Source organism: Bradyrhizobium ganzhouense, assembly GCF_049949285.1.
Classification (GTDB): domain Bacteria; phylum Pseudomonadota; class Alphaproteobacteria; order Rhizobiales; family Xanthobacteraceae; genus Bradyrhizobium; species Bradyrhizobium ganzhouense.
Map to the genome: position 1 here is coordinate 6375140 of NZ_CP181318.1, position 57671 is coordinate 6432810.

Sequence of the window (57671 nt, forward strand, 5' to 3'; positions counted from 1 at the left end):
CACCGGAATGGCCGGTTCAGCGCACCTCATTGGCACCGCGAACACCCCTAAGCGGATGCTGAATGCCGCAGACGCCCGAAGCTGTTGGTGACCGTGAAATTGAACAGATCGGTGGCATGTTGGCCATCGGCCAGCCCGTCGAGCGCCGGATTGGCAGTGTAGAGATAGGTGCCGTCGTTGAAGACCGTGAACGTGCCATAAGTACCCGCGACGTCCAGGGCGCCGGAGACCGCAAGGCCGTTGATATCGGCCACGCTCAGCGCGTTGCCGATATCGCCGGCATCCGTGATCATGTTGCCGACGGCAACGATGTTGCCCGCATCGGTCGCGGTGGTGTCTGCAACACTGTTGCAGCGCAGTGGAACTCGTCGTGTTGCTGGGTGCAACACAAGCGCCGCCACTTATGAGATTTCGGAAGCACGTCTAAATTTGCTTGGCCGGCTCGCGAGCACGACGGACACGAAATCGCACAAGGTGGAGAGAAGGCGGAATAGTGCGCTATCAGAGCTATCGTCGTTGTTTTTCAGTTTGATGATTGGTGGAGCATGGAGCGTGATGACGGGCGGTCGCGTGACGGGCCGGCCGAAAGGGGGATTCCGAAAATGCTCCCGCACGCCCGTAAGTGGTTCTGCCCTATGGCAAACTTGCCGTGGACGGGCGATCTGCTATATTTCCGAACGATGGATCGCATGAGGGCTTATGAAGGGGATCATGTTGGCTGGCAGCACCGGTTCGCGCCATTGTCCGGTGACGACGGCCGGGTCGGAGCAAAGCGCCGGCGAACCGGTCCGATGAGCGGCAAGGGATCGTTGGGCGAGGCTGATCGCATTGCGCGCCTTTTTGGTCTGATCGCCGTTCGCGCCGGCGAAGCCATCATGAGGGTCCGCGCGACGGCGAGCGATCCGCAATACAAGAGCGATGGCTCGCCGGTCACCGCCGCCGATCTTCAGGCCGACGAGGTCATTCGGTCGTGCCTCGCGCGCAATCTTTCTGATTTGCCCGTCATCACGGAGGAAACTTGCGACGGGACCGTGACGACGCGGAATCCGCACTTCATCCTCGTCGACCCTCTCGACGGCACCAAGGAATACATCCGGGGGGCTGCCGAGTTCACGGTCAATATCGCCCTGATCGAAGACGGGTCACCGGTGGCGGGCGCTGTCTATGCGCCGGCCCTGTCCCAGCTCTATCTCGGCGGATCGAACGCCTACAAGTTGCATGTCGAACCCGGCGCATGTGGCCCCTCGTTCAGCGAAATGCAGACAATCGAGGTGCAGGCCCCTTCGCCCGAGGGTTTGCGGGCCGTCACAAGCCGGTCCCACCTCGACGATGCCACACAGGGGTGGATCAGCCGGCGCCGGATCCGGGAACTGAAGCCGTACGGATCGTCGCTCAAATTCTGCGCGGTTGCGGAAGGTGCGGCAGACGTCTATCCACGTCTGGCTCCGACCATGGAGTGGGATACGGCCGCGGGGCACGCGGTGCTTCTGGCAGCCGGCGGACGCATTGTCGGCCTCGACGGAGAGGACCTTCGCTACGGCAAACCGGCCTATCGCAACGGTCACTTCGTTGCATGGGGCGGAAGCATCGGCGAATAGCGCAACGACTGTACAAAATCTGACCGGATCAAAAGACCAATATGCTGCCCCGACATCTCCGCCGCCTTGAGGCTGAATCGATCGAGATCATGCGCGACGTGGTCGCCGAGTTCAAAAAGCCGGTCATGCTCTATTCGATCGGCAAGGATTCGAGCGTGATGCTCCACGTGGCGATGAAAGCGTTTCATCCGGCCAGGCTCCCGTTTCCCCTCCTCCATGTCGACACCACGTGGAAGTTCCGGGAGATGATCACGTTTCGCGACGAGACCGCCAAGCGCATCGGCGCCGATCTGATCGTCCATGTGAACAAGGAAGGCGTCGAGCGCGGCATCGGCCCGATCTCCTCCGGCTCCTCTTTGCACACCCAGGTCATGAAGACCGACGCCCTGAAGCAGGCGCTGGATCTCTACGAGTTCGATGCGGCGTTCGGCGGCGCAAGGCGCGACGAGGAGAAGAGCCGGGCCAAGGAGCGCATCTTCTCGTTCCGCTCCGCGGGCCATGTCTGGGATCCACGCAACCAGCGACCGGAGCTGTGGAATCTCTTCAATACCCGCATCCGGCAAGGCGAGACGATGCGCGTGTTCGCGATGTCGAACTGGACCGAGCTCGATATCTGGGAATACATCATGCTCGAGAACATCCCGGTTGTGCCGCTCTACTTCGCCAAGATGCGCCCCGTCGTACGGCGCGGCGGCACGCTCATCATGGTGGATGACGACCGCCTCCCGCTGGAGCCGAACGAGACGGCTGAAATGCGGATGATCCGATTCCGTACATTGGGATGCTATCCCCTCAGCGGCGCGATCGATTCCACCGCGACCACGATCAAGGACATCGTCGCGGAGATGCAGACGGCAACCGTCTCGGAACGGCAGGGACGCCTGATCGATTCCGATGAGGCTGCCTCGATGGAAAAGAAGAAGCGCGAGGGCTATTTCTGATGGACACCTCCGTTCTTCGCGAGCCGCATTCGACCGGGACCAAGGACCAGCTGCGCTTCATCACCTGCGGCTCGGTCGACGACGGCAAGTCGACCCTGATCGGGCGGCTGCTGCACGACAGCAAGCTGATCTTCGAGGATCAACTGGCCGCGCTCGCGCGCGACAGCGCCAAGCATGGCACCACCGGCGACGACATCGATTTCGCCCTCCTGGTCGACGGCCTTGAGGCCGAGCGGCAGCAGGGCATCACCATCGATGTCGCCTACCGCTTCTTCACGACCCCGCGTCGCTCCTTCATGGTCGCGGACACGCCGGGCCACGAGCAGTATACGCGCAACATGGCCACCGGTGCCTCGACCGCGCAGCTTGCCATCATCCTGATCGACGCCCGCAAGGGTGTCCTGGTGCAGACCAAGCGCCATTCCTTCATCTGCTCGCTGCTCGGCATCAAGCACGTCGTCGTTGCCGTCAACAAGATCGATCTGGTCGAGTACAAGAAGGACGTGTTCGACCGCATCGTCGGCGACTACGTCGCCTTTGCCACCGGCCTCGGCTTCTCCTCGATCGTTCCGATTCCGATGTCGGCGCGCTACGGCGACAACATCATCGAGCGCTCGGGCAATACCGACTGGTATCACGGCCCCTGCCTGCTCGATTATCTCGAAAGCATCGACGTCGCGAGCGAGACGACCGGACTGCCTTTCCGCTTTCCCGTGCAGTGGGTCAACCGCCCCAATCTCGATTTCCGCGGCTTCACCGGAACGGTGGCGTCAGGCAGCGTCGCGCCCGGTGATGCGATCGTTGTATCCGCGTCCGGCCATACGAGCCGTATCAAGGAGATCGTGACCTACGACGGCGAGTTATCGAAGGCGGAAGCCGGCGATGCCGTGACGATCACGCTCCAGGACGAGATCGACATCGTCCGCGGCGACATCTTGGCAAAGCCGACCGAACGTCCTGAGGTTGCCGACCAGTTCGCCGCCCATCTGATCTGGATGGATCAAGAACCGCTCGTACCCGCGCGCAACTATGTCGTCAGGATCGGCACCCAGACGATCACGGCGGCGAGCGTCACCGCGATCAAATACCGCGTCGATGTCAACACCCGCGAGCATCTTGCCGCGACCACCCTCGGCCTGAACGAGATCGCGTTCTGCAATTTCGCCACGGCGCTGCCGGTTGCCTTCGATTCCTATGAGACCAACCGCCGGACCGGCGCCTTCATCGTCATCGACCGCTATACCAATCGCACCGTCGGTGCCGGCATGATTGCATTTCCGCTGCGGCGCGCCAGCAACATCGCCTGGCAGCCGCTCTCGCTCGGCAAGGCCGAACGCGCCGCGCTCAAGAACCAGAAGCCGCGGATCATCTGGTTCACGGGCCTGTCTGGGGCGGGCAAATCGACGATCGCCAACATTCTCGATCAGAAGCTGTTCGCGACCGGCAACCACACCATGCTGCTCGACGGCGACAATCTCCGCCACGGGCTCAATAGGGATCTCGGCTTCACGGAAGCCGATCGGGTCGAGAACATTAGGCGTGTCGGCGAGGTCGCCAAGCTCATGGTCGACAGCGGCCTGATCGTGATTTGCTCGTTCATTTCGCCCTACAAGGCCGAGCGCGACATGGTCCGCGGCCTAGTGGCGGAGGGAGATTTCATCGAAGTGTTCGTCAACACGCCCATCGAAGAGTGCATGCGGCGCGACCCCAAGGGGCTCTATTCCAAGGCGAAGGAAGGCAAGATCAAGAACTTCACCGGCATCGACGCGCCCTATGAGGCACCCGAGCGCCCGGAAATCCGGCTGGAGACGGTCGGTCACCGCCCGGACGAACTCGCCGATCAGGTCGTCGAACTCCTCCGGCGCCTTTGAGATGCCTTGGGCTGGGGTCTCAGCCCTGCGGCCCCGGAAGCAATTCGTCGATGCGGCCTGCGGCCCGATAGGCGATCAGGCCGAGCCACTCGCGCACGGCGACATTGGTCCGCGATAGGCCGTCCTCCGCGACGTCCGTGAACGAGAAGACGTCCCGTCCGATGCCGACGCGCCAATCGACCGGACAGGGCTCGACCACAAACCCCACTTTCCGAAACAGCCCAATCGACCTCGGCATGTGATAGGCCGAGGTCACGAGCAGCCAGCGCTCGCCGGGCTTGGGATCGACCATGGCCTTTGTGAACAGTGCGTTCTCGTAGGTGTTGCGGGACCGACGTTCCAGGATCAACCGGCTCTTGTCGATCCCCAGGCTTTCAAACAACGCCGCCGCGAAGTCGGCTTCCTTCGCATCGTCGGAGGTCAGATTGGGGCTGCCACCCGTATAGACCACGCGCGCTTTGGGATATTTCCGAGCCAGTGCTGCGGCCATCAGGATCCGGTCGGCCGAGGTACTCACAACCGGCGTACCATGAGCCGCGGACATGTCGAGGTCGATCGACGCACCGAGAACGATGATGCCATCCGGCGCGGGTTGGGACGGGCTCCACGCCGGGAAGCGGGACTCCAGCGGATAAAGCAGCAGGTTTCCGACCGGCGCGAACCCGCAGACCGCGAGCATCAATGCAGACAGAACCAGCAGCGCACGACCGAGCCTGAGGAATCGCGTCATGAGCAGGAGTGAGCCGAGTACGCCGAGGGCGATCAGGAAATTCAGCGGCAGCGCCATGATGCCGAGCGTCTTGGATAGAACGAAGAACACGGTTTCCCTCCGGCCACAAAGATGGTCGTCCGTCATATCATCGATTGACGGAGGAAGCAGGCTTCGCCCCAGGCAACCAAGCGAGGGTCAGGCGCGAGTCAGGCGCGCGGCCAGTTCGGCGCATTGATTGCGAATGTCGGGAATCGCGATGATTTCCCAGAAGGCTGCGCGCGTCAGAGGTCCAACGGCGAAAAGCCGATGCGAGGGAGATCCGTTCCCGTCAATGATCGCGCAATCCGCGCTGACGTCGATCCCGATACCCAGTGGATCGATCCGCGCCCGACCTTCCTGCAACAGGTTGCGCACCACGGGATTCGCGGTCGCGCGTGGATCCTTCACCACGCCCGTGCAGTCCACGACGGCGCCCACCTGCATCGCGCGGATCTCGCGCTCGCCGCGGGGGCGATATCGAACCGATACCCCGCCTTCGTTTGCCGTCAGGGCGACTACCTTGGCTGCCATAATCTTCAGTTTCTGCTCGGCAAGGGCGCCTGCGATCCGGGTCTCCACCTCGGGGGCCATGCGATGGCGATGAACGTCCCACCACGCGCGCGCATGTTCGAGAAAGCGTCGCCGCGACGGCACCGAGAGCTCGCGCCAGATGCGCTGGGTGTACGGACGAATGGCGTCGACGACACTGCGCCAGTCGCCCCCTTGGGCCACGTGCGCATCGACCCTGTGACGGAACCACCGGAACAGCACTCCGCTGCCTTGCCCGAAAGGAACCTCGGCCTCCTCGATGCACATCGGCTCGACACGCCGATGGGCCGTCGCCAGCAGGCCGCGTCGCGACATCGCAACGATCGGCCCCCGATGTCCATCCCGGAGTAGCGACAAGACGTAGTCGACCATCGTCAGCCCGGTTCCGAGAATGAGAACCGCGCTATCCCTGTCCATTCCGGCAGGCGGAGCCCAGGGATTTGCGTAAGCGCCCGGCTTCGGCTCCCCCGTATCGTGGCCGGTCGCAAGCACCGCGATATCGCCGGTCAGACGATGGCCACCGGCCAGGCTCACCTCCACGCTCGCGGCGCTTTCCCGAACCCCGACACAGGTCTCCTGGACGATCGTCAATCTGTGCGAATTGCTCGCGATGATCGGCTCGATCAAGCCAGCGATGTAGGTTCCGTAGACCCGCCTGGGAACGAAGCAGTAGGGATCAGGACAAATTGCGATGTCTTGCGACGAAGCCCATCGCCAGAAATGGTCCGGCTGATCCGGCAACGCACTCATATTGGCTGCCCGAACATTGAGCAGGTGGTCGGGATTCCCGGTGTGATAGGCCAGCCCTCGCCCGATCTCGGCGCGCGTTTCGATCAGCGTGACTCGGAAGTTCGAAGCCGGATGATGCAGCAGTTGATGTGCAAGGAGGACACCGCTGGCTCCGCCGCCGATGACGATTGCGTGTCGATTAGCGGGATGAGTCATGGACTTGCAAACCGTCGTTGGTGCACATTACGGGCGCATCCTTGAGCACGCCGTTGGACGTTTTGCAACTGATGCCACACGCCCGGAGATCGGCTGCGCAAAACCATCCGTCAAGCGAGCGGAATGTCGGCACCGGTAGACTTGAGACCTTGACAGCGCACAGCCTGTCGTCGCAGACGACTGAACCATAAGCATTTGAACTTACAATGACTTGCCGCGCCTAGCGCGATACGGGCTTGGCGCGCAACGTCCATCCGACGCGGGCAAGCAGCCCGTCGATTGCCGGCCAGAACAGCAGCACGATGGCGAGCGTCGTGATCGAGCCGACCAGTCCGTTCGACCAGAACACTTTGAGGTCGCCACTGGCACCGATCATCGACAGGCGGAAGGCATCCTCGGCGCGGTTGCCGAGCACGAGCGCCAGCGTGAACGGAGCCAGCGGAATGCCGATCTTCTTGAAGACGTAGCCGACGACACCGAAGCCGAGCATCAGCCAGATGTCGAACATCGCATTCTGGATCGCATAGGCGCCGATCGCGCAGGACACCACGATCATCGGCGCGACGGCCGCGAACGGCACACGCAGGATCGAGGCGAAGATCGGCACCGTGGTCAGCACCAGCACGAGTCCGACGACATTGCCGAGATACATCGAGGCGATCAGGCCCCAGACGAAATCCTTGTGCTCGACGAACAGCAGCGGGCCGGGATTGAGCCCCCACACCATCAACCCGCCGAGCAGGATCGCAGCCGTGCCAGAGCCGGGAATGCCGAGCGCCAGCATCGGCAGCAGTGCCGCGGTGCCGGAGGCATGCGCTGCCGTTTCCGGCGCGAACACGCCCTCGATGCGGCCCTTGCCAAAGCTCTCGGTATCCTTGGAGAAACGCTTGGCGAGGTTGTAGCCCATGAAGGATGCCGCGATCGCGCCGCCCGGGGTGATGCCGAGCCAGCAGCCGATGAAGGAGGAGCGCAGCAGCGTCACCCAGTATTTCGGCAGGTCCCTCCACACGCTCAGCACCACGCGCGGCGAAATGCTCGCCGCGTGGCCGCGCAGCGCCAGCCGCTCCTCCATCGTCAGCAGGATCTCGCTGATGCCGAACAGACCGATGACGGCAACGAGGAAGTTGATGCCCCGCAACAGCTCGGATGAGCCGAAGGTCATGCGCAGCTGGCCCGACACCGTGTCCATGCCTATGCCTGCGAGCAACAGCCCCAGCGACATCGAGATGACCGTCTTGTGCTTAGCCTCGCGCCCGAGGCCGACGAAAGAGCAGAAGGTCAGCAGATACACCGCGAAGAACTCGGGCGGACCGAACTTCAGCGCAAAGGACGAGATCATCGGCGCGAGGAAGGTGATCAGCAGCACCGCGACCAGCGAGCCGATGAAGGACGACGTGAACGCCGCGGTCAGCGCCTCCGCCGCCCTGCCCTGCTGCGCCATCGGATAGCCGTCGAAGGTGGTGGCGACCGACCAGGCTTCACCGGGGATGTTGAACAGGATCGAGGTGATCGCACCACCGAACAGCGCGCCCCAGTAGATGCAGGACAGCATCACGATCGCCGAGGTCGGATCCATCGTGAAGGTGAGCGGCAAAAGGATCGCAACGCCGTTGGGGCCGCCGAGGCCGGGGAGCACGCCGACGAAGATCCCGAGCACCAGCCCGACCATCATCAGCACGAGCGTCTTCCACGTCAGCAGGACGGCGAAGCCGTGAAGCAGGAGACCGAAAGCTTCCATCGCGGGTCCGCCTAGTAGCCGAAGGCCGCTTCGAGCGGCCCCTTCGGCATGATGACGTCGAAGGCGATGTCGAAGGTGACGAACATGATCGCCGTGAACAGGAAGGCGGTGAGCAGCGACTTCCACAGCGCGATCTTGCCGATCGCCCGCATGAAGCCCGCGATCAGCAGGAAGCTTGCGACATAGAGGCCGAGGAACTGCGTCACCAGGCAGAACAGCAGCGTCGGCACGAACACCGCCATCACGCGGCGCGCCTGCGCGCGCGTGACGAAGGTCTCGGCAGCGCCGCGGCGCGCGACGAGCGCGGCGATCAGGCCGCAAAGGCTGCCGCCGGCAAGGACGAGGGAGAGATAGAACGGGAAATAGCCGGGCTCAGGCCCGGTCGAATCCCAGGACGCACCGGTGCGCCAATTGTCGTAGCCGAGGATCGCGGCGAGCGCGAGCAGCAGCAGGCAGACGATGATTTCGACCGTGCCTGAGCTCGTGACGGAGGGTGAGTTTTCCTCGGGCGCGGTCGGATCGTCGACGACGATTTCAAGATCGGTTTGGGACATGAGCTGTTGAGGGACTGACTGCGTTCTATTCCCCCTCTCCCCACTTGCGGGGAGAGGGTCAGGGTGAGGGGGAGTCTCCGCGGATACGGTGAGAGTCGGGCTCGCGGAGGGAGCCCCTCACCCCAACCCTCTCCCCGTAAGAACGGGGCGAGGGAGAAGAGCATCTTACTTCGCGACGAATCCGGCTTCCGTCATCAGCGACTTGTTGACGGCATCGTCCTCTTCGAGGAATTGCACCATGTCCTTGCCGGTCAGGAAGATCGGCTTCAATGCCTGCTTTTCCATGTAGTCCTTGTATTCGGCTGTCTGCGTCACCTTGTGGAACAGCTCGACATAGAATGCCTGCTGCTCCGGCGTGACCTTGCCGGGCAGGAACATCGCGCGCAGCATCAGATACTGGACGTCGACGCCCTCTTCCTTGCAGGTCGGAATGTCGGCCCAGGACTGCGTGTCCGTCACCTTGCTGCTGTAGGCGATGCGCTCCTTGTCGAACACGCAGAGCGGACGCACCTGGCCGGCGCGCCAGACTTCGAGATTTTCGGACGGGTTGTTGACGTTGGATTCTGTGTGGTTGCCGACGAGCTGGGTCGCGGCCTCGCCGCCGGACTTGTAGGGCAGATAGGAGAATTTCGCGCCGGTCTTCTGCTCGAGGAAGACGGTCAGCACGTGATCCTCGCGCTTGGAGCCGGTGCCGCCCATCTTGAACGGGGAGCTCGCCGCCTTCGCGGCGTCGACGAACTCCTTCACCGTCTTGGGGCCGGCGCTGTTGTCCCACAGCACGAACTGGTCGAGCGCGATCACCGAGACCGGGGTCAGCTCGCGCCAGTTGAACGGGATCTTGGCCGACAGCGGCAGCATGTAGATCAGCGAATAGGCGATCAGCGCCTTGTTCGGATCGCCCTCGCTGGACTTCATGTACATCAGCGCTTCCGCACCCGACGCGCCGCCCTTGAGCGAGACCACGATCGGCTGCTTCATCAGACTGTTCTTCTGGATCGCGGCCTGCATCATCCGCGCCATCTGGTCGGAGGCGCCGCCTGCGCCTGCGGCCACGACGATCTCGACCGGCTTGGTGGGCTCCCAGCCGGCAAAGGCTGGCGCGCTCAACAACAAGGCCGTCGCAGCTCCGACGGCTTTCACTGGAATTCGCACGAGTTTCGTCCCCTGGTTCTTATTGGCTTTGTGGCGCCGGGAAAGCTATCGGCGCATTGTGCGGACTAAAGCGCGCGAGTTCAAGCAGGTGGACAATCCGCCGCATGTGACTTTCGGCGGACGAAGCGCGCGCTACTTGCCCTTCCAGTTCGGCGTGCGCTTGTTGAGGAAGGCGTCCATGCCTTCGCGGAAATCCTCACTCATATAGGCCTTCAGGATCAGGTCCTCGCCCTGTTCGCGCGACAGCGTGGGGCGGATGCGGCGCACCGCTTCCTTGGTCGTTTCGAGCGTCAGCGGAGCATGGCTCGCGACGAGCCTTGCGGTCTCGTCGGCGCGGCGCTGCAGCGTCTCGACGTCAGGGACGATTTCGGTGAGCAGGCCGAGCGACAACGCTTCCTGCGCTTCGACCAGGCGCGCCCTGAAGATCAGATCCTTGGTGCGGGCCGGACCCACCAGCGAAACGACGCGGCTGATGTTGGACATCGACAGGCAGTTGCCGAGCGTGCGCGCGATCGGGAAACCCATGCGCGTCGTCTCGGTGCCGATGCGCAAGTCGCAGCAGGCGGCGATGCCGGCGCCACCGCCAGTGCAGGCGCCCGCGATGGCCGCGATCACGGGCACGCGGCACTGCTCGAGCGTGCCGAGCACACGGTCGATCCGTGCCTCGTAGTCGAGCGCATCCTGCGCCGTCTTGAAGGCGCGGAATTGCGAGATGTCGGTGCCGGAGGCGAACGCCTTGTCACCGGCGCCGGTGAGGATCAGCGCCTTGATCGAACGATCGGCGTTGATCTCCAGGCAGATCTCCGCCATGCGGTCATACATGGCGAAGGTCATGGCGTTGCGCGCCTGCGGGCGGTTGAAGGTGATCCGCGCGATGCCGTCCGTGACGGAGTAGAGCAGGTCTTCGTTGGTCGTCGTCGGTGCGTTCATCGCGCGCTCACTTTCCAAATTAGTTCAGGCCATTTGAGCCTTTAAGCGACCTGGGCTTTGGCCATCGGCACGGCGTCGCGCCCCTTCAGGACGTCCATGGCCGCCAGCACGCCACCGCTCCGGTGCGGAATCTTTGCAAGATCCAGGCCCATCTCGACGCCAGCGAGTGTGCCCATCAGCATCAGATCGTTGAAATGACCGATATGGCCGATGCGGAACACCTTGCCCTTGACCTTGTTCAGGCCGGTGCCGAGCGACATGTCGAAGTTTTCCAGCACCACCTTGCGGAAGGCGTCGGCATCGTGTCCGTCAGGCACGCGCACGCCGGTCAGCGCCGGCGAGTGCGCGGCCGGATCGACGCACTGCGTCTCGAGGCCCCAGACCCTGGCCGCGGCGCGCGTCGCTGCGCTGTGGCGCTTGTGGCGGGTCCAGACGTTCTCCAACCCCTCGTCCTCCAGCATCTTGACCGCTTCGCGCAGGCCATAGAGCAGATTGGTCGCGGGCGTATAAGGGAAGGTGCCGAGCTTGTTGAAGGTGATGACCTCCTGCCAGTCCCAATAGGAGCGCATGCCCGGATTGGTCTTGGCAACGGCGAGCGCCTTCTCCGAGACGGCGTTGAAGCTGAGACCCGGCGGCAGCATCAGGCCCTTCTGGGAGCCGGCGACCGAGACGTCGATGCCCCAGGCATCGTGCTCGTATTCCATCGAGCCGAGGCCGGAGATGGTGTCAACCATCAGAAGCGCCGGATGCTTGACGCGGTCGAGCAGCTTGCGAACGTCGAGCGGCGGCGTCACGCAGCCGGTCGAGGTCTCGTTGTGGACGACGCAAACCGCCTTGATCGCGTGCTGCTTGTCGGCGCTAAGCCGCTTCTCGATCTCGGCGAGGTCGGCGCCATGGCGCCAGTCGCTCGGGATGAAGTCGACGTCGATCTTGAATTTTTCGGCGATACCGCGCCACAGCACGGCGAACTGGCCGGTCTCGCACATCAGCACCTTGTCGCCGGGCGCAAACACGTTGACCATGGCCGCTTCCCAGGCACCGGTGCCGGACGAGGGGAAGATGATCACGGGCTGCTTGGTGCGGAACACCCGCTGCATCGAGGCCAGGACCGCAAAACCGAGCTCGGCGAACTCCGGACCGCGATGGTCCAGCGTCGGCATGTCCATCGCCCGCAGCACGCGGTCGGGCACGTTGGTCGGTCCTGGAATCTGGAGAAAATGCCTTCCAGTATGCACGGTCATAGGCGTCCTTCCCGGTCTAGCCTTGTTTTGATGGCCGCCGAATAGCACCATTTGACCGGCTTGTCCCCTCTCCAAAGGGCGACTCCCATGCAGAAGCGGAGACCCTCCGCCGCCCCTACTCCGCGGCCACCACCTTGCCGGACGGCAGGCGTCCCTCGGCCTCCGTAAACGGGCGTTCCGGGTGCATCAGGAAGGCCGAGAGGCCGCCGAGCAGCAACAACCCCATCGACATCAGGAACGGCAGGTACCAGTTTCCCGTCGCATCGATCACGAAGCCCGCGACCAGCGGGGAGACGATGGCGGCAAGGGCCGAGCCGGTGTTCATGAGTCCTGACGCGGTCCCCGAATATTTCGGGGCGATGTCCATCGGGATCGACCACATCGGGCCGATCACCAGCTCGGCGCAGAAGAAGCCGGCCGAGAGGCACAGCGCGACGATGGTGATGTCGTGGACGAACAGGATCGGGAACAGCGAGAGCAGCGCCCCTGCAAATCCCGCGACGGTGACGCTGAGCCGCGCCAGGCGGACATTGCCGGTGCGATCGAGGATCTTGTCCGAGATCACGCCGCCGACGCTGTCGCCGATCACGCCGGCGAAGAAGACGCCGGAGGCGAACAACGCCGAGTTCTTGATGTCGAGACTGTAGTTGTTCTTGAAGAACAGCGGCAGCCAGTTGAGATAGAGCCACAGGCACCAGCCGTAGCAGAAATAGGTCAGCGTCACCGGCCACATCCGGCCCAACAGCGGACCCCAGGGCACGCGCGGCCGCTCGCCGGTCGGGCGCGGCGGCAGCGCGGCGAGCTCGGCTTCGGTGATGGAGGCGTGCTCCTTCGGCTCGTTGCGGAAGTACCAGACCCAGATCACGCCCCAGACGAGGCTGACGAAGCCGAGCACGACGAAGGCGCCGCGCCAGGTCAGCCAGAGGATCAGGAGCGCCACCACCGGCGGCGTCACGGCATTGCCGAGCCGGGCGAATGAATGGGTCAGGCCTTGCGCAAAACCGCGGCGGTTGGCCGGCGTCCAATATTGCATCGCGCGCGTTGCGGTCGGGAACGTCGCGCCCTCGCCGAAGCCGAGCGCGAAGCGCGCGACGAACAGTGCGGCAAGACCGTTGACGAAGCCGGTCGAGATGGTGGCGGCCGCCCAGATCATGCCGCACCAGAACAGCGTCTTGCGCGGTCCGAAGCGATCGCCGACCCAGCCGCCGATCACCTGGAACAGCAGATAGGGATAGGCGAAGGCGGAGAAGACGAGGCCGAGCTGGGTGTTCGAGAGAGCGAGCTCCTTCTGGATCTCGCTCGCCGCGGTGCCGATGTTCACCCGATCGACATAGGTGATGAAATACATCGCGCAGAGCATCGCCAGCACGACATGTGTCGCCTTGAACCGAATTCCCATCTCCACCCCTCTTGATCGCTTTTTATGATTGGCCTTGCGTGTCCCTGCGCAATTTTTAAGTGCCGACCACTTTCAGATGCGGCGAAGCATTGCCCTGCGGGCGCTGCTCCAGCAGCTTCATCGCGACGTCGACGCCGCCGGAGCGGTGCGGCACGCCGGCGACCGACAGGCCCATCTCCACGCCGGTGAGCGCGCCGAGCAGCGTCAGCGCATTGCATTCACCGAGATGGCCGATGCGGAAGACCTTTCCGGCAACCTTCGAGAGGCCCGAGCCGAGCGACATGTTGTAATTGTCGAGCACGATCTTGCGGAACTGATCAGCGTCATGGCCGGGCGGCATTAGCACCGCGGTCAGCACCGGCGAGAATTCCGACGGCTCCTGGCAGAGCACTTCGAGCCCCCAATGATTGACGACTGCACGTGTCGCCGCGGCAAGCCGCTGATGCCGCGCGAACACATTGTCGAGCCCCTCTTCGAGCAGCATCGCGATCGCCTCGCGCAGGCCGTAGAGCAGGTTGGTGGCCGGCGTGTAGGGGAAGAAGCCGTTGGCGTTGGGCTTGAGCATCTCCTCCCAGTCGAAATAGGAGCGCGGCATCTTGTTGGTCTTCGCAGCCGCGCGCGCCTTCTCCGAGATCGCGTTGAAGCCGAGACCGGGCGGCAGCATGAAACCCTTCTGCGAGCAGCTGACGCTGACATCGACCTTCCACTCGTCGTGGCGATAGTCGACCGAGCCGAGCGAGGAGATGGTGTCGACCATCAACAGCGCCGGATGCGAGGCGCGGTCGATCGCAGCGCGGATTTCGGCGATGCGGCTGGTCGCACCGGTCGATGTCTCGTTGTGCACGACCATCACGGCCTTGATCGCGCGCGCCTTGTCCTCGCTGAGTTTTGCTTCGACCACGGCCGGATCGGCGCCGCGACGCCAGTCGCCCGGCACGAAATCGACCTCGATGCCGAAACGGCCCGCCATCTGACGCCACAGCGTGGCGAAATGGCCGGTCTCGACCATCAGCACCTTGTCGCCCGGCGACAGCGTGTTGACGATCGCGGCCTCCCAGGCCCCCGTCCCCGAGGAGGGAAAGATGATGACCGGGCCCTTGGTCTGGAAAATCTTTTGGCTGCCTTCGAGCACGGCGCGGCCGAGTTCGCCGAACTCGGCGCTCCGGTGGTCGATCACCGGCATGTCCATGGCGCGCAGGACGCGCTCGGGGACCGGGCTCGGGCCCGGAATCTGAAGGAAATGGCGTCCCTGATGCATGAAAACCTCCCTGGCGGCGGATTCTGGCCGGCTTCAGCAACCATTTTGCATTCATTTTTTGTCAGTTCAATCGAAATTTGGTATTCGATTGTGGCCGTCGACGCGATTAGCCGAGCAAACTATTGTGCTGCAAATGAAATCCACGATTCCCGACACCGGGGTCCCGATCGCCCCGCCCGCCACAAGTGGCGGCGACCGCCAGGAAAACCGTCATGAGGCCTCGCTCCATGGCGAGATCCTGCTGCGGCTGCGCGACTACGTCGTGGAAGGCAATATTCCCGACGGCGCCCGCGTTCCCGAGCGCCAGCTTTGCGAGATGTTCGGCATCTCCCGCACCCCCTTGCGCGAAGCACTGAAAGTGCTCGCGGCCGAGGGCCTGATCGAGCTGCTGCCCAACCGCGGCGCCCGAATCCGCCAGCTCAGCCAGCGCGACCTGGAAGAGCTGTTCGACGTGATGGCCGGACTTGAGAGTCTCGCCGGGCGCCTTGCGTGCGAGGCAATTACGGATGAGGAAATCACCGCGATCGAGCAGCTGCATTACGAGATGTACGGCCATTACCTGCATCGCGACATGCACGGCTATTTCCAGGCCAACCAGCGCATCCATGAAAGCATCGTCGCAGCCGCGCGCAACGAGACGCTGAAAACCGCCTACGCCAATTTCGCCGGACGGATCCGCCGGGTCCGCTACTCCGCAAACTTCGCCCGCAAGCGGCAGCGCTGGGCGGAAGCGATGCGCGAACACGAGGCGATCCTGGACGCGCTGCGCCGCCGCGCCGCAAGCGAGCTCAGCGACATCCTGTTCCAGCATCTCCGCAACAAGCGGATGGCCGCGATCGAGCACCTCGCCGAGCCCGAAGAGGGCGCGCCAGCAGCGTCCTAAGGGGCAATTGGCTTGCTCATTTTGAATTCATAATATAATCGGTCAGAAACAAGAATGAATACTCCAACTCGGCCAGCAGCCGCGTTGGACCACTCCGGGACCAGGGATGACAAACGCCTCCTCGCTCGAACGGCGCCTGCGCGCGGACATGACCGGCGATGTCCTGTTCGACGGCTTCAGCCGCGGCCGTTACGCCACCGACGCCTCGTTCTACCAGATCGTGCCGTCAGGCGTAGTCGTGCCCAAGACCATGGACGAGGCGCTGCGGGCCCTGGCGATCGCCCGCGACGAAGGCGTGAAGGTCACCCCGCGCGGCGGTGGCACCTCGCAATGCGGCCAGACCGTCAATGACGGCCTCGTCGTCGATCTCTCAAAGCACCTCAACAAGATCCTGTCGCTCGACGTCGCGGGCCGCACCTGCGTCGTCGAGCCCGGCATCGTGCTCGACGACCTCAATCGCCAGCTCAAAAAGCACGGCCTGTGGTTTCCAGTCGACGTCTCCACGGCGTCGCGTGCCACCATCGGCGGCATGGCCGGCAACAATTCCTGCGGCGGCCGCTCGCTTCGCTACGGCACCATGCGCGACAATACGCTGTCGCTGGAGGCTTCGCTCGCCGACGGCACGCTGAGCCGCTTTGGCGAGGTCTCGCGCGATCTCTCCGATCTCGACGCCGGCGACGGCATGCGGGCGCTATTCCGCGACATGCTCGATCTCGGCGCCCGCGAGGCCGACGAGATCGCGGCGCGCTTTCCAAAGGTGCAGCGCCGCGTCGGCGGCTACAATCTCGATGCGCTCACGCCGCGCAACGCGCGCAACAACATGGCGCATCTCCTGGTCGGCTCCGAAGGCACCCTCGCCTTCACCACCAAGGTCGAGCTGAAGCTGTGGCCCGTGATCCGCAACAAGGCGCTGGGCGTCTGTCACTTCGGCAGCTTCTACGAGGCGATGGATGCAGCCCAGCATCTGGTCAAGCTGAAGCCGATCGCGGTCGAGCTCGTCGACCGCACCATGATCGCGCTCGGCCGCGATATCGCGATGTTCAAGCCGATCATCAATGCGGCGATCAAGGGCGATCCGGATGCCGTGCTGGTGGTCGAATTCGCGGAGGAAGACCAAGCCGACAATCTATTGCGACTCAAGCAGCTCGGCGAGTTGATGGGCGATCTCGGCTTCGGCTGGACTAACGACACGCGCAAATGGGGCGGCGTGGTCGAGATCACCGAGCCCGCCCTGCAGAGCGGCATCGCCGATTTCCGCGCCGCTGGGCTCAACGTCATGATGTCGATGAAGCAGGAGGGCAAGCCGGTCTCCTTCGTCGAGGACTGCGCGGTGCCGCTGCCGCATCTCGCCGACTACACCCAGCGGCTGAACGAGGTGTTTGCCAGGCACGGCACCAGCGGCACGATGTACGCGCACGCCTCCGAAGGCTGTCTGCATGTGCGCCCGGTGCTGAACCTCAAGCTCGAAAAAGACGTCAAGGCAATGCGCGCCATCGCCGAAGAGGCTTTCGCGCTGGTGCGCGAATACAAGGGCTCGCATTCCGGCGAGCATGGCGACGGCCTGGTGCGCTCCGAATTCCATGAGAGCATGTTCGGCGAGCGTCTCGTCGCCGATTTCAGGGAGGTGAAGCACCGCTTCGATCCCGACAGCGTGCTCAATCCCGGCAAGATCGTCGACGCGCCCAGGATGGACGACCGCTCGCTGTTCCGCTTCAAGCCCGACTATCGCGTCGCCGACCTCAAGACAAAGCTCGACTGGTCCGCTTATCCCGGCGCCGGCGGCGGTTTCCAGGGCGCGGTCGAGATGTGCAACAACAACGGCGCCTGCCGCAAGCTCGAGGGCGGCGTGATGTGCCCGTCCTATCGCGCCACGCGCAACGAGAAGGACGTCACGCGAGGACGCGCCAACACGCTGCGGCTCGCGATCTCCGGCCAGCTCGGCCCCGATGCATTGTCCTCCGACGAGATGATGGAGACGCTGAAGCTCTGCGTCTCCTGCAAGGCCTGCCGCCACGAATGCCCGACGGGTGTTGACATAGCCAAGATGAAGATCGAGGTGCTGGCCGCGCGCGCGGCATCCCACGGCCTGACGCTGCGAGACCGCCTGGTCGGCTATCTCCCACGCTATGCCGGCCTCGCCTCGCGCTTTGCGCCGCTGGCGAATTTGCGCAACCGCAGCCCACTGTTGCGAAAGCTGTTCGAGCGCTTCGCCGGCATCAGCGCCCGCCGCGCCCTGCCCGCCTTCCGCAGCGACGTCTTCGTGACGCCGGCTGACAGCGTCGGTCCGGAGACCGGCCGCGAGGTCGTTCTCTTCGCCGACACTTTTAATCGCATCTACGAGCGCGAGAACCTTGACGCCGCGCTGCGCGTGCTCGCGGCCGGCGGTTATCGCGTCCATATGCCCAAGCCCGCGAGCGGCAGCCGCCCGCTGTGCTGCGGTCGCACGTTCCTGTCAGCCGGCCTCGTCGACGAAGCCAGGTCCGAGCTCGATCGTCTCGTCGCCGCCTTCGCGCCTTTTGCGGCGCGCGGCGTGCCAATCGTCGGTCTCGAACCGAGCTGCCTGCTGACGCTCCGCGACGAGCTCGCGTCGCTACGCAAGGACGATGACGCCCAGGCGGTCGGCGCGCAAGCGCTGACCTTCGAGGAGTTTCTGGTGCACGAGGCCGAGGCCGGCCGGCTGCAATTGCCGCTCGGCACCGTCGCCGACAAGGCCGTCGTCCACGGCCACTGCCATCAAAAATCCTTCGGCGCCTTCAAGCCGGTCGAGCAAGTGCTGCGGCTCGTCCCCGGCCTTGAGGTCAAAACAATCGAGTCGAGCTGCTGCGGCATGGCGGGCGCTTTTGGCTATGGCGCGGACACCTATGATGCCTCGATCGAGATGGCCGAGCTGTCACTGCTGCCTGCGGTGCGGAAGGCTGATCAGACGACGCTGGTCGTCGCCGACGGCACCTCCTGCCGCCACCAGATCCACGACGGCGCGCAACGCGAGGCGCTTCACGTCGCCCGCGTGCTGGCGATGAGCCTCGATCGCGCCGAAACCAGTTCCACTTCAACCGCTGCAAAGGAACCCAGCCATGGCTGACCTCACGCTCGACACTGCCCGAAAAATCCTCGACGCCGCCTTCACCAAGTCCACCGAGCTGAAGCTGAAGCCGCTTGTCGTCACCATCCTGGACGCGCGCGGCGTGCTCAAGATCGCAGCCGCGCAGGACGGCACCAGCCTGATGCGCGCCGAGATCGCTCACGGCAAGGCCTACGGCGCGCTCGCCATGGGCATGGGCTCGCGCGCGCTGTACCAGCGGGCACAGGAGCAGGCCTATTTCGTCGACGCCGTGAACACGATTGCAAAAGGCGCACTGGTGCCGGTCCCTGGCGGCGTGCTGATCATGAACGGCACGACGCTGCTCGGCGCCGTCGGCGTCTCCGGCGACACGTCGGACAATGACGAAGCCTGTGCCGTTGCCGGAATCCAGGCGGCGGGCCTGAAGGCCAACGCGGGGTAAGGTGGCGTAGCCCGGATGGAGCGAAGCGTAATCCGGGACCTTAATGCCACTTGCGCAGAAACCCCGGATTGCGCTGCGCTCCATCCGGGCTACAAGACCTTGCGTTACCCGACGGGCAAAACACCCCATCGCTCGGTCAACGGCCGCACGTCAAAATATTCCACTTTACCGAAATTCGGTTTTATCGTACATGCCGCCCATCCCGATCCGGGAAAGGGGCGGTCGTACGTCGTCACGAACCGCGGATCGGGCTGCGGTGGACGCTGGCAGCGCCGTCGCGGATGTGGGACGCAGGGCGGGGCGATGGATTGAGCCGAACCCCGTGAGCATCTCGCAAGCCGCGTTGTACGAACGGCGCCGAACCCCTGCGAAGCCTTTTGGCGAAGCAGGGTCTGCTTGCGTACGGCGAAACCGTGTGGTCCTGGCCGTCGTCGCTACGGCCAAGTCTATGCGAATGCGGCGTCGCTTCAACCGGGGCGACGTCCGTGACTTTCGCAAGGCGACGGAGGCAAGCAGGAACTCGTCTCCGGGGAGAGCGCGCATAAGCCGTCAAACCACTGCGCAGGGAAGGCCGGATGTTTGGCTGCCCTGTACCGCTCCTGTGCCTTGCGTGTGCATCATTCTTGCACGGGAGTTTTTGCGGGTGCCAGCCGGCACCCGGCCTTCCCTGCGCCCTTTCCTCGGAGAGGGCGTGGAACGGAGAGCAAAGCTCGGGCGGAATGCGCCGCGAGACGGCGAGCGTGCGTCTGCTGTTTGAGATGTGAATTGGAGGACGATGGCAGCGCGCCTTGCTCCGTCATTGCTGAGCGCAGCACTATCTCCGTCACCCTGAGGTGCTCGCCTCTTCGGCGAGCCTCGAAGGGCGACGGCCCGGCTGCATCATGGCCGTGCATCCTTCGAGGCTCCCGGCGCGATGCTCCACGCATCGCGCCACTCGCACCTCAGGATGACGGGTCTAACAGCGCCGCACCGCCCCCTCACCGTCCCGTCCAGACCGGCTTGCGCTTCTCGCCGAACGCCTTCAGCCCTTCCTTCGCGTCCTCTGTCATCGCGAGCAAAGCGATTTGGCTCTCTGTGTAGGCGATACTCTCGTCGAACGACATCGATGCGATCGCGCGCATGGCGTATTTGCCGCGGCGGATCGCGGTCGGGGATTTGTCGACGATGCGGCCGATCAGCCAGTCGACCTTGGCATCGAGCTCGGCCGTGGGCACGACGTAGTTGAGCAGGCCCGCAGCTTGCGCGGCTTTCGCATCGAACGGCTCGCCAGTGAGCGCCCATTCGTTGACGAGGCGCCGCGGTGCGATCTCCTGCAACAGGCTCAGCACCTGCATCGGAAACACACCGACCTTCACCTCCGGCAGACCGAAGATGACGTGATCCGCCGCAACGGCCATGTCGGTCATGCACAACAGCCCCATGCCGCCGGCCATGCAGACACCGCCGACGCGCGCGATCGCGGGCTTGGTCGCGTTCTGCGACAGGCGCAACAGATCGGCATAATCGACGTTTGGTTTGGAATGATCCATCGCGAAAGCCGCGCCGGAATTCTGCAAATCGGCGCCGGCACAAAATGCCTTGTCGCCCGCACCGGTCAGCACGATGACGCGGACGTCCTTGTCGTCATGCGCATCGCGATAGCCCTTCGTGATGCCGGCAATGACGTCGCCATTCAGCGCGTTGCGCTTCTCCGGCCGGTTGATCGTGATCCAGAACGCCTGCCCGCGCTTCTCGGTGATGACGCCTGTGGTGTCGGTCATGACGCTCTATCCTTGCTCCCGGTTTGCAGCCATTTGCGGCAGCTCGGGCGTGAGGTGCAAGGGCAATCTATCACGCGGCGCGGCTTTAGCGCCTCGACACAATTTTGCGCGCGATCGAAGGGCGAGCGCGGCTCAGGCCGCGGCTGCTTTCCTGATCCAGACCTTGTTATCGTGGAACGCAGCGCCGCCGATCGGCGCGACGGCTTCGGCTCCCGTGAGCATATTGATGCCGCGGCCGCCGATATGATTCTTATTGGGATGCACGGACTCCGCGATCAGCACGCCGCGCCGCACGCCCTCGAACAGCGTGGCAACCAGCGTGGTCTCGCCGCGGGTATTGCCGAGCGTCACCGCGTCGCCGTCGGCGATGTCGAGGGAGGCCGCATCCAGCGGATGGATCATCACGCTCGCCTTGCCCTCGCGCGCCTGCGAGGACGGCGTCTCGTTGAAGGTGGTATTGAGGAAGCTGCGCGACGGGCTGGTCGCAAGCCGGAACGGATGGGCCTGATCGGCGTGCTCGATCACGGCCCAATGGTCCGGCAGCGACGGCATCTTGTCGAAATCGCCCATGGTCTGGCCGAACGGCGGATGCGCCCAATCGGCCTTGAAGTGAAACTTTTTGTCGGCATGCGCGAAGCCATCGAGATAATGCGAGGTGCGGAAGTCCGGCTGCAGATCGCGCCAGATATCGGCCTCAAGCCCGGCGATGTCGCCGTGGTCGCTGAGCTTCAGCGTCGCGTCGATCAACTCGCGCGGCGACATCTCGAAACCGCGATGCTTCGCGCCAAGCCGCGGCGCCAGCGCCTGCAACACCTGATGGTTGGAGCGGCATTCGTCGGGCGGATCGATCAGCTTGGGGCCGACCGAGATGTGCTGATGGCCGCCGCCGTAATAGAGATCGTCGTGTTCCATGAACATGGTCGCCGGCAGCACGATGTCGGCCATAAGCGCCGTCTCGGTCATGAACTGCTCGTGCACTGCGACGAACAGATCCTCGCGCGCAAAACCCTGCCGCACCAGCGCCTGCTCCGGCGCGACCGTCATCGGGTTGGTGTTCTGGATCAGCATCGCCTTGACCGGGCCCTTGCCCAGCAGGGCCTCGGCATCGCCGGTGAGGATGCGGCCGATCTGCGACTGGTCGAGCGCGCGGATCGACTTGTCGAGTGCATCGTGACCTTCGATGACGGCTTCGTTGAAATGCCACAGCGCGTAATTGTTGAAGAAGGCGCCGCCGCCCTCGTACTGCCAGGCGCCCGTCACCGCGGGAATGCAGTTCGCTGCATGCATCTGCGTCGCGCCATTGCGCGAACGCGTAAAACCGTAGCCGAGCCGGAAGAACGTCCGCTTCGTCTCGCCGACGGCCTTGGCAAAGGCCTCTATCTCCGCCACCGGCACGCCGCAAATCGCGGACGCCCATTCGGGGTTGCGCGTCTGCAGATGCGCCTCGAGCTCGGCGGGGCAGTCGGTGTATTTGTCCATATAGGCGCGGTCGGCATAGCCGTCGCGGAAGAGCACGTGCATCACGCCGCAGGCAAACGCGCCGTCTGTGCCTGGCCGCAGCAGGATCTTGATATCAGCCTGCTTCATGGTCTCGTTGTCGTAGATGTCGACCGCCGCGATTTTCGCGCCGCGCTCCTTGCGAGCGCGCGCGGCGTGCGTCATCACGTTGACCTGGGTGTTGACGGGGTTGGTGCCCCAGATCACGACGAGATCGGAGAGCGCCATCTCGCGCGGATCGGCGCCGGCAATCTTTCCGGTGCCGATCGCAAAGCCGATGCGTCCGACATTGGCGCAGATCGTCTGATAGAAGCGCGAATATTTTTTCACATGTGTGAGGCGGTTAAGGCCGTCGCGCATGACCAGCCCCATCGTGCCGGCGTAGTAGTACGGCCAGATCGACTCCGCGCCGAACTCGCGCTCGGCCTGGTTGAAGCGATCGGCGATCTCGTCCAGCGCCTCGTCCCAGGCGATCCGCGCGAACTGGCCGGAGCCTTTCGGTCCGATCCGGCGCATCGGAAATGTCACCCGCTCCGGGTGGTGGATGCGCTCGGCGTAGCGAGCAACCTTGGCGCAGACCACACCGGCCGTGTAGGTCTGCTTTTTCGAACCGCGGACGCGGCCGATGCTCCGACCTTCGACCACCTCGATATCGAGCGCGCAGGCCGACGGGCAATCGTGCGGACAGGTGGAGTGGCGGATCTCGATCTTGGCGTGCTGGTTCATGACCAATTTCGTAACACCAAAATACCGGGCAGCCGAGGGCATTTATCCGGCAATGCCCATGCAAAATGCTCAAACCATGCGGGTGGCGCGTTCCTCCCGCGGCCGCGAAATGCCCCGCGGCCACACCGAAAACGGCCCGATATTCCGGCCGGAATCGACTTTGTAAGGCGTCGACAGGCCGCGCGCGCTGCCGCTACAGTGCCGGCCAACAAAAACGAGTCCAGGGAGGTGGGTGTGACGGCCCGACAATCGATGCTGGCGCTGGCCGCCGGCCTGCTCACCGCATTCTCCGCAAGCCCCTCCCCGGCGCAAGATTATCCCGCGCACGCGGTCCGCATCGTCGTGCCGTTCGGCGCTGGCGGCCCGGCCGACGTCGCGGCCCGGCTGATCGGCCAAGCGCTGCAGGAGAGCTTTGGCCAGCCCTTCGTGGTCGAGAACCGAACCGGCGCGGGCGGCGTCATCGGCACGGTCGAGGCCGCAAAGTCGCCGGCCGATGGTTACACCCTGCTGATGATGTCTAACACCCAGACTGCAAATGAATCGCTGCTGACGCCGGAGCAACGCAAATACGAGCTGATGCGCGACCTCGCGCCAATCGCACCGGTGAACTATTCCGATCTCGTCATCGTGGTGAACCCGCAAGTCCCGGCGAAGACGCTGCAGGAATTCATCGCGCTTGCCAAGGCGCAGCCGGGCAAATTGAACTACGCCTCCTCCGGCCAGGGCACGCCATATCACATGGCCGGCGAGCTGTTCAAAGCGATGGCCGGCATCGACATCGTCCATGTTCCCTATCGCAACAGCGGCGAAGCGCGCAGCGGCGTGATCGGTGGGCAAGTGCAGATGATGATCGACGCGGTGCCGGCGATGGCGCCGAACATCGGCGAGAACCAGGTCCGCGCACTCGCCACCACCGGCCAGCAGCGCTCCGCTGTGCTGCCGAACGTGCCGACCGCTGGCGAGGCCGGCGTTCCCGGCTATGAGGCGACGATCTGGCTTGGCCTGATGGCCCCAGTGGGCACGCCAAAGCCCGTCATCGACAAGCTCAATTCAGCCGTGAATGCGATGGTGAAGCGGCCCGACATCGTCAAGCTCTGGACCGAGCAGGGTGCCGTGCCCATGTCGATGACGCCGGAGGAGTTCGACAAGTTCCTGCGGGGCGACATCGCGAAATGGGCCGACGTCGTCAAGAAGTTCGACAAATCCTGAGGCCACACCGGTCATGCCCACCATTCGATTCCAGCTCAACGGCGCCACGGTGGCGGTGGATGCCGATCCCGATCAAACGCTGCTCAATGTGCTGCGTGGCCGGCTCGGCATCACCAGTCCCCATTTCGGCTGCGGAGCCGGCGAATGCGGCGCCTGTCACGTGATGGTTGGCGACCGCGCGATGGCCTCCTGCGACATGCCGATGTGGTTGGTGGCGGACAAGCAAATCGTCACGCTGGAGGGCCTCGGCACGGCCGAGCAACCGCATCCGCTGCAACGCGCCTTCATCTCCGAACAGGCGATGCAATGCGGCTATTGCGTCTCGGGGATCCTGATCAGCGCGGCGGCGCTGCTGAAGCGCAATCCATCGCCATCGGAATCCGAGGTCAGAGCGGCGCTCGATCGCAACCTGTGCCGCTGTGGATCGCACAACCGCATGGTCCGCGCCGTGCTCAGGGCGGCATCGGAGATGGCGACGTCATGAGCCCGCCGTCCCCTGCCCCGAAACTGCCGGTCAGCCTCGCCGCCAATCCAAGATTGTCGTCCTGGGTGAAGTTCACCGGCGAAGGCGGCGTGGCGATCTCGCCTGGCAAGGTCGAGATCGGCCAGGGCATCGTCACGGCGCTGGCGCAGATCGCGGCGGACGAGCTCGACGTCGAGATCGGCCGCATCGAGATGATCCGCGCCTCGACGGCCGCGAGCCCGAATGAGGGCGTCACCTCCGGCAGCCTGTCGATCCAGCAATCCGGCCGCGCACTGCGCCACGCCTGCGCCGAGGTGCGCCGGCGCTTCCTCGCGGCAGCATCCGAACGCCTCGGCGTCGATGCGGCGCTGCTCGATGTCGAGGACGGCACGATCTCGGGCCCCGGCAATATCAGGACCAGCTATTGGGAGCTGGCTGGCGACGTCTCGCTGGATCACGATGCGACCACAGGCGCTTCGGCGAAGACTGCTGCCAAGCGCGCGGTCGCCGGGCATTCGATCCAGCGTGTCGACATTCCCGACAAGGTGTTCGCGCGACCGCGCTTCATCCATGATCAGGCGCAACCGGAGCTGGTGCACGGACGCGTGCTGCGGCCGGACACCGCAGGCGCCAGGCTGACCGCGCTCGACGAAGGAGCCGCGCGCGCCGTTTCCGGGCTTATCGCGATCGTCCGCGACGGTAGCTTTGCGGGCGTCGTCGCCGGCAGCGAGGCTGCAGCTGAAGCGGCGCTGAAAGCCTTGCGTAAGGGCGCAACATGGTCAGCCGGCGAGCCGCTCCCCGACGAAAACGATCTCGCTGGCTTCCTGAGAGGTCAACCGGTCGAGACCACCGTCATCGACACCAAGGCAGCGGCGACGGCAAAGGCGACGCGCACGCTCCGCCGGCAATACACCCGCCCCTATATCGCGCATGGCTCGATCGCGCCTTCCTGTGCGATGGCGCGATGGGATGGCGATCAGGTCCATGTTTGGACGCACAGCCAAGGCGTTTACCTGCTGCGCGCCGATCTCGCGATCGTGCTCAAGCTGCCGATTGAGAACATCGTCGTCGAGCATATGGAGGGCGCAGGCTGCTACGGGCACAATGCGGCTGACGATGTCGCGCTCGATGCCGTGCTGCTGGCGAAAGCTGCCGGCGGCCGCCCGGCGCGGGTGCAGTGGTCGCGCCACGACGAGATGTCCCACGCTCCATTTGGTGCCGCGATGGCGATCGAGATCGACGCCGATCTCGACGCAGATAACGAGATCGTCGGCTGGCGCCATGCGATCTGGAGCAACGGCCATGCGGCGCGGCCCGGGCGTGCGGCGCAGCCCGCGCTGCTCGCCGCATCCGAGATTGCAAATCCATACCCCCGCATGATCTCGACGAACCCGGCCGCTGCAAGCGGCGGCGGCGGCGACCGCAACTCCGTTCCGCTCTACGACCTTCCAGCCTGGACGATCACGAGCCATCGCTTGCTGACCATGCCGGTCCGCACCTCGGCGCTGCGGACCCTCGGCGCGCAGGGCAATGTGTTCGCGATCGAATCCCTGCTCGACGAGATCGCGTCCTTACGCGGCGAGGACCCGATCGCGTTTCGCCTGCGGCACCTCCGCGACGAACGGGCACGCGAGGTCATCCGCGCAGCGGCGCGACGCGCGGCATGGAAGCCCGAGAGGCGATCCGGCATCGGCCACGGCATAGGCTTTGCTCGCTACAAGAACACCGGTGCCTATTGCGCCGCAATCGCCGAGGTCGAAGGAACCGATGAGATCCGCGTGAGGCGACTGACGCTTGCGGTCGATGTCGGCGAGGCCATCAATCCGGACGGCGTAATCAACCAGATCGAGGGTGGCGCGATCCAGGCGACGAGCTGGGTGTTGAAGGAGCGTGTCCGCTTCGATCGGACGCGCATCACATCGACGTCGTGGACGGACTATCCGATCCTGACCTTCAGCGAGGTGCCGGCGGTGGATGTCGCGATCATCCAGCGGCCGGAGATCGAGCCGGTCGGCGCCGGTGAGGCCGCTCACGGCCCAGTAACGGCGGCGATCGCCAATGCAGTCCACGACTGCCTCGGCGTACGCGTGCGCGATCTGCCGATCACACGCGACAAGATCATCGCAGCCATGGAGCTTGCATCGTGACGACAGTGAACATTTTGAGCGGCGGCGCGGCGCAAGGCCTGGTGCGCGGCCTCAGCGAGGCCTTCAAGGCGAAGACCGGATTCGGCATCGACGGCGAATTCGGCGCGGTTGGCGTCATGGCGGACAAGCTGCGCGCGAGCACGCCGGCCGATCTCGTGATCCTGACGCAGGCCCTCCTTGCCAGCCTCGCGGCGGAGAAGCTTGTCGCCCCCTCCTCGATCGCCGATGTCGGCCGGGTCGAGACCGCACTGGCGGTCCGCAGCCGCGATCCCAGGGTGACCGTGAAGACGGAAGCCGATCTGCGCGAGGTCCTGCGCTCCGCAGACGCCATCTACGTTCCCGACACCAAGGCCTCGACCGCGGGCCAGCACGTCGCAAAAGTGCTGGATCAGCTCGGCATCGCCTATGAGGTCACGTCGCGCCTGAAGATCTTTCCGAACGGCGCAACAGCGATGCGCGAGCTGGCGTCGTCCACCGCGACGCGGCCGATCGGATGCACGCAGGCGACCGAGATCATCGCAACCGACGGCATCGCGCTATCGGGACCGCTGCCGCCGGGATGCGAGCTGGTGACGATGTATACGGCCGGTGTGACCACGCAGGCCGCCCATCCGAACGAAGCCGCCGCGCTGATCGCGCTGCTGACTGGCGCAGATCACAGGGAGCTGCGCCAGCGCATGGGCTTTGCCGGCTAGATGCGAACCTTATGTGTGCAGCTGGGTGAGACCGGTCGGCGGACCGTCGACCCCGGTCCAGCCGCCATCGACGAACAGCGTGCTGCCGCTGACATAGCTCGCGGCGTCCGAGGCGAGATAGGCAACGGCGGTCGCGACCTCGTCGGCGCTGCTCCAGCGGTTGAACACGGTGTGGCCGGCGTAGAGATTGTAAATGTCGGGCCGCTGCTTGAACGGGCTGGTCAGCGCGGTCTCGGCAATGCTCGGCGCGATCGCGTTGACGCGCACGCCGGAGCGGCCGACCTCGGAGGCAAAGCCCTTCACGAGGAGACCGATCGCCGCCTTGGTCGAGCCGTAGACGCCAAGGCCAGGCTCGATGGTCACCGCACGCACCGAGGAGCAGGCGATGATGCTGCCACCCTTCTGCTCGACCATGATGCGGCCGAAGGCCTGGAAGAACCAGACCGTGCCCTTGACGTTGAGGTTCAGGACGCGGTCGAGATCCTCCTCAGTGTAATCGAGGATGGTCTTGCGGATGTTGAGCCCGGGCGTCGTCACGGCGATGTCGAGCCGCGAGAACTTCTGCATCACGGTTTTGGCCAGCGCGTTGACGTCGGCAGCGCTCGCAGCGTCGCAGGCGGCAGCCTCGGCCCAGCCGCCCTTGTCGCGGATGCCCGCAGCCGTTACCTCTGCCGCGTCAAGCGCGCGATCGGCGCAGACGACGCGGGCGCCAAGCCCGGCCAGCGCTTCGGCCGACGATTTGCCGATGCCCGATGCGGCGCCCAGCACCACGGCCGTCTTGCCGGTGAGATCGAAGAGCTTGCGATAGTCGGTCACGGACAGATTCTCCCTGTTGCTGTGACGCAAATTATCGCAGGTGCGGTTCGCCGGCCAATGCCGGCGAACGCACGACAGCTATCCCTTGTATCCCATCAGCAGGCGGGGCAGCCACAGCGAGAAGGCCGGGACGTAGGTCACGAACATCAGCGCCGCGATCAGGGCGGCGTAGAACGGAAGGATGGTCCGCATCACCGCGCCGACCGAGATGCCGCCGATGGCGCAGCCGACGAACTGCGTCGTGCCGACCGGCGGGGTGTTCAGCCCGAGCGCGCAGTTGATCAGCATCAGCATGCCGAACTGCACCGGATCCATGCCCGCCTTCATTGCGATCGGCAGGAAGATCGGCGTGCAGATCAGGATGGTCGCAGCCATGTCCATGAACGTGCCGAGCAAGAACAGGATGACGTTGATGAGCAGGAAGATGATCCAGGGCTGCGTGGACACCTTGCTCATCAGGTCGCCGGCGAAGTCGGCGACCTCGTAGAGTCCCATCAGATACTGGAACATGGTGGAGACGCCGATCAGCAGCAGCACCACGCCCGTCGTCTTCACCGCCTTCGCTGCGGCACGCAGGAAGTTCGGCAAGGTCATGGTGCGGTAGATGAAGAACGTCAGCAGGATCGTGTAGGTGACCGCGACGGCCGCGGATTCGGTGGCCGTGAAGACACCGGACAGGATGCCCGCCAGAATGATGCCGACGATCAGCAGGCCCGGCAGCGCGGCCGCGAGCGAGCGGAACACCTCGGGCCAGCCCGGAAACTTGCCGGCCGGATAGCCGCGCTTCACCGCCACCGCGTAGGCGGCGACCAGCATGCACACCATCAGCACCATCGCCGGCAGGAGGCCGGCGGCGATCAGTGCGCCGATCGAGACCTTGCCGCCGGCGGCGAGCGCATAGATGATCATGTTGTGGCTGGTCGGCATCAGCGCTCCGACCAGCGAGGCATGGGTGGTGACGTTGACCGCGTAGTCGGTGTCGAACCCTTCCTTTTTCATCATCGGGATCATCACCGCGCCCATCGCGGAGACGTCGGCCACGGGCGAGCCGGAGACGCCGCCGAACAACGTGCAGGCGACCACGTTCGACATGCCGAGGCCGCCGCGGATGTGGCCAACGAGATTCTTGGCGAGCTGCACGATCTTGTCGGCAACGCCGCCATGCAGCATCAGCTCACCGCTGAAGACGAAGAACGGAATGGCCAGGAAGGAGAAGATGTTCATCCCCGACATCATCTGCTGGAAGATGACGGCAACCGGCAGGCCTTCGTAAAGGATGGTGCAAATCGCCGAGAGCCCGATCGCGAAGGCGACCGGTACGCCGAGGACCAGGAAGCCGAAGAAGGTGGCGCCGAGAATAATCAGTTCCATGAGGGGACGACCTCTTCGCCACGCAGGAGAGCAATGATGTGCTCGATTGAAAAGGAGACGATCAGAACGCCGGAGGCGATCAGCGGCACGTAGCGGACGACCTCGGGCAGGCCGAGATTGGGGATCTTCACGGTCCCGACCGACGCGCCGAGGATCCAGCCGTTGTAGACCATCGCAGCGCCGAAGATCGCCACCAGGACGTGGATCACAAGCTCGATCTTCTCGCGGATATTATCGGGAAGCATCACCAGCAGACTGTCCATGCCGATATGTCCGGCATCGCGCACGCCGACAGCGGCGCCGATCAGCGTAACGTACAGGATCAGGACCAGTGCGAGGTTCTCGGTCCAGGTCGGGCTGGAATTGAGCACGTAACGCCCGAACACCTGGTAGAACACGATGGTGACGATGATGAGCAGGCCGGCCACGGACAGATACATGCCGAGCCGGGCGACGACGGCATTGATCCGCGACAGCAAGCCGGTAGACGGTCGCCCTTCTACCTCCTGCTCGTGACTTGCGACGTGAGGGTCTGTCATCATCGTCTCCCTGCAAGAGCCCGGTGCCGCCTCGCGGCGACGCCGGACAAGATGCGTTGATGCTACTTCGTGGCCTGGATGCGCTTGACGAGGCTCTGCAGTTTGTCGTCACCGGCGAACTTGGCGTAGACCGGCTTCATCGCATCGACGAATTCCTGCTTGTTCGCGATCGTGACGACCTGAACGCCGGCTGCCTCGACGGTCTTGCGCGAAGCCTGCTCACGCTCGTCCCAGAGCTTGCGCATGACGGGCACCGAATCCTTGGCCGCCTTGCGGACCATCGCCTGATCCTCCTTGCTGAGCGTGTCCCAGACTTTCTTGGACATCACGAGGACTTCCGGCGCCAGCGAGTGCTCGGTGACGTTGTAGAACTTGGCGGCCTCGAAGTGGCGCGAGGACTCGTAGGAAGGCCAGTTGTTCTCGGCGGCGTCCACCAGACCGGTCTTGAGAGCGGTGTAGACCTCGCCATACGGCATCGGCGTCGGATTGGCGCCGAGGCTCTCGATCATGCCGACCCAGAGGTCGGACTGCTGGACGCGAATCTTGAGGCCCTTGAGGTCGGCGAGCGACTTGACCGGTGCCTTGACGGTGTAAATGGACCGGGCGCCGCTGTCGTAATAGGCGAGACCGACCAGGCCCGCGGGCTCCATGGCCGCCAGGATCTCATCGCCGATCGGCCCATCGAGCACATTGCGCATGTGCTGGGTGTCCCGGAAGACGAAGGGCAGACACAGCGCGATGGTCTCCGGCACGAAGTTGTTCAGCGGCGATGCGTTGATCCGCATCATGTCGAGCGCGCCGATCTTGAGCTGCTCGATGGTGTCCTTCTCGGAGCCCAGGGCGCCGTTCGGAAACACCTTGACGCCGAGCTTGCCGCCGCTCGCCGTCGCGAGCTGCTTGCCCATGAACTTGACGGCCTCGACGGTCGGATAGTCGGCGGGGTGGATGTCGGCGGAGCGGAAATCGCGTGCGGTTGCGAGCGGCGCCGACACCGCCAATGCAGCGGCTGCGATGATACCGATTAACGTCTTCATCTGGGGTTTCCTCCTGAGTTGATTATGTCGTCGTTGGGCACGTACTGCGGGCCGCCTTGGGTCGCTCCACTTCAGGTGTGAAGTCAAGCGCTGCAACTGCACCACCTTCGTCGGATTGCGTGGCGGAGTCGAGGGGATTTGGCTGATTGGTAAATGTCTGCCCGGGACAGTGCGTTGCTCATCGCGCCCGCTCCTGCGGGGGACCTGTGCGGCAAGTGCCGGCTCCCCGGCAATCGGGCCGCGTCACCGGCCATTGCCGGATGCGTGGTAACGATGCTCATCGTATCCATGGACATTCCTCTGGTTTCGTGCTCGACCGCTATTGATTGCGGCTTGAGGTTCGGGCGAGACAATCGGCTCATCCTGTACGAACGCGCCGCATCGGCGCGATATCGCCAGCGTCGTCCCTAGGGCGGGCGGCATTCTGAGTCCAAGCCAAATGCGGCATTGATCGATGCTGGAGTTGCATTGATCAACCACGCGGCGCCCCCGGGGATGATCGGCAGAAGTTTCTAATTTTCCGAATATCACCACGAAGGGAGCGTTACTTGACGTCACGGGCAGAGCCCCCTCAAGATACTCCGAAACGGAACGAACCAACTCGAGGGAAACGCCTATGCCGCGGAAGCTGATCGACATCTCCGTGCCGTTGCAGAACGACGTGCCGGCCGATCCGCCGGGCAATCACCCGACGATCCATTACATCGATCACCAGCAGGGACTGCCGCGCATGCTGCAGTTTTTCGACGGCCTCAAGGCGGAGGACCTGCCGGATGGCCAGGGCTGGGCCGTCGAGCAGGTCTCGCTGTCGACGCACAACGGCACGCATCTCGACGCGCCTTGGCACTTTCATCCGACCATGAATCGCGGCGAGCGTTCATGGACCATCGACGAGATTCCGCTCGAGTGGTGCCTGCAGCCCGGTGTGAAGCTCGATTTCCGGCATCTGCCGGATGGCTATGTCGCAACTGCCGACGATGTCGAGCAGGAGCTTAGGCGGATCGGGCACAAGCTGTCGCCGCTAGAGATCGTCGTCGTCAATACCAGCGCCGGTGCAAAATTCGGCCAGGCGGATTACGTCAACTCCGGCTGTGGCATGGGCTATGACGCCACCATGTACCTGCTCGAGCGCGGCGTGCGGCTCACCGGCACCGACGGCTGGAGCTGGGATGCGCCGTTCGTCTTCACGGCAAAGAAATATTCCGAAACAAAAGATGCCGGCCTGATCTGGGAAGGCCACAAGGCTGGGCGGCACATCGGCTACTGCCATCTCGAGAAGCTGCACAGTCTCGAGCAATTGCCCTCGACCGGGTTCACGATTTCATGCTTCCCGGTGAAGATCGAACGCGCGTCAGCAGGCTGGACCCGCGCGGTCGCCATCATCGACGGCTAGACCGGCAAGATCACTCGCCGCCGAGGCCGCTTTCGGCGAGCTCGCGCAGCGCATCGGTATCGAGCACGACGATCGCGCCATGCTCGAGGCGCACCCAGTTCCGTCCGGCCCAGGCGCGCAATTGCTTGTTGATGCTCTCGCGCGTCATCCCCACCATCTCGCTGATCTCCTGTTGGGTGATCGCGAGCGTGCCGCTGCCGGAATCGAACTTGCGCTCCTCGGTGAGGCCGAGCAGCGCGCTCGCTAACCGGCCCGGCAGATTCTGCAAGATCACCTGCTCGACCTGCTGGCTGGTCCAGCGCAGCCGCGCGCAGAGCAATTCGATGAATTTCATCGCCAGCGCTGGCTGGCTCCTCACGAACGGCAGGAAGTCGCGGCGGTCGATGATGTAGAGTTCGCAATTGGTGTTGGCGGTCGCATCCGCCGACCGCGGTGCACCATCGAGCACGGCGATCTCGCCGAAGATCTCTCCGGGACCGATCAGATTGAGAATGGCGTTCCGGCCGTCGGGCGACGAGGAGGAGATTTTCACTGTTCCAGTGACCACCGCGAACAAATTGTTGCCGGGATCGCCCTTGGCAGCGATCGTCGCACCGCGCTTGACCGTGGTGTGCTTGGCGTAGCGGCAGAGCTGATCGAGCGCCTCTGGATCCAGGTCTGCAAAGATCGGATGCTTGCGCAGAACCGACAGTTTGTTACCCGACGGCTGCCGGGGGTCGCCGGTCTTGTCCTGAGGCACGCCGGGACTCCTAAGACTGCGAGGCACTGGAGTTCCTGCGTAGTCAGTGTTGCCGGGCTTTTCAACCGGAAAGCACAGACACAGTTCTAGGCAAATGCCGCTAAAATGCCGCGGTTGTGTCATGAGGGCGCATCCGCAGGGTGCGTCGACGCATTTTCGGCCATGCAGAGTTGCAAGTTGCAGCTGAACTCGTGGCAAATCGGATCGGCGAGAATCGGCCGGGCCGGCGTCCGCGTGCCGGGCATGATTCAGGCCGCAGCCCGGGCCTCGGCCCACCCGGGAGGCGCGCAAGCTGCCTGCCGTCGGGCAGCCGCTTTTAGAGCCGTCTGACAGACTCACCGATTGACGCAGATCAAATTCAACGGAGATTGTCGATGCTCCAGGCATGAATGCATGACTATTCGCACTCAGAGCTTCAGCCGGACGTCGCAGATATCGGGCTCCGTCGGATCCGGCTTGATCTCGAAGCCGAGCTGCCGGCACATCTCCAGCATTGCGACGTTCTCCTTGAGCACGTCGCCCGAGATGGTCTTGAGCCCTTCCGACTTGGCGTAGTCGATGATCAGCTGCATCAGGGCCCATCCGAGCCCCCTGCCCTTGAGGTCGGACCGCAGCAGGATCGCGTATTCGCCGCTCTCGTAGATCGAGTCCGAGTGAAGCCGCACCACGCCGACCATCTCGTTGTTCTCATCAAACGCAATGAACGCCATGGCGCGCGCGTAGTCGAGCTGGGTCAGGCGCGCGATGAACTCGTGGGTGAACTCCTTCATCGGCGCGAAGAAACGCAAGCGAAGATCGTGGGGCGTCACGTGGCGCAGGAACTCATGGATGGTCGGCTCGTCCTCCGGGCGTAACGGCCGCACGAAGATGCGCCAGCCGTCCTTGAGCGCGAGCCGGCGCTCCCATTGCGAGGGATAGGCGCGAACGGCGAAATTGGCGGGACCGGAGCCGGCAAACTTCCGTTGCGGTGGCGCTACCGCGACGCGGGCATCGACGGCGGCTACGCCGGTTTCATCCGCAAGCAGCGGATTGATGTCGAGTTCGCGGATTTCGGGGATGTCAGCCGCCATCTGCGCCAGCTTGACCAGCACCATGGCGACGGCGTCCGGTTTGACAGCCGGCACGTCCCGATAGGCGGGGAACAATCGCGACACGCGGGTGCGCTCGATCAGGTCGCGGGCGAGCTGCAAATCGAGCGGCGGCAGCGCCAGGGCTTTGTCGTTGATGATCTCGGCCGCCGTCCCACCGCGACCGAACACGACAACGGTGCCGAAGGTGGGATCGTCAGCGAGGCCCAGGATCAGCTCGCGCGCCTTCGGCTTGACGACCATCGCTTGCACGATGACGCCGTCAATACGGGCTTCAGGTCGCAGCTGCTTGGCCCGGGCGAGAATATCGGCAGCAGCCACGCGTACCGCCTCCGGCGTGGTCAGATTGAGCACGACCCCGCCGACGTCGGACTTGTGGACGATGTCGCGCGACATGATCTTGAGCACGACGGTGGCCCCTTGCGCGAATATCTCATCCGCATAGGCGACCGCCTGCTCGACATTTGCGGCCGCATGGGTCGGCACTATTCCGATGTCATAGCACCCAAGCAGATGCTTGATCTCGACGGGCTCGAGCCATTTGCGCCCGTCAGCGATGGCCGTCGTGACGATCTGCTTCGCAGCCGCGACATCCGGCACAAAGGTGTCCGGCATCGCCGGCGGAACCTGGCTCAACTCGTCGACCACCTCGCGATGCCGGACCATATGCATGAAGCCGCGCACCGCGTCGTCTTCGGTTGGATAGTTCGGAATGCCGGCGGCGGACAGCGTTGCAATGATCTCCTGATCGGCCCCGACCCAGGCCGCCAGCACGGGCTTGGCCCAACTGCGGTGCTTCTGGCGATACTTGACGACGAGCTCAGTCACGATCGCCGCGATCGCGGCGGCCGAGGCGATCGCGGTCTGCACGTTGAGCACGAGAACCGCGTCATTACCGGGATCGTCGAGCAGCACCTGCAGCGCCGAGGCATAGCGCGACGCATCGGCGTCGCCGACGATATCGACGGGATTGGCGCCTGACCACGTCGGCGGCAGCACCGCGTCGAGCTTCTCGCGCGTATCGGGGGTCATGGGCGCGGGAATTCCGCCGAGATCCGCCAGCCGGTCGACCGCGAGGACGCCGATGCCGCCACCATTCGTCAGAATGGCGAGGCGCTTGCCCGCCGGCGATCCGATCCGGCCGAGCGTCTCGGCACAATCGAACAGCTCGCGCAGATCGGACACCCGGAGCACGCCGGCGCGGCGGAAGGCCGCATCATAGACCGCGTCCGCACCTGCAAGCGCACCGGTATGCGTGACGGCCGCCTTCGCGCCCTGCGCCATGCGGCCGGACTTCACCACGACGACGGGCTTCACGCGCGCAGCAGCGCGCGCCGCCGACATGAACTTCCGCGCGTCCTTGATGGCCTCGATGTAGAGCAGGATCGCGCGGGTCTTGTGGTCCATCGCGAAATGGTCGAGCAGGTCTGCGATGTCGACGTCGATCTGATCGCCGATCGTGACGATGCCGGAGAAGCCGACGCCGCGCTGCGCGGCCCAATCCACCATGCCGGCCGCGATCGCGCCCGACTGCGAGATCAGCGCGAGGTTTCCTGCCCCCGGCATGTGTGCGGCGAAACTCGCGTTGAGGTTTGCGCCGGGCATCATGATACCGAGGCAGTTGGGGCCGATCAGCCGCATGCCATATTTGCGGGCGGCAGCGGTGGCGGCTTCCTGAAGCGATCCCGGTCCATGACCAAGCCCTGCCGAGACGATCAGGGCGCCGGCCGAGCCGCGACGCCCGGCCTGGTCGATGATCTCAGGAACCTCGCGCGCCGGCGCGGTGATGACGACGAGCTCGGGCACGAACGGCAGCTGCTCCAGGCTGCTCACCGCAGCAACGCCGCCGATCTCGGCATGGCGTGGGTTCACCAGACCGAACAGCCCTTTGAATTCCGCCTTGCGAATGTTCTCCAGGACCGCGCGTCCAACGGAGACCGGCCGGGCGCTTGCGCCAACCAGCGCGACCGATCGGGGCGACAACAGGTTTTTCAGGCGGTAGGTCGACATGATTGCAATTGTCCGATCGGGCAGTGGGTCCGACAGCGACGAAGTCGACCCGGATACGAGCAGAAATGCCCTAGTGCGACATCATCACCCAGCAGGGTGGCTGGCCGATGACGGTCTTGGTCACGCCGCCCCAGACGATCTCGTTCAGGCGCGAATGGTGGTAGGCGCCCATGACGATGGCGTCGATGGCGTGGGATTGCGCCCAGCTCCCGAGCACCTTGCCGATCGAGCTGCCGCTACCCTTCACGGTTTCGAACGATGCGTAGACCCCATGTTCCCTCAGATGATCGACGAGGCTCGTTCCGGACTCCATGACCTCGTCAGTCCTGTCGTCCGTGGCGGTGACCACGCGCACCGCGTTGGCGGCCTGAAGGATCGGCAGCGCGTCGCCGATCGCACGTGCCGCGCGGGCCGAGGGAGCCCAGGCAATCATCACGTTTTCGATTTCCGGCCGTAGAAGCTCCACATGCTGCTCCGGACAGAGCAGCAGCGGTCGGCCGGATTCGAACAGGAAGGTCTCAACGATATTTTCCGCACGACTGTCGTGCGGCTTCACGGGGACCAGGATGAGGTCGCTGAAGTGTGCATGCCCGGCCAGGGTCGATGCGATCTGATCCGCCGGCACCCTGCCCGATCGGCTTTGGGCGCGAACGTCGATACGGGAAGCCGCATTGGTGAATGCGTTCAGGAGCTGCTGCATGTCACCCACCTCGCGTACAGCGCTGAGTTCGGCCGACTCCGGGTCATCAGGGAATACCACCTTCGGCCGGACGAAAGCGTCATCCTCGAGTGCAAGCCCGGTCACCCTGGCGCCGAGGCCGGCGGCAACGGCCACGCACTTCTCGATCGCAGCCAGCGTGGGGGCACGCGGCTCGCCAATGAGCGGCAGAAACACGTCCTTGATCGGCATCGGATTCTCCTTGCCGGCCAGAATAGGCCGCCTTTGGTCCGGGCGCTTGATCCTCCTCAAGCTGGGAAACTCCGCATCGCCAACCGACGACAGGCCTTGACGGAAGTCAAGGACTGGTCGCGGTCTCGACTTAAGGGTTACCCTGGTTTGCGGCCGGACCGCTTGGCCCCTCATCAACAATACGCCGGCAGATGACAGACAATTCTGCGACCCAGGAACGAATCTTCGCGGCACTGACCGCGCATGCCGGCGTGAAGCGGATCGACACGCACGCGGCTTCGATCTTCCTCGACGGGACGCGCGCGCTGAAGATCAAGCGGGCGGTCAAGTATCCCTTTCTCGACTATGCGACACTCGAGAAACGCAAGATGGCTTGCGAGGAGGAGGTCAGGATCAACCGGCCGCATGCGCCACAGATCTATCATCGCGTCGTGGTCATTACAGAAGAGCCGGACGGATCGGTGAAGGTCGACGGCCGCGGCAGGCCGATCGAATATGCCGTCGACATGTCGCGTTTCGACGAGAGCCGGACGCTGGATCATCTGGCGAGGGCCGGACAGTTCGATGCGGACTTTGCGGCGGCCATCGCCGACGCGATCGCGGCTTCGCATGCGACGGCGACGCGCGCCGATGGCAAGGCCTGGGTGTCCTCCATCGCTGTCCTGATCGACGGCAACAGCAATGGCCTGCGGAACGGCAATCATCTCCCAGCCACGGAGATCGAGCAGCTCGCACGGGCCTCGCACGCGGCATTCATGCACGCACGTCCGCTGCTTGAAGAACGGAGCCGCCGGGGTTTTGTGCGCCGTTGCCACGGCGATCTGCATCTTGCGAATATCGTGCTGATCGGGCAGCAGCCCGTGCTGTTCGACGCCATCGAGTTCGACGCGCAACTGGCGACTGTGGACGTGCTCTACGACCTCGCGTTCACCCTGATGGATCTGCTGCGCCACGATCAGTCGCTGGCAGCCAACACTGTTCTGAACCGGTATCTTGCCGCGCCGCCGCTGGAAAATCTCGACGCGCTCAGCGCGCTGCCGCTGTTCATGTCGATTCGCGCAGCGATCCGCGCGCAGGTAGCACTCGCACGGTTGAAGCCGCCACATTCCGACGATGGCATTCTCGACGAGGCCCGCCGCTATTTTGACCTTGCCCGGGTGTTGATCCAGCCTCCCTCTCCCCGCCTCATCGCGGTAGGCGGACTGTCGGGCACCGGGAAGACGGTTTTGGCGCGCGCGCTCGCGCCGACCGTCGCGCCGCAGCCGGGCGCCGTCGTGGTGCGCAGCGACGTCATTCGCAAGCAGATGTTCGGGGTCGCCGACACGGAGCGCCTGCCGCCATCCGCCTACACGCCCGAGCTTGCGGAACGTGTCTACGCGACGTTAGTCGAGCGTGCCCGGCGCGTTCTGGCCCAAGGCCATTCAGCAATCGTCGACGGCGTGTTCGCCCGCGATTTCGAGCGAGACGCCGTCGCCAGTCTGGCCCGGAATTGCAACGTGCCTCTCACCGGCCTCTTCCTGGTCGCGGATCTGGCGACCCGGCAGGTGCGAATCGGCGGCCGCCGCGGCGACGCATCCGATGCGACGCAAGAGGTTGCCGCGTTGCAAGAGCACTATAATATCGGCCATATCGGTTGGACGACCATCGATGCATCCGGGACACAAGCGCAAACCCTCCAGAGCTGCCGGGACGCGATCGCTGAGGGCAGGTAAGGCAATCTGATTGGCGCGGGCTAGGATGGCGCGACCCACCACGAGTTCGACGGCGACAGCCCGCGCCAGGCCGGCGGCGAGCCGCGATATGCTGCCCGGACGCCTCAGCCCCGGCATGGCCTGCGACACAGCCTTTCGGATCATCGCCCGCCGTCACCTCGCCGCCGTCCTCGCCCAGCATGACGGGACCTGTCGTGGCGATCCGGAGGCGCTGCATCAGATCCGAATCGCGCTGACCCATCTGCGGACTGCAATTCGCTTCTTTTCGCCCATGGTCGACGATGCGCTGCGCCCCAAAGTCTGGGCCGAGTTGAAATGGCTGAACAGCCAGCTCGGCATGGTACGAGACCTCGACGTCGCCATCGAACGCGTCGTGGCCGAGGCCGGTGACGAGCTCGCGGTGATCGCCGAGCTCCAGCACTGGGACGAGAAGCGGGCCGAAAGCCATCGCCTGCTGGCCCGCGCGCTGCAATCGGCACGATATCGCCGCCTGGTCGAACAGACCTCGAGCTGGATCATGAGCGGACCCTGGTCGACCAGGCGCAGCAAGGAGGCCATCAGGCTGCGCCGCTGCCCGCTCGCGGACCATGCGACGGAGCAATTGACCAAATGGGAGAAGGTGCTGCTCAGGAAGGCCAAGAAGCTGCGCAAGCTCGACGTCGAGAAACGGCACAAGCTGCGGATTCTCAACAAGCGACTGACCTATTCGATCGAGTCGCTACAGGATCTGTTCGCCGAGAAGTCGCTGACGAAACAGAAGTCGATCCTCAAGCAATTGCGCAGGGCGCAAAAGTCGCTCGGGCAGCTGAACGATGATGCGCGCGGTCAAACGCTGGCCGCGTCGTTGAACGAGGCCGTTCCCGAGGCCGGCATTCGCTTTCTCGACCGCAAGCGGGAAAAGAAGCTGTTGCGAACGGCTTCGACGGCCTATCGCAAGCTGGACAAAGCCAAGCCCTTCCGGTCCTGCGACCTGACACCGGATTCGGAGCCCGAGGATTAGGTGCGGACGTAGTCGCCCGGTGCGTCGGGGAGGCTATCAATGTCGCCATACCCGATCGGCGGCAGATCGTAGAGCTCGCCGGATTTCGCGATGAGCCAGCGGGTCCATTCCGGCCACCACGATCCCTCGACATGGGGCGCGAGTTTCAGCCATTCACCCGGGCCCACATAAGGCGCGTCCGCGGCCTTGGACATCACCTGATAGCTGTGTCCGGGGTCGTCGGGCGGTGCAACGACGCCGGCATTGTGGCCGCCGCTGGTCAACAGGAACGTCAGGTCGGCATCGATCTGGTAGTGGATCTTGTGCACGGACCGCCACGGCGCCACGTGATCAGCGAGCGTAGCGACCACGAACATCGGCACATGAATGTCGGACATCGAGATGCTCTTGTCCTCAACCCGATAACGGCCCTCGGCGAGATCATTGTCGAGGAACAGTTTTCGCAGATATTCCGAGTGCATCCGATAAGGCAACCGCGTCGCATCGGCGTTCCAGGCCATCAGATCGCTCGGCGACGACGCCTCGCCCATCAGATAGTCATGCGACAACCGTGACCAGATCAGATCGTTCGAACGCAGCAGGGCGAACGCGCCCGCCATCTGCGCCGTATCGAGGTAGCCTCGCTGCCACATCATGTCTTCGAGAAAGGTGACCTGACTTTCGTTGATGAAGAGCGTCAACTCGCCGGCCTCGGTGAAGTCAGTCTGAGCGGCCAGGAGAGTGACGGTACCGAGACGATCGTCGCCGTCGCGCGCCATCGCGGCGGCGGCGATCGACAGCAAGGTGCCGCCCAGACAATAACCGAGCGCGTGGATCTTCTGAGACGGCACGATCCGGCCGATCACCTCCAGCACGGCCATCACGCCCAGCTTGCGATAGTCGTCGAACGCGACATCCCGATCCTTGGCGTCGGGATTGCGCCAGGAGATCGCGAAGACGATAAAGCCCTGATCGGTGAGATATTTGACCAGCGAGTTCTGTGGCGACAGATCGAGGATATAGTATTTCATGATCCAGGCCGGCACGATCAGGATCGGCTCGGGCCGTACTTGCGCCGTGGTGGGATGGTACTGGATCAGCTCGATCAGCTCATTGCGGTAGACGACCTTGCCGGGCGAAGCCGCAACAGTCTTGCCGACGATGAACTGCTCATCTCCGACCGGCTTCGTGGCCGAGAGCATCCGCATCAGATCGCCACACCAATTTTGCCAGCCGAAGACGAAATTCTCCCCGCCACTTTGAAACGCCTTCTCCAGCACCTCCGGGTTGGTCATCGCAAAATTGGACGGGGCCAGCATGTCGAGCATCTGGCGGGTCGAGAATTCGACGATCGCCTCGTTCGCGCGCGAGACGCCGCGTATCCCTGTGGTGGCATCGTGCCGCCAGCGCTCTCCGAGCAGAAACGCCTGCGCGAAAATATTGAATGGCGCAGCCTCCCATTGCGGCTGCCTGAAACGGCGGTCCCGTCCCTCCGGCCGGATCACGGACCAGGGCTTTTGTCCCGGCGAGGTCGCGTGCGCGACAGCTTCCAGCAAACGGCCGGTGTCGCGAACGACGTTCTCAGCGATCTCCATCCGGCGCTGCGGCGCCGCGGCAAGGTGGGAGCTCCAATCGAGCCAGGCGAGCAGCAAGGCTGTCGGCGAGATCCCGCCCGTGAACCGCGCGAGCAACGCGTGGAACGCACGGTCGAGCAGGTAGGGTTCCGACACCGGTCCGACGGCTGGTTTCTCCGCGCTTGGCTCGGCTTTCGTCACTGAGCGGCCGGCGTCCACGACCGGGTCGTTGGACGACGCCGGCTGTTCGGGCCGAGGAAGGATTTGCACAACGTTCATAGCCAAAGATCCCCTGCGCGCATGCTAATCGCATGTGAGCGGCAGGATATGGCCGCCCGCTTTGGAGACGTTGAGCTGCATCAATTCCTGAGGCCGATCACAATCGCTTAACCCGCAAGAACCGGCTTCGTCCGCTTGACCTGCATCAAACTCCGCCGTGAAGCCTGATCTAGATTTCTTCCATCGAAATTCGACAAGCTAGCGGAGCATTCCATGCGCGCCCACCAGATCATGACCCGGTCGGTTATTTCGGTCACGCCCGACACCAGCATCGTCGAGGCCGCGAATATCATGCTGAAGCGTCACATCAGCGGCCTGACCGTAGTCGACGACCGTGGCAAGCTGGTCGGCGTTGTCTCGGAAGGCGACTTCATCCGCCGCAGCGAAATCGGCACCGGGCGCAAGCGCGGACGCTGGTTGAGGTTCATCCTCGGGCCCGGCAAGTCAGCCAGCGACTTCGTCCACGAGCACGGTCGCACGGTCTCGGAAGTCATGACCGCCTCGCCCGTCACCATCACCGAGGATACCGCACTCGCCGAGATCGTCGATCTCATGGAACGGAACAACGTGAAACGGCTGCCGGTGGTTCGCGGCGATCAGGTCGTCGGCATCGTGTCGCGCGCCAACCTGCTGCAAGCCGTGGCAGGCCTCGCCCGCGAGGTGCCCGACCCGACCGCTGACGACGATCACATCCGCGGCCGCATCATCGACGCCATGGAGAAGAACGACTGGTGCCCGTTCGGGCTGAACGTCATCGTACGCGACGGCATCGTTCACTTGAGCGGCGTCATTACCGAGGAACGCTCGCGGCAGGCTGCGGTCGTCGCAGCGGAGAATGTCGAGGGCGTCAAGAAGGTACACGACCATCTGTGCTGGGTCGACACCATGTCTGGCGTCTATCTGAATTCGCCCGAGGACGATGACCTCGCCAAAGCAAGCTGAGCGTAAGATAAGGACTCAGCGAGGAATGACCGCAGTGGCCTCGATCTCGACGCGCGCCGCCTTCTCCACAAGGCGGACGACCTGGATCAGCGCCATCGCCGGATAGTGCGCACCGAAAATGGCGCGGTAGATCCGGCCAAGCTCCTTCAAGTTCGTCAGGTACTCTTCCATATCGACGACGTACCAAGTCAGGCGCACAAGGTGCTCGGGCCGCGCGCCAGCCTCGGCAAGGATCTCCGCGATGTTGCTCAGGGTCTGGCGGACCTGCGCGACAAAGCCGTCCGCGAGGCGCTCCTCGGCGTCCCAGCCGATCACGCCTCCGGTCACGACGATGCGCCCTTCGGCAGCCATTCCGTTGGCATAGCCCTTCGGCATCGGCCAGCCGGACGGTTGAAGCACCTGCGCCCTGGGGCTGCCGTCATCCTCGGCTGCACTTGGCAGCACCGCGAGCTGTGGGCCTTTCGGCGTCGTCACGGACAATTCCTGATCCTCATCTCATTCTGCCGCGACGCCCGAAGACGTCACTGCGGCCTGCGCCAATTGCCGCAAGGCAAAACGCTTCAATTTTCCGGTCTCGGTCTTCGGCAGTTGGGTCACAAATTCGATCGCGCGCGGATATTTGTACGGCGCGATCTCGCGTTTGACATGCTCCTGTAACTCGGCTGCGAGCTTTGCATCCGGCGTCACGCCGGGTGCGGCAATGACATAGGCCTTCACGATCATCCCGCGGGCCTCATCCGGCGCACCGACGACACCGCACTCAGCGACGGAAGGATGCGTGAGCAGCGCAGCTTCGACATCCGTGCCTGCGATATTATACCCCGATGACACGATCATGTCGTCGGAACGCGACTGATACCAGAAGTAGCCGTCGCTATCCATCAGATAGGTGTCGCCGGTGATGTTCCAGCCGTTCTGGACGTATTTCCGCTGCCGCTCGTCGGCGAGATAACGACAGCCGGTCGGCCCGCGCACAGCGAGCTTCCCCATCGTGCCCGGCGGCACGTCGTTGCCGTCATCATCGACGATCTTCGCCTCATAGCCGGGCACGGGCTTGCCGGTCGCGCCAGGACGAATTTCGTCCTCGGTCGCGCTGATGAAAATGTGCAACAGCTCGGTCGAGCCAATCCCGTCCATCAGCTTGATGCCGGTGGCCTTGAGCCAGGCGTCGAATGTCGGCTTGGGCAGCGTCTCGCCCGCGGACACGCACTTCCGCAGCGAGGAAATGTCACGACCCGGCAGCTTGCCGATCATGGCGCGATAAGCAGTCGGCGCCGTAAAGCAGACCGTGGTCTTGTACTGCTCGATCGCCGTCAGGATGTCGTCGGGCGTCGTCTTCTCGAGGACGACAAAAGAAGCGCCCATGTGCATCGGGAACAGCACGCCGCCGAAGCCGAAGGTAAAGGCGAGCGGCGCGGAGCCGACGAAACGGTCTTTCTGCTCGGCCCGCAAGATGTTGCGCGCGTAGCCGTCGCACACCGCCAGCATATCCCGGTGGAAGTGCATGGTGCCCTTGGGATCGCCAGTCGTGCCCGACGTGAAGGCGATCAGGCAGATGTCGTCAGAGGCGGTGTCGACGGCCCTGAACTCCGGACTCGCGTCCGCGATCAGCGCCTCGAGCGAGTCGGCCGCGCCATTGCCCCAATAGACCACGTGCTTGAGACCGGGTGCAGCCAGCTTCGCCTTCTCCATCTCATCGGCGAGTTTTCCGTCGCAAAGCGCGAGCGTGATCTCCGCTTTCAGGATCGGGTAGGACAGCTCCTTGGCGCGCAGCAACGGCATCGTCGCCACGCAGATGCCGCCGGCCTTGATCACCGCAAGATAAGTCGCAACCATCATCGGGCTGTTGGCGGAGCGCAGCAGCACGCGCCCGCCGGTGACGAGACCGAGCTTGCCGACCAGCACATTGGCGATGCGATTCACGAGCGCTTGCAGCTCGCGATAGGTGTAGCTGACGGCGGGACTAATGACGCAAGGCGCATCGCCCTGCCCCTGCTCGACCCAGCGGTCGAGGAAATAGCTGACGCAGTTCAAACGCTGCGGATAGCGCAGCTCCGGCCGCGTGAAGATGAACTCCGGCCACAGCTCTGGCGGTGGCAGATGCTGCCGCGCAAACGTGTCGACATGGGCAGTCGCAGCGTTTGCGTCATGCGAGCCCGAGACTTGAACCTTGGCGGCGTTGGCCATCGCACGCTCCTTTGCGCATGGAAAGCACCCGGCAGCACTAACTCAGGAAACATTTTAGGCTTAAAACAATTTGGCGCAATAGCGGATTTTGAGCATCCCATGCATTTTCGTACGGCAAAGCGGGATGAGAAGGGCGCGTCGGCTCGCGCTTAGGGCCGGCGCCGCGCGGCCGATTTCTGCGCCGACGCCTTGGTCTTGGCCAGCAACCGCATCAGCTCGCGCACGTCCTTTGGCGTCAGATCGGCAAAGAGATCGGCGATCCAGGTTTCGTGTTCCGAGGCCATCCTGCGAAACTCGGCACGGCCAAGCTTTGTGAGGCGGATCACCTGGACGCGGCGGTCGGTCTCCGAGGTGCGGCGGTCGAGATGGCCGGATTCCACCAGGCGCTCGACGAGGCCGGTGACGTTGCCGTTGGACACCATCATGCGCTTGGAGACGTCCGACAGCGTCATGCCATCGGGCGCCTTGTCGAGCTGGGCCATCAGGTCGAAACGGGGCAGCGTGACATCGAAACGCTGCCGCAGGCGGCCGCGGACTTCTCCCTCGATCAGGGTCGTGCAGGTGAGCAGGCGCAACCACAGCCGAAGCTCTTCGGCATGGTCCTCCGGCGTTTCGACGGCCTTGGTCTCGGAATCGAGCATCTCGATGCAGTCACTCACGGCCGGCATTGGCGCCGGCACGGATTCCCCAACGTTTTGAGCTTCAAATAAATCGGCTCCAGCCGCAAGCCCAAAGCTGCAACAATCGACCGCACGCCAGTTTCTTTAGGCTTCAAATAATTGGCGCGCCGCTTGCATGCGCCGCTGGCCACGCGATGGTGGCGCTTTGAGCAAACTTGCCGCGGCGGCCATCATCAGCATAAGCTTGGACTTAATGTACGCGGCTTGCAGCACAAGCCCGATGTTGATGGGGGACAGATCATGAAGACTCAAATGACTTTGGCTGCGGCCGCCTTGCTGCTCGGCACCGCAATGAGCCCCGCCCTCGCCCAGGAGAAGATCAAGCTGGGCGTCATCGTGACGCTGTCGGGCCCCGGCGCCGCGCTCGGCCAGCAGGTCCGCGATGGCTTTGCCCTCGCGGTGAAGGATCTCGGTGGCAAGATGGGTGGCCGCGATGTCGAGGTCGTCGTTGTCGACGACGAGTTGAAGCCCGATGCGGCGGTGACGAAGGTCAAGGGCCTGCTCGAACGCGACAAGGTCGACTTCGTGGTCGGGCCGATCTTCTCCAACATCCTCCAGGCGATCCACCGGCCGGTCACGGAATCCAAGGTGTTCCTGATCAGCCCCAATGCCGGCCCGTCGACGTTTGCAGGCAAGGACTGCAGCCCGTTCTTCTATGTGACGTCCTATCAGAACGACCAGGTCCACGAGATCCTCGGCAAAGTGGCGCAGGATCGCGGCTACAAGCGGATGTATCTGATGGTGCCGAACTATCAGGCCGGCAAGGACTCGGTCGCCGGTTTCAAGCTCGACTACAAGGGCGAGATCGTCGAAGAGTCCTACATGCCGCTCAACACGTTGGACTTCCAGCCGGAGCTTTCCAAGATTTCGTCGCAGAAGCCCGATGCGCTGTTCACGTTTATGCCGGGCGGTCTCGGTGTCAACCTCGTCAAGCAGTACAAGCAAGCCGGCCTCGCCGACAGCATTCCGGTGCTCTCAGCTTTCACGGTGGATGAATCGACCCTGCCGGCACAGCAGGACGCGGCGGTCGGCATGTTCGGCGGCGCGAACTGGGCGCCCAATCTCGACAATCCCCAGAACAAGAAATTCGTAGCCGCCTACGAGGCCGCCTATAACGGCGTGCCCGGCACCTACGCCTTCCAGGCCTACGATGCTGCGATGCTGATCGACAGCGCGATCAAGGGCGTGAAGGGCGACCTATCCAACAAGGACGCCGTTGCGGCAGCCCTGAAGAAGGCGGACTTCACGTCGCTGCGCGGCTCGTTCAAGTTCAACACCAACGGCTACCCGATCCAGGACTTTTACCTGACCAAGGTCGCCAAGCGTCCGGACGGAAAGTTCCAGACCGAGATCGTCCAAAAGGTTTTCGAGAACTACGGCGACCGCTATGCCAAGGACTGCAAGGCGAACTAAGGCTGCGCGTCGCGTTTAGGGAGGACAGCAATGAAGAGCGAAATCACCGGCATCACGCGGGCCAATGAGGGGATTCAGGGCATCTCCTGGAACATCCTCGGCCAGACCTATGTGCCGAAGAGCAACACCGAGAACAGCTTCTCCTGGCACGCGACCCTGCCGCCGGGCACGTTCGTGCCGCCGCACATTCATCCCGACCAGGACGAATATCTCTACATGCTGGAGGGCAAGCTCGACTTCGTGCTCGGCAATTCGGAGGCGCAGGCGACGCCCGGCGATCTGATCCGGCTCGGCATGGGCGTGCCGCACGGCATCTTCAACAAGTCGGACCAGACCGCAAAAGTGCTGTTCTGGGTCTCGCCGACCAAAAAGCTGTTCGACCTGTTCTGGGGCCTTCACAACATGAAGGAACAGAAGCCGGAGGATGTTGTGGCGATGGCCGCCGAGTTCAACATCCACTTCCTGCCGCCGCCTCCCGGCGCCGGCTAGCGCCTCGCGTCAGGCACGCACCGCAGCAAGTCCCGGTACCGCGGCGAAGCCGGCCTTGGTGGCATAGCCACGCACAATCGCCTCGCGCTGGGAATAGCTCAGCACGTTGTCGACATTGTCGAAGCCGTCGGGCGCGAGCTGCTCGACGGCGTCGATGACGCCCTCGGGGCCACCACGACGGTTGGAGCGGACGATGTCCGCCGTCATCGGCAGGCGCTTCTTCTCGTATTCCATCAAGGCCTGACGCGGATGCTCGGCGCGCACCAGCGCATCCGCAAGGCAGCGCGCGTCGAGGATGGCCTGCGAGGCGCCATTGGAGCCAACCGGATACATCGGATGGGCGGCATCGCCGAGCAGCGTGACGCGTCCGGACGACCAATAGGGCAAGGGATCGCGGTCGCAGGTCGGATATTCGTAGAATTCGGGCGTCGCCGAAATCAGGCTCTTCACGTCGATATAGGGCACCGAGAAGCGCGCGACATGTGGCATCAGCTCCTCGCGCCGGCCCGGGCGCGACCAGTCTTCCTTCCGCGGCGGTGGCGCGTTGCCCTCGCCCACTTTCACCAGCACCGCCCAATTGGTCAGACGGCTCGCCGGGCTCGACCCCTCCGCGATCGGATAGATCACCACCTTGGCGTTGAGACCACCGGCGACGATCATCGACTTGCCGGTGAGGAACAGCGGCCAGTCGCGCGCACCGCGCCACAGCATCAGGCCATTCCAGCACGGCGGCCCTTCGTTCGGGAACAGCGTGTCGCGCACGCGTGAGTGGATGCCGTCGGCGCCGATCAGGATATCGCCGCGTGTGGTGCGGATATGCGAGCCAGCACGGTCGAAGAAATAGGCGGTGACGCCGCCCTCATCCTGCGTGAATGCACCAAGTCGGCAGCCGGTGTGGATTGCATCCACCCCGAGGCGCTCCTCGACGGCGCGATGAATAACACCCTGGAGGCGGCCTCGGTGGATCGAGAATTGCGGCACGTCGTGGCCGGCGTCCACACCGCGAGCTTCGCGCCACACCTCCTGGCCATGGCGGTTGAGGTAGTAGAGCTGGTCGGTACGGATCGCGACGTCGTCGAGCTTCTGCAGCAGGCCGAGGCTGGCAAGCTCGCGCATGGCATGCGGAAGCGTGTTGATGCCGACGCCAAGCTCGCGGATCGTATCGGATTGCTCGAATATCTCGCAGCCGATGCCGCGGGCCCGCAGCATCAACGCCGTGGTGAGACCACCGATACCGCCGCCGACGATAATCGCCTTCATCGCCCTTAACTCCACTCAATACACAGGCAACGGGGTTAACGTCGCACGGGCGGTTACTCCGCCGCAAGCGGCTTTGCCGCCTCCGCCTTGAGTTCAGCCCGGGTCTTGGGCTTAGCCTTAATCCTCAGCTCCTCGAGATCCTGCCGATCGCGCGCGCTATTGCGGAAAATCTGGTCTTTCCCGGGCAGATATTGCGGCGGGCAGAACGCATCGTCTGCCCCGTACCAGGCCGCCGCCTTCATGGTGAAGAAAGGGTCGACCAGATGCGGCCGCCCGAGTGCGACGAGGTCGGCCCGGCCGGCGGCCAGAATGGTGTTGGCCTGGTCCGCGGTCGTGATGTTGCCGACGCACATGGTTGCCACGCGCGCCTCGTTGCGGACCTGGTCGGAGAATGGCGTCTGGAACATGCGACCATAGATCGGCTGTCCATCGCGCACGGTCTGCCCTGTCGAGACGTCGACGAGATCAACACCGGCCTCGGCGAACGCACGCGCAATGGCCACCGCATCGTCACCGGTGACGCCGCCGTCAGCCCAATCGGTCGCGGAGATGCGCACCGACATCGGCTTGTGCTTCGGCCACACGGCCCGCAGCGCCTCAAAGATCTCGAGCGGGAAGCGCAGCCGGTTTTCGAGCGACCCGCCATATTCGTCCGTACGGGTGTTCGTCAGCGGTGAGATGAAGCTGGCAGGAAGATAGCCGTGGGCGCTGTGCAGCTCGAGCATATCGAAGCCGCAGCGCTCACCGCGCTCGGCCGCTGCGACAAACGAATCTCGCACCGCGTTCATGCCCGCGCGATCGAGCTCGCGCGGCACCTGGCTGTCGGGGAAATAGGGCAGCGGGGATGCCGAAACCACATCCCAACCGCCTTCGTCCAGCGGGCGGTCGATGCCATCCCACATCAGCTTGGTCGCGCCCTTCCGGCCGGCATGTCCGAGTTGCAGGCAGATTTTCGCAGCGGAATTACCATGGACGAAATCAACGATGCGCCGCCATGCCGTCTCCTGCTCGTCATTCCACAATCCGGCGCAGCCGGGCGTGATCCGGGCGTCGCGACTGACGCAGGTCATCTCGGTAAAGATCAGGCCGGCGCCGCCGATGGCGCGCGAGCCGTAGTGCACGAGGTGGAATTCACCCGGAACGCCCTCCTTCGCCGAATACATGCACATCGGCGACATCACGGCGCGGTTGGCGATCTCCATCTCACGCAAGCGGAATGGCTGGAACAGCGGCACCATCGGCTTGTCGGTACTGACGTCAAAGCCGATGTCGCGAACTTGCCTGGCGAATGACTTCTCGACTTCGGCGACAAAATCGGGCGCTCGGAGCTTCAGATTGTCATAAGTGATCGCCTTCGAGCGCGTCATCACGCCAAAGGCGAACTGCACAGGATCAAAGTCCCAGAAGCGGTCGACATGCTCGAACCAGACCAGCGAGACGTCGGCCGCGTGCTGGGTCTTCTCGACCTCTTCGCGGCGGCCGTGCTCATAGACATCCAGCGCAGCCTTTGTGTCGGGTGCCTTTGCCATAGCTTCCGCCAGCGCGATCGCGTCTTCCATCGCGAGCTTGGTGCCCGAGCCGATCGAGAAATGCGCGGTAGCCTTGGCGTCGCCGAGCAGAACCATGTTGTCCTTGACCCAGCGCTTGCTGCGGATCATCGGGAAATTGCGCCACATCGAGCGGTTGGTGAGCAGCTTGTGCTCGCCGAGGAACCAGCCAAAGATCTCGGCCATCCGCGCTGCGGACTGGGTTTCATTGAGACCCGTCAGGCCCGCACGCTCGAACGTTTCCGGATCGGTCTCGAAAATCCAGGTCGAGTGACCGGCCTCATATTGGTAGGCGTGGGCGATGAAAGGTCCCCACTCCGTTTCCTGGAAGATGAAGGTGAAGGCATCGAGCGGCCTGGTCGAGCCCATCCAGGCAAACTTGTTGGTGCGGAGGTCGACTTCCGGTTCGAAGTGATCGACATGCTTCTCGCGAAATCGGCTGTTGATGCCGTCGGCAAGCAAGACGAGATCGGCATCGGCAAAGCGCGACTCGTCGTCGACATCCACTTCGAAATGGAGGTTGACACCGAGCTCGCGCGCCCGCTCCTGCAGGATCAGCAACAATTTTTGCCGCGAGCAGCCGCAAAAGCCGTTACCCCCGACCCGATGCACCGTGCCGCGAAAATGCACGGCGATATCGTCCCAATAAGCGAACTCCTGGGTGATGCGGCGGTAGCTCGGGAGATCGTGTTTCTCGAAATTGTCGAGCGTGGCGTCCGAGAACACCACGCCGAAGCCGAACGTGTCGCCGGCGCGGTTGCGTTCATAGACGGTGATATCGGCGCTCGGGCGCTGCTTCTTGAGCAGGATCGCTGCGTAGAGCCCCGCAGGTCCGCCACCGATGATCGCGACTTTCATGGGAGCCTCGCCAATTCACCCGGCCATGAAAACTATTTTAAGCCTAAAATAATTTCTGGCAAGTCCCCGTCCAGGCCTTCCCGCAGGAAAAGACCGCTCAGTCGCCCCTGAAGGCCGGCTTGACCTTGTTGGCAAAAGCCTCGAAGGCGCGCTCGAAATCGGCCGTCGTCATGCACAGGGCTTGGGCAACGGCCTCAGCTTCGATCGCTTCCTCCACCGACATCGCCCACTCCATGGCCAGCATCCGCTTGGTCATGGTGTTGCCGAAGGTCGGCCCTTCCGCGACCTGCTTGGCCAGTAGCTGCGCCTGGGGCAGCACTTGCTCCGGCGTGACGATGCGGCTGAAGAAGCCCCAGCGCTCGCCCTCCTCCGCGGCCATGAACCGGCCGGTGTACAGAAGCTCGGAGGCGCGGGACTGACCGATGATCCGCGGCAGGATCGCGCAGGCGCCCATGTCACAGCCGCCAAGACCCACCTTGTTGAAGAGGAAAGCCACCTTGGCTCCGCTCGCGGCGAGCCGCATGTCGGATGCCATGGCGATGATCGCGCCGGCACCGGCGCAGATGCCCTCGACCGCGGCCACGATCGGCTGCGGGCAGGCTCGCATCGCTTTGACGAGGTCACCGGTCATACGGGTGAACGCGGTCAGGCCCTTGGTATCCATCTTCACCAGCGGGCCAATAATCTCGAACACGTCACCGCCGGACGAGAAATTGCCGCCGGCGCCGGTGACGACGATGGACTTGACCGCGTCGTCGAACGCGCAGGCACGGAAGAAATCCGTCAACTCGCGGTAGCTCTCGAACGTCAGCGGATTCTTTCGTTCGGGACGGTTGAGCGTCACGGTCGCAACGCCGTCAACCACGGCCAGCAGGAAGTGTTGCGGCGAATAGTCCGCCAGCGGCACGGTGACGGGATTGGCTGGTCTGCTCATGAGATGTCCTTCCTTGTTCCGCGCGGTTAGATCTCGCCACCGGCGACGGCAATCGCCTGCCCCGTGATCGCACCGGCGTTCTCGCTGCACAACCAAAGCACGGCATTCGCCACTTCCTGCGGCGTGATCAGGCGCCCCTGCGGATTGTGCTTGGCAAGCTCGGCGATCGCCTGCTCACGGGTTCGCCCGGTCTTCTTCATGATGTTGTCGATGCTGCCGGTAACGAGATCGGTGTCGGTGAAGCCGGGGCAGACCGCATTCACGGTCACGTTGCTGCCGGCCATTTCCAGCGCGAGCGAACGCACAAGACCGATCACAGCGTGTTTCGCGGCCGCATACGCGCTCACATATGCATAACCCTTGAGCCCGGCCGTCGATGCGATCGCAACGATGCGCCCGTAGGAGCGATCCTTCATCGCCGGCAACACAGCGCTGATAGCATGGACAACGCCCATGAAATTGACGTCGATCATGCGCGCAAAAAGGGCACTGTCCGACTTCGCGAACGGCGCGGATTCAGCACTGCCGGCGTTTGCGATCAGGATATCGATCGGCTTGCGCGCATGCGCTGCGGCGATCGCTGCCTTGAGCGCAGCTTCGTCCGAGACATCGGCAACGGCTGCATAATGCGCGGCCCCGGCGCTCACCGCCTCTTCGAGAGTAGCCGCGTTCCGACCGAGCACCGTCACGGTGGCACCAGCGCCGACAAGGGATGCTGCGATCGCGCGGCCGATGCCGCGACCGCCACCGGTTACCAGCGCGTGCGGCGAATGCGGCAATGCGGACATGCGCGGGCTCCCTCAGGATCTGCTGATCGTTCCTCCGATATATTTTAACCTTCAAACTTTTGCAACGAAAGCGCGCATCGACGCCGCAAACGCCCGCGCGCGCGAGAGCGGCCTGAAAATTGCTTTAAGTATAAAATTATCTCTTCCCATCCCCCACAAGCCTGTTAGCATCGCTCGGCCAAGCAAAAGGATGTCGCGTGTCGCAGCCTGCGCCGATGATAACGAGGGACGGACGCTTCGCCTATGAAGCCGCGGGCGATCCGGGTGCGATACCCCTGATTTTCCTGCATGGCATCGGCGGCGCGGCGCGGGCCTGGAGACAGCAGCTTGCCACATTCGGCAATCGCTTCCGCGCGATCGCGTGGGACATGCCGGGCTATGGCGGTTCGTCGCCACTCGCCAGCGTCAGCATCGCTGCTCTGGCCGATGCACTCCAGCAATTCATCGCGCAGATCGGCGCGACAAGCCCCATTCTGGTCGGCCACTCGATCGGTGGCATGATCGTCCAGAAGTGGCTGGTGCAGTCGCCGAAACTCGCGCGCGCTGTCGTCCTCGCGCAGACCAGCCCGGCCTTCGGCAAGGCCGACGGCGACTGGCAGAAATCGTTCATCGCGGCACGCCTGGGTCCGCTCGATCGCGGCGAGACCATGAAATCGCTGGCACCGTCCCTCGTGAAGGAGCTCGTCGGCGACGATCCTGATCCCAAGGGGATGGAGCTTGCACGCGATTGCATGGGGGGTGTGCCCGAGGCGAGCTATCGCGCCATGATGCTGGCGCTGATCGGATTCGACCAACGCAGCACGCTCAAGGACATTTCCGTGCCGACGCTGCTGCTGTCTGGTTCCAAGGACAACAACGCGCCTGCGCCGATGATGGCGAAGACGGCGACCTACATTCCCGCCGCCGAATATGTCGAACTCCCCGGCGTCGGCCATCTCGCCAACCTTGAGCGGCCTGATGCCTTCGACAAGGCTCTCGGCAGCTTCGTCGATTCCATCGCTGCAAAACACGGGTGACTGCGCAATGACCATGCAAGTCAGCAAGACCATCGGCACGAGCGACAAGGTCGCGCTGGACGCGCCGATCTTCGATCCCGTGGCTTTCCGCTTGAGCGACGAACAGGCCGGGATCATCGCGCGGGCGCGCGAGATCGGCCAAAGCGTGTTCGCGGGTCGTGCCGCCACCTACGATCGCGAGGCGGTCTTCCCGACCGAAAATTATCGAGACCTGCACCGCATCGGCCTGCTCGGCATCGCCGTGCCGAAGAAGCACGGCGGGCTGGGAGCTAACTACCAGACCTACGCGCTCGCAGCGGCGGAGATCGGCCGCTATTGCGGCGCGACCGCGCTGACCTGGAACATGCATGTCTGCTCGACCCTGTGGTCTGGACCGCTGGCTGATGACCTCGATATGGACGCGGAGACCCGTGCGGAACACGAAAAGCGGCGGGCCGTCCACTACAAGCGCATCGTCGAGGACGGTGCGATCTATTCGCAACCCTTCTCCGAAGGCGGTGCGGCAGCCGCGGGCGGCGTTGCCTTCGGCACGGAAGCAAAGCCTGTCAAAGGCGGCTGGATCGTCAACGGCAAGAAGATCTTTGCATCGCTCTCCGGCCACGCCGACTATTACGGCGTGCTCTGCACGGAGATCGAGGAAGGCGAAAAGGCTTCGCGCCGCAATACGCTCTACCTCGCGATTCCTGCGAAGTCGCAAGGCGTTTCCGTCGTCGGCGACTGGGATCCGCTCGGTATGCGCGGCACAGTCTCGCGAACACTGCTGTTCAAGGACGTGTTCGTACCGGAAGATTCTGCGCTGATGCCGCGCGGCGTTTATTTTCAGGCGGCGATGCGATGGCCGCATATGTTCCTGACGCTATCGCCCACCTATATGGGGCTCGCGCAAGCCTCCTACGATTTCACGGTGCGGTATCTGCGCGGCGAGGTGCCGGGCATGCCGCCGGTCAAGCGCCGTATGTATCCGACCAAGCAGATCGCGGTCGCGCAGATGCAAATCAAGCTCGAGCAGATCAAGGCGATCTGGTTCCAGGCCGTTACCGAAGCGCGCGCCAATCCGAGCAAGGAGCAAGTGCTGCGCGCCTATGCCGCGCAATATTCGGTGATGGAAGGCGCCAATGAGCTGGCCGCGCTTGCGATCCGCACCTGCGGGGGACAGGCGATGCTCCGCTCGCTGCCGCTGGAACGCATCTATCGCGACAGCCGCTGCGGCTCGCTGATGCTGCCCTGGACGGCCGAGCTCTGCCTCGACCGGATCGGTCGCGAGGCGCTGTACGAGGCCGGCGAAACGGACGACTGAAGGTGGACCTCTGCAGTCTGATCGATCGCAACGCGGCGTTTTCGCCAGACAAGAGCGCTATCGCCTTCGAGGGAGAGCGGCTGAGCTACGCAGCGTTCGCCGATCGTATCGAGCGGACCGCAACAGCTTTGAAGCAGGACGTCGGTGTCGGCCGAGGCGACCGCGTCGCGATCCTGAGCCTGAATCGGCCGGACTATCTGGTCCTGCTCTATGCATGCGCACGGCTCGGCGCGATGTTGGTGCCGCTGAACTGGCGGCTGGCTGTCGCCGAACAGCTTTTCATCCTCACCGATGCCGGTGCCAAGGTGCTGGTGCTCGAGCAGGCATTCGAAGGAGTCCTGCCCGAACTCGCGCCGGGGACCACCGTCATCGGCCTCGATTTTGCGCCACCGCACGGCATGACCTTCGAAAGCATGCTAGCGCGTAAGGGAAGCAGCGGACGCAATCCGCACACCGATCTCTCCTGCCCGCTGCTCATCGTCTACACGTCGGGGACGACCGGACGACCGAAAGGTGCTGTGCTGCGCCAGGAGGCACTGTTCTGGAACGGTGTCATGAGTCAGCACATGCACAACATGACGTCCGATGATCATGTGCTGACGGTGCTGCCGTTCTTCCACGTCGGCGGGCTCAACATCCAGACGACCGCGGCACTTCAGCTTGGTGCAACCGTCTCAATCCACGCTCGCTTCACCCCGGAAACGGCGCTTGCCGCCATCGAACGGGATCGGCCAACCCTGACGGTCATGGTGCCGGCGATCATCCAGGCCGTTAGTGAGCACCCCGCCTGGGCCACGACCGATCTCTCATCGCTGAAGGCCGTCGCCACCGGCTCGACCATCGTGCCGCCACACCTGATCGATCGCTTCGTCGCACGCGGCGTGCCGGTGCTGCAAGTCTACGGTTCGACGGAAACTTGCCCCATCGCCGTCTACACCCGCCTCGGCGGCGACCTGTCGCGCGCGGGATCGACCGGGCTTGCCGGCCTGTGCTGCGAGGCGAAGGTGATTGATCAGGCCGGCAACGAGGTGCCGGCGGGCGCGCCGGGCGAGATCGCGGTCCGCGGCCCCAATGTTTTCTTCGAGTATTGGGGCAATGCGGACGCCACGCGCGATGCGCTGCACGACGGCTGGTATCGCACCGGTGATATTGGCCTGTGCGACCCGAACGGCTACTTCTGGGTTCGCGACCGCAAGAAGAACATGATCATTTCCGGCGGCGAGAACGTCTATCCGGCCGAGGTCGAACGGGTGCTGCTCGAACATCCAGACGTCAGCGAATGCGCCGTAATCGGCCGGCCGGACCCGCGCTGGGATGAAGTGCCCATTGCCTATGTCATCCGGCGATCCGGCTGCCGTCTCGAAGCGGCCGAGCTGAGAGCACACGTTCAGGCGCAGCTCGCCCGGTACAAGGTTCCACGCGACATCGTTTTCGTCGCCGACATGCCGCGCACAGCGCTGGGCAAGGTCCAACATTTCCTGCTGAAGCAACTTGATGCGCAGTCACGCGCGCAAGGAGAAGCATCTTGAAGATTGCGGTTCTGGGTGGGGGGAACGGCTCTTTCGCGGCCGCAGGCGATTTTGCGCTATCGGGACATGAGGTCCGGCTGTGGCGCCGTGATGCAGAACAGGTCGAAGCACATCATGCCGCCGGCTCACGCATCCTCGTGAAGGACCATAATGGCCAGCACGATGTGAAGCTGGCACTGGTGACCACCGACATCGCCGAAGCCGTCGGCGATGCCGAGCTGATCCTGTGCCCTGCCCCTGCCTTTGCTCAGCAGAATATCGCCCGACTCCTCGCCCCGCATCTGCAGGACGGCCAGGTCGTGTTTCTGCCGCCGGCGACATTCGGCTCGATCATCTTCGCGCAGGCTGCGCGGGATGCAGGCAATCGCGCCAACGCAAGCTTCGCTGAAACCGGCACGCTGCCATGGCTCACCCGCAAGCACGGGCCATTCGAGGTCGCGATCACCATCCGCGCCAAGCGGCTGCCAGTCGGCGTGT

48 protein-coding genes (1 of these 48 cut by a window edge) are annotated in these 57671 nt (G+C 64.0%); 21 read left to right on the forward strand and 27 right to left on the reverse strand.

From position 1 onward, the window contains the following. Nucleotides 1-47: 47 nt before the first annotated feature. Nucleotides 48-401 (reverse strand): VCBS domain-containing protein, encoded by a 354-nt coding sequence (locus ACLFLU_RS29465; RefSeq protein ID WP_426408249.1) that lies wholly within the window; start codon nt 399-401, stop codon nt 48-50. Between the two features lie 390 nt (nt 402-791). Here ACLFLU_RS29465 and cysQ point away from each other — a divergent pair, with 390 nt between their 5' ends. From cysQ to cysN, 3 genes are read left to right on the forward strand one after another with little or no spacing between them, the layout of a single operon-like run. Next, a complete protein-coding gene (cysQ, locus tag ACLFLU_RS29470) occupies nt 792-1598 on the forward strand; it encodes a 3'(2'),5'-bisphosphate nucleotidase CysQ (protein ID WP_426408250.1) in 807 nt (268 codons plus the stop codon). A gap of 41 nt (nt 1599-1639) precedes the next feature. Further along, nucleotides 1640-2539, forward strand: a complete 900-nt coding sequence (gene cysD, locus ACLFLU_RS29475) for a sulfate adenylyltransferase subunit CysD (RefSeq protein ID WP_426408251.1) — start codon at nt 1640-1642, stop codon at nt 2537-2539. Then, complete coding sequence (gene cysN / locus ACLFLU_RS29480; protein ID WP_426408252.1) at nt 2539-4410, forward strand: sulfate adenylyltransferase subunit CysN; 1872 nt, start codon at nt 2539-2541, stop codon at nt 4408-4410. The genes cysD and cysN overlap by 1 nt, the downstream gene beginning before the upstream one ends. A gap of 19 nt (nt 4411-4429) precedes the next feature. Here the strand turns inward: cysN and ACLFLU_RS29485 are convergent, their stop codons facing one another. The 9 genes from ACLFLU_RS29485 to ACLFLU_RS29525 all read right to left on the reverse strand — a co-directional run bounded on the left by ACLFLU_RS29485 (nt 4430) and on the right by ACLFLU_RS29525 (nt 14927). After that, nucleotides 4430-5230, reverse strand: a complete 801-nt coding sequence (locus ACLFLU_RS29485) for a YdcF family protein (protein ID WP_426408253.1) — start codon at nt 5228-5230, stop codon at nt 4430-4432. An 87-nt stretch (nt 5231-5317) separates the two neighbouring features. Beyond that, nucleotides 5318-6655 carry an FAD/NAD(P)-binding protein gene (locus ACLFLU_RS29490; protein ID WP_426408254.1) on the reverse strand — a complete coding sequence of 446 codons (1338 nt, stop codon included), beginning with the start codon at nt 6653-6655 and terminating at the stop codon, nt 5318-5320. A gap of 220 nt (nt 6656-6875) precedes the next feature. Beyond that, nucleotides 6876-8393 carry a tripartite tricarboxylate transporter permease gene (locus ACLFLU_RS29495; RefSeq protein WP_426408255.1) on the reverse strand — a complete coding sequence of 506 codons (1518 nt, stop codon included), beginning with the start codon at nt 8391-8393 and terminating at the stop codon, nt 6876-6878. 11 nt (nt 8394-8404) lie between these two features. Then, a complete protein-coding gene (locus tag ACLFLU_RS29500; RefSeq protein ID WP_426408256.1) occupies nt 8405-8947 on the reverse strand; it encodes a tripartite tricarboxylate transporter TctB family protein in 543 nt (180 codons plus the stop codon). A gap of 165 nt (nt 8948-9112) precedes the next feature. After that, nucleotides 9113-10087, reverse strand: a complete 975-nt coding sequence (locus ACLFLU_RS29505; RefSeq protein WP_426408257.1) for a Bug family tripartite tricarboxylate transporter substrate binding protein — start codon at nt 10085-10087, stop codon at nt 9113-9115. A gap of 144 nt (nt 10088-10231) precedes the next feature. Then, nucleotides 10232-11029: an enoyl-CoA hydratase/isomerase family protein gene (locus ACLFLU_RS29510; RefSeq protein WP_426408258.1), complete on the reverse strand. Its 798-nt coding sequence runs from the start codon at nt 11027-11029 to the stop codon at nt 10232-10234. Nucleotides 11030-11070: 41 nt separating this feature from the next. Continuing rightward, a complete protein-coding gene (locus ACLFLU_RS29515) occupies nt 11071-12270 on the reverse strand; it encodes a pyridoxal-phosphate-dependent aminotransferase family protein (protein WP_426408259.1) in 1200 nt (399 codons plus the stop codon). A 115-nt stretch (nt 12271-12385) separates the two neighbouring features. Next, a complete protein-coding gene (locus ACLFLU_RS29520) occupies nt 12386-13669 on the reverse strand; it encodes an MFS transporter (protein WP_426408260.1) in 1284 nt (427 codons plus the stop codon). Between the two features lie 55 nt (nt 13670-13724). Beyond that, nucleotides 13725-14927, reverse strand: a complete 1203-nt coding sequence (locus ACLFLU_RS29525; protein WP_426408261.1) for a pyridoxal-phosphate-dependent aminotransferase family protein — start codon at nt 14925-14927, stop codon at nt 13725-13727. A gap of 133 nt (nt 14928-15060) precedes the next feature. Here ACLFLU_RS29525 and ACLFLU_RS29530 point away from each other — a divergent pair, with 133 nt between their 5' ends. The 3 genes from ACLFLU_RS29530 to ACLFLU_RS29540 all read left to right on the forward strand — a co-directional run bounded on the left by ACLFLU_RS29530 (nt 15061) and on the right by ACLFLU_RS29540 (nt 19313). Then, entirely contained in the window at nt 15061-15810 is a 750-nt protein-coding gene (locus tag ACLFLU_RS29530) for a GntR family transcriptional regulator (RefSeq protein WP_426408262.1), read from the forward strand. A gap of 106 nt (nt 15811-15916) precedes the next feature. Continuing rightward, nucleotides 15917-18892 carry an FAD-binding and (Fe-S)-binding domain-containing protein gene (locus ACLFLU_RS29535; protein ID WP_426408263.1) on the forward strand — a complete coding sequence of 992 codons (2976 nt, stop codon included), beginning with the start codon at nt 15917-15919 and terminating at the stop codon, nt 18890-18892. Beyond that, entirely contained in the window at nt 18885-19313 is a 429-nt protein-coding gene (locus ACLFLU_RS29540; RefSeq protein WP_426408264.1) for a GlcG/HbpS family heme-binding protein, read from the forward strand. Before ACLFLU_RS29535 ends, ACLFLU_RS29540 begins: the two co-directional genes overlap by 8 nt. 977 nt (nt 19314-20290) lie before the next feature. On the opposite strand, the gene ACLFLU_RS29545 is transcribed toward ACLFLU_RS29540, so the two are convergent. Continuing rightward, nucleotides 20291-21073, reverse strand: coding sequence for an enoyl-CoA hydratase/isomerase family protein (locus ACLFLU_RS29545; RefSeq protein WP_426408265.1), 783 nt, complete (start codon nt 21071-21073; stop codon nt 20291-20293). Between the two features lie 132 nt (nt 21074-21205). Beyond that, entirely contained in the window at nt 21206-23296 is a 2091-nt protein-coding gene (locus ACLFLU_RS29550; RefSeq protein ID WP_426408266.1) for a molybdopterin oxidoreductase family protein, read from the reverse strand. Between ACLFLU_RS29550 and ACLFLU_RS29555 the strand changes: the two genes are divergently transcribed. The 5 genes from ACLFLU_RS29555 (at nt 23295) to ACLFLU_RS29575 (ending at nt 27810) form a co-directional block, all read left to right on the forward strand. Then, a complete protein-coding gene (locus ACLFLU_RS29555) occupies nt 23295-23462 on the forward strand; it encodes a hypothetical protein (protein WP_426408267.1) in 168 nt (55 codons plus the stop codon). The genes ACLFLU_RS29550 and ACLFLU_RS29555 overlap by 2 nt on opposite strands. Before the next feature lie 86 nt (nt 23463-23548). Beyond that, on the forward strand, nt 23549-24505 hold the full coding sequence (locus tag ACLFLU_RS29560) for a tripartite tricarboxylate transporter substrate binding protein (protein WP_426414100.1): 957 nt from the start codon (nt 23549-23551) through the stop codon (nt 24503-24505). Between the two features lie 13 nt (nt 24506-24518). Beyond that, nucleotides 24519-24989: a (2Fe-2S)-binding protein gene (locus tag ACLFLU_RS29565; protein WP_426408268.1), complete on the forward strand. Its 471-nt coding sequence runs from the start codon at nt 24519-24521 to the stop codon at nt 24987-24989. Next, nucleotides 24986-27115, forward strand: a complete 2130-nt coding sequence (locus ACLFLU_RS29570; RefSeq protein ID WP_426408269.1) for a molybdopterin cofactor-binding domain-containing protein — start codon at nt 24986-24988, stop codon at nt 27113-27115. The genes ACLFLU_RS29565 and ACLFLU_RS29570 overlap by 4 nt, the downstream gene beginning before the upstream one ends. Beyond that, the gene (locus ACLFLU_RS29575) at nt 27112-27810 is read left to right on the forward strand and encodes a molybdate ABC transporter substrate-binding protein (protein ID WP_426408270.1); all 699 of its coding nucleotides are present in this window, start codon (nt 27112-27114) and stop codon (nt 27808-27810) included. The genes ACLFLU_RS29570 and ACLFLU_RS29575 overlap by 4 nt, the downstream gene beginning before the upstream one ends. A 9-nt stretch (nt 27811-27819) precedes the next feature. Here ACLFLU_RS29575 and ACLFLU_RS29580 read toward each other — a convergent pair whose 3' ends face one another. The 4 genes from ACLFLU_RS29580 to ACLFLU_RS29595 form a co-directional block, all read right to left on the reverse strand. After that, a complete protein-coding gene (locus tag ACLFLU_RS29580; RefSeq protein WP_426408271.1) occupies nt 27820-28626 on the reverse strand; it encodes an SDR family NAD(P)-dependent oxidoreductase in 807 nt (268 codons plus the stop codon). Between the two features lie 78 nt (nt 28627-28704). Then, the gene (locus ACLFLU_RS29585; RefSeq protein WP_426408272.1) at nt 28705-29997 is read right to left on the reverse strand and encodes a TRAP transporter large permease; all 1293 of its coding nucleotides are present in this window, start codon (nt 29995-29997) and stop codon (nt 28705-28707) included. Beyond that, nucleotides 29988-30536 (reverse strand): TRAP transporter small permease, encoded by a 549-nt coding sequence (locus tag ACLFLU_RS29590; protein WP_426408273.1) that lies wholly within the window; start codon nt 30534-30536, stop codon nt 29988-29990. Before ACLFLU_RS29590 ends, ACLFLU_RS29585 begins: the two co-directional genes overlap by 10 nt. Nucleotides 30537-30598: 62 nt before the next feature. Next, complete coding sequence (locus tag ACLFLU_RS29595) at nt 30599-31570, reverse strand: TRAP transporter substrate-binding protein (RefSeq protein ID WP_426408274.1); 972 nt, start codon at nt 31568-31570, stop codon at nt 30599-30601. A gap of 616 nt (nt 31571-32186) precedes the next feature. On the opposite strand from ACLFLU_RS29595, the gene ACLFLU_RS29600 reads away from it, so the two are divergent. Continuing rightward, the gene (locus tag ACLFLU_RS29600) at nt 32187-32963 is read left to right on the forward strand and encodes a cyclase family protein (protein WP_426408275.1); all 777 of its coding nucleotides are present in this window, start codon (nt 32187-32189) and stop codon (nt 32961-32963) included. 10 nt (nt 32964-32973) lie between these two features. On the opposite strand, the gene ACLFLU_RS29605 is transcribed toward ACLFLU_RS29600, so the two are convergent. From ACLFLU_RS29605 to ACLFLU_RS29615, 3 genes are all read right to left on the reverse strand, one after another. Continuing rightward, nucleotides 32974-33702: a Crp/Fnr family transcriptional regulator gene (locus ACLFLU_RS29605; protein ID WP_426408276.1), complete on the reverse strand. Its 729-nt coding sequence runs from the start codon at nt 33700-33702 to the stop codon at nt 32974-32976. A 407-nt stretch (nt 33703-34109) separates the two neighbouring features. After that, nucleotides 34110-36800 carry a GNAT family N-acetyltransferase gene (locus tag ACLFLU_RS29610; RefSeq protein WP_426408277.1) on the reverse strand — a complete coding sequence of 897 codons (2691 nt, stop codon included), beginning with the start codon at nt 36798-36800 and terminating at the stop codon, nt 34110-34112. 70 nt (nt 36801-36870) lie between these two features. After that, a complete protein-coding gene (locus ACLFLU_RS29615) occupies nt 36871-37710 on the reverse strand; it encodes a universal stress protein (protein ID WP_426408278.1) in 840 nt (279 codons plus the stop codon). 191 nt (nt 37711-37901) lie between these two features. On the opposite strand from ACLFLU_RS29615, the gene ACLFLU_RS29620 reads away from it, so the two are divergent. Further along, a complete protein-coding gene (locus tag ACLFLU_RS29620; RefSeq protein WP_426408279.1) occupies nt 37902-39422 on the forward strand; it encodes an AAA family ATPase in 1521 nt (506 codons plus the stop codon). A 25-nt stretch (nt 39423-39447) separates the two neighbouring features. Then, nucleotides 39448-40422, forward strand: coding sequence for a CHAD domain-containing protein (locus ACLFLU_RS29625; RefSeq protein WP_426408280.1), 975 nt, complete (start codon nt 39448-39450; stop codon nt 40420-40422). Here the strand turns inward: ACLFLU_RS29625 and ACLFLU_RS29630 are convergent. Then, complete coding sequence (locus tag ACLFLU_RS29630; protein WP_426408281.1) at nt 40419-42254, reverse strand: PHA/PHB synthase family protein; 1836 nt, start codon at nt 42252-42254, stop codon at nt 40419-40421. The genes ACLFLU_RS29625 and ACLFLU_RS29630 overlap by 4 nt on opposite strands. A 213-nt stretch (nt 42255-42467) precedes the next feature. Here ACLFLU_RS29630 and ACLFLU_RS29635 point away from each other — a divergent pair, with 213 nt between their 5' ends. Next, complete coding sequence (locus ACLFLU_RS29635) at nt 42468-43196, forward strand: CBS domain-containing protein (protein WP_426408282.1); 729 nt, start codon at nt 42468-42470, stop codon at nt 43194-43196. Nucleotides 43197-43211: 15 nt separating this feature from the next. Here the strand turns inward: ACLFLU_RS29635 and ACLFLU_RS29640 are convergent, their stop codons facing one another. The 3 genes from ACLFLU_RS29640 to ACLFLU_RS29650 all read right to left on the reverse strand — a co-directional run bounded on the left by ACLFLU_RS29640 (nt 43212) and on the right by ACLFLU_RS29650 (nt 46051). Continuing rightward, nucleotides 43212-43670, reverse strand: a complete 459-nt coding sequence (locus tag ACLFLU_RS29640) for a RidA family protein (protein WP_426408283.1) — start codon at nt 43668-43670, stop codon at nt 43212-43214. A 21-nt stretch (nt 43671-43691) separates the two neighbouring features. Then, entirely contained in the window at nt 43692-45383 is a 1692-nt protein-coding gene (locus tag ACLFLU_RS29645; RefSeq protein WP_426408284.1) for a benzoate-CoA ligase family protein, read from the reverse strand. A 149-nt stretch (nt 45384-45532) separates the two neighbouring features. Continuing rightward, nucleotides 45533-46051, reverse strand: a complete 519-nt coding sequence (locus tag ACLFLU_RS29650) for a MarR family winged helix-turn-helix transcriptional regulator (protein WP_234679645.1) — start codon at nt 46049-46051, stop codon at nt 45533-45535. Between the two features lie 252 nt (nt 46052-46303). Here ACLFLU_RS29650 and ACLFLU_RS29655 point away from each other — a divergent pair, with 252 nt between their 5' ends. After that, nucleotides 46304-47476 carry an ABC transporter substrate-binding protein gene (locus tag ACLFLU_RS29655; protein ID WP_426408285.1) on the forward strand — a complete coding sequence of 391 codons (1173 nt, stop codon included), beginning with the start codon at nt 46304-46306 and terminating at the stop codon, nt 47474-47476. Between the two features lie 30 nt (nt 47477-47506). Next, complete coding sequence (locus ACLFLU_RS29660) at nt 47507-47965, forward strand: cupin domain-containing protein (RefSeq protein ID WP_194481488.1); 459 nt, start codon at nt 47507-47509, stop codon at nt 47963-47965. A 9-nt stretch (nt 47966-47974) separates the two neighbouring features. On the opposite strand, the gene ACLFLU_RS29665 is transcribed toward ACLFLU_RS29660, so the two are convergent. The 4 genes from ACLFLU_RS29665 to ACLFLU_RS29680 all read right to left on the reverse strand — a co-directional run bounded on the left by ACLFLU_RS29665 (nt 47975) and on the right by ACLFLU_RS29680 (nt 53352). Then, nucleotides 47975-49225, reverse strand: a complete 1251-nt coding sequence (locus tag ACLFLU_RS29665) for a flavin-dependent oxidoreductase (protein ID WP_426408286.1) — start codon at nt 49223-49225, stop codon at nt 47975-47977. A gap of 53 nt (nt 49226-49278) precedes the next feature. After that, on the reverse strand, nt 49279-51630 hold the full coding sequence (locus tag ACLFLU_RS29670) for a bifunctional salicylyl-CoA 5-hydroxylase/oxidoreductase (RefSeq protein WP_426408287.1): 2352 nt from the start codon (nt 51628-51630) through the stop codon (nt 49279-49281). Between the two features lie 97 nt (nt 51631-51727). Further along, entirely contained in the window at nt 51728-52564 is an 837-nt protein-coding gene (locus ACLFLU_RS29675; protein WP_426408288.1) for an enoyl-CoA hydratase family protein, read from the reverse strand. 26 nt (nt 52565-52590) lie between these two features. Then, a complete protein-coding gene (locus ACLFLU_RS29680) occupies nt 52591-53352 on the reverse strand; it encodes an SDR family NAD(P)-dependent oxidoreductase (RefSeq protein WP_426408289.1) in 762 nt (253 codons plus the stop codon). A gap of 197 nt (nt 53353-53549) precedes the next feature. On the opposite strand from ACLFLU_RS29680, the gene ACLFLU_RS29685 reads away from it, so the two are divergent. The 4 genes in view from ACLFLU_RS29685 to ACLFLU_RS29700 are tightly spaced (at most 7 nt apart) and all read left to right on the forward strand, a layout consistent with a single transcriptional unit that may run on beyond the window. Continuing rightward, nucleotides 53550-54368 (forward strand): alpha/beta fold hydrolase, encoded by an 819-nt coding sequence (locus tag ACLFLU_RS29685; RefSeq protein WP_426408290.1) that lies wholly within the window; start codon nt 53550-53552, stop codon nt 54366-54368. 7 nt (nt 54369-54375) lie between these two features. Next, on the forward strand, nt 54376-55665 hold the full coding sequence (locus ACLFLU_RS29690; RefSeq protein WP_426408291.1) for an acyl-CoA dehydrogenase family protein: 1290 nt from the start codon (nt 54376-54378) through the stop codon (nt 55663-55665). Between the two features lie 2 nt (nt 55666-55667). Continuing rightward, entirely contained in the window at nt 55668-57194 is a 1527-nt protein-coding gene (locus ACLFLU_RS29695) for a class I adenylate-forming enzyme family protein (protein WP_426408292.1), read from the forward strand. Then, nucleotides 57191-57671, forward strand: the beginning of a protein-coding gene (locus tag ACLFLU_RS29700) for an NAD/NADP octopine/nopaline dehydrogenase family protein (protein ID WP_426408293.1). Its footprint extends 608 nt past the window's final position; the window shows 481 of its 1089 coding nt (coding positions 1-481); its start codon is at nt 57191-57193; its stop codon lies off the right edge, out of view. Before ACLFLU_RS29695 ends, ACLFLU_RS29700 begins: the two co-directional genes overlap by 4 nt.

Excerpts from the sequence above, each read along its gene's own strand:
- ACLFLU_RS29500 (WP_426408256.1), bottom strand. The coding sequence starts at position 8,947 with ATGTCCCAAACCGATCTTGAAATCGTCGTCGACGATCCGACCGCGCCC.
- ACLFLU_RS29615 (WP_426408278.1), bottom strand. The coding sequence starts at position 37,710 with ATGCCGATCAAGGACGTGTTTCTGCCGCTCATTGGCGAGCCGCGTGCC.
- ACLFLU_RS29600 (WP_426408275.1), top strand. The coding sequence starts at position 32,187 with ATGCCGCGGAAGCTGATCGACATCTCCGTGCCGTTGCAGAACGACGTG.
- ACLFLU_RS29530 (WP_426408262.1), top strand. The coding sequence starts at position 15,061 with ATGAAATCCACGATTCCCGACACCGGGGTCCCGATCGCCCCGCCCGCC.
- ACLFLU_RS29675 (WP_426408288.1), bottom strand. The coding sequence starts at position 52,564 with ATGAGCAGACCAGCCAATCCCGTCACCGTGCCGCTGGCGGACTATTCG.
- ACLFLU_RS29535 (WP_426408263.1), top strand. The coding sequence starts at position 15,917 with ATGACAAACGCCTCCTCGCTCGAACGGCGCCTGCGCGCGGACATGACC.
- ACLFLU_RS29670 (WP_426408287.1), bottom strand. The coding sequence starts at position 51,630 with ATGAAAGTCGCGATCATCGGTGGCGGACCTGCGGGGCTCTACGCAGCG.
- ACLFLU_RS29515 (WP_426408259.1), bottom strand. The coding sequence starts at position 12,270 with ATGACCGTGCATACTGGAAGGCATTTTCTCCAGATTCCAGGACCGACC.
- ACLFLU_RS29565 (WP_426408268.1), top strand. The coding sequence starts at position 24,519 with ATGCCCACCATTCGATTCCAGCTCAACGGCGCCACGGTGGCGGTGGAT.
- ACLFLU_RS29590 (WP_426408273.1), bottom strand. The coding sequence starts at position 30,536 with ATGACAGACCCTCACGTCGCAAGTCACGAGCAGGAGGTAGAAGGGCGA.
- ACLFLU_RS29620 (WP_426408279.1), top strand. The coding sequence starts at position 37,902 with ATGACAGACAATTCTGCGACCCAGGAACGAATCTTCGCGGCACTGACC.
- ACLFLU_RS29545 (WP_426408265.1), bottom strand. The coding sequence starts at position 21,073 with ATGACCGACACCACAGGCGTCATCACCGAGAAGCGCGGGCAGGCGTTC.
- ACLFLU_RS29560 (WP_426414100.1), top strand. The coding sequence starts at position 23,549 with ATGCTGGCGCTGGCCGCCGGCCTGCTCACCGCATTCTCCGCAAGCCCC.
- ACLFLU_RS29550 (WP_426408266.1), bottom strand. The coding sequence starts at position 23,296 with ATGAACCAGCACGCCAAGATCGAGATCCGCCACTCCACCTGTCCGCAC.
- ACLFLU_RS29655 (WP_426408285.1), top strand. The coding sequence starts at position 46,304 with ATGAAGACTCAAATGACTTTGGCTGCGGCCGCCTTGCTGCTCGGCACC.
- ACLFLU_RS29595 (WP_426408274.1), bottom strand. The coding sequence starts at position 31,570 with ATGAAGACGTTAATCGGTATCATCGCAGCCGCTGCATTGGCGGTGTCG.
- ACLFLU_RS29630 (WP_426408281.1), bottom strand. The coding sequence starts at position 42,254 with ATGAACGTTGTGCAAATCCTTCCTCGGCCCGAACAGCCGGCGTCGTCC.
- ACLFLU_RS29525 (WP_426408261.1), bottom strand. The coding sequence starts at position 14,927 with ATGCATCAGGGACGCCATTTCCTTCAGATTCCGGGCCCGAGCCCGGTC.
- cysN (WP_426408252.1), top strand. The coding sequence starts at position 2,539 with ATGGACACCTCCGTTCTTCGCGAGCCGCATTCGACCGGGACCAAGGAC.
- ACLFLU_RS29690 (WP_426408291.1), top strand. The coding sequence starts at position 54,376 with ATGACCATGCAAGTCAGCAAGACCATCGGCACGAGCGACAAGGTCGCG.
- ACLFLU_RS29540 (WP_426408264.1), top strand. The coding sequence starts at position 18,885 with ATGGCTGACCTCACGCTCGACACTGCCCGAAAAATCCTCGACGCCGCC.
- ACLFLU_RS29645 (WP_426408284.1), bottom strand. The coding sequence starts at position 45,383 with ATGGCCAACGCCGCCAAGGTTCAAGTCTCGGGCTCGCATGACGCAAAC.
- ACLFLU_RS29610 (WP_426408277.1), bottom strand. The coding sequence starts at position 36,800 with ATGTCGACCTACCGCCTGAAAAACCTGTTGTCGCCCCGATCGGTCGCG.
- cysD (WP_426408251.1), top strand. The coding sequence starts at position 1,640 with ATGCTGCCCCGACATCTCCGCCGCCTTGAGGCTGAATCGATCGAGATC.
- ACLFLU_RS29570 (WP_426408269.1), top strand. The coding sequence starts at position 24,986 with ATGAGCCCGCCGTCCCCTGCCCCGAAACTGCCGGTCAGCCTCGCCGCC.
- ACLFLU_RS29520 (WP_426408260.1), bottom strand. The coding sequence starts at position 13,669 with ATGGGAATTCGGTTCAAGGCGACACATGTCGTGCTGGCGATGCTCTGC.
- ACLFLU_RS29665 (WP_426408286.1), bottom strand. The coding sequence starts at position 49,225 with ATGAAGGCGATTATCGTCGGCGGCGGTATCGGTGGTCTCACCACGGCG.
- ACLFLU_RS29495 (WP_426408255.1), bottom strand. The coding sequence starts at position 8,393 with ATGGAAGCTTTCGGTCTCCTGCTTCACGGCTTCGCCGTCCTGCTGACG.
- ACLFLU_RS29625 (WP_426408280.1), top strand. The coding sequence starts at position 39,448 with ATGGCGCGACCCACCACGAGTTCGACGGCGACAGCCCGCGCCAGGCCG.
- cysQ (WP_426408250.1), top strand. The coding sequence starts at position 792 with ATGAGCGGCAAGGGATCGTTGGGCGAGGCTGATCGCATTGCGCGCCTT.
- ACLFLU_RS29585 (WP_426408272.1), bottom strand. The coding sequence starts at position 29,997 with ATGGAACTGATTATTCTCGGCGCCACCTTCTTCGGCTTCCTGGTCCTC.
- ACLFLU_RS29490 (WP_426408254.1), bottom strand. The coding sequence starts at position 6,655 with ATGACTCATCCCGCTAATCGACACGCAATCGTCATCGGCGGCGGAGCC.
- ACLFLU_RS29635 (WP_426408282.1), top strand. The coding sequence starts at position 42,468 with ATGCGCGCCCACCAGATCATGACCCGGTCGGTTATTTCGGTCACGCCC.
- ACLFLU_RS29660 (WP_194481488.1), top strand. The coding sequence starts at position 47,507 with ATGAAGAGCGAAATCACCGGCATCACGCGGGCCAATGAGGGGATTCAG.
- ACLFLU_RS29555 (WP_426408267.1), top strand. The coding sequence starts at position 23,295 with ATGACCAATTTCGTAACACCAAAATACCGGGCAGCCGAGGGCATTTAT.
- ACLFLU_RS29510 (WP_426408258.1), bottom strand. The coding sequence starts at position 11,029 with ATGAACGCACCGACGACGACCAACGAAGACCTGCTCTACTCCGTCACG.
- ACLFLU_RS29680 (WP_426408289.1), bottom strand. The coding sequence starts at position 53,352 with ATGTCCGCATTGCCGCATTCGCCGCACGCGCTGGTAACCGGTGGCGGT.
- ACLFLU_RS29650 (WP_234679645.1), bottom strand. The coding sequence starts at position 46,051 with ATGCCGGCCGTGAGTGACTGCATCGAGATGCTCGATTCCGAGACCAAG.